The sequence below is a fragment of the Streptomyces sp. NPDC049887 genome (assembly GCF_040656535.1).
Classification (GTDB): Bacteria; Actinomycetota; Actinomycetes; order Streptomycetales; family Streptomycetaceae; genus Streptomyces.
Genome location: NZ_JBFAMM010000008.1, coordinates 217366 through 268555 on the forward strand (window position 1 = coordinate 217366; position 51190 = coordinate 268555).

Annotated in this window: 36 protein-coding genes and 1 pseudogene; 12 read left to right on the forward strand and 25 right to left on the reverse strand. The window is 74.6% G+C overall.

Going from position 1 to position 51190, the window contains the following annotated elements:
* Positions 1–247: 247 nt before the first annotated feature.
* Both AB0J10_RS13120 and AB0J10_RS13125 read right to left on the reverse strand, forming a co-directional pair.
* A complete protein-coding gene (locus tag AB0J10_RS13120) occupies positions 248–445 on the reverse strand; it encodes a hypothetical protein (protein ID WP_363060873.1) in 198 nt (65 codons plus the stop codon).
* 207 nt (positions 446–652) lie between these two features.
* On the reverse strand, positions 653–823 hold the full coding sequence (locus tag AB0J10_RS13125) for a hydrophobic protein (RefSeq protein ID WP_363060963.1): 171 nt from the start codon (positions 821–823) through the stop codon (positions 653–655).
* Between the two features lie 253 nt (positions 824–1076).
* Between AB0J10_RS13125 and AB0J10_RS13130 the strand changes: the two genes are divergently transcribed.
* The gene (locus AB0J10_RS13130) at positions 1077–1451 is read left to right on the forward strand and encodes an STAS domain-containing protein (RefSeq protein ID WP_363060875.1); all 375 of its coding nucleotides are present in this window, start codon (positions 1077–1079) and stop codon (positions 1449–1451) included.
* Between the two features lie 89 nt (positions 1452–1540).
* Here AB0J10_RS13130 and AB0J10_RS13135 read toward each other — a convergent pair whose 3' ends face one another.
* From AB0J10_RS13135 to AB0J10_RS13160, 6 genes are all read right to left on the reverse strand, one after another.
* Entirely contained in the window at positions 1541–1978 is a 438-nt protein-coding gene (locus AB0J10_RS13135; protein WP_363060877.1) for an ATP-binding protein, read from the reverse strand.
* Positions 1979–2108: 130 nt separating this feature from the next.
* Positions 2109–2645, reverse strand: coding sequence for a DUF6328 family protein (locus AB0J10_RS13140; protein ID WP_363060879.1), 537 nt, complete (start codon positions 2643–2645; stop codon positions 2109–2111).
* A 209-nt stretch (positions 2646–2854) separates the two neighbouring features.
* Positions 2855–3292 carry a response regulator gene (locus AB0J10_RS13145; protein WP_363060881.1) on the reverse strand — a complete coding sequence of 146 codons (438 nt, stop codon included), beginning with the start codon at positions 3290–3292 and terminating at the stop codon, positions 2855–2857.
* A complete protein-coding gene (locus tag AB0J10_RS13150) occupies positions 3289–5001 on the reverse strand; it encodes an ATP-binding protein (RefSeq protein ID WP_363060883.1) in 1713 nt (570 codons plus the stop codon). Before AB0J10_RS13150 ends, AB0J10_RS13145 begins: the two co-directional genes overlap by 4 nt.
* Positions 4998–6200, reverse strand: a complete 1203-nt coding sequence (locus AB0J10_RS13155) for a SpoIIE family protein phosphatase (RefSeq protein WP_363060885.1) — start codon at positions 6198–6200, stop codon at positions 4998–5000. The genes AB0J10_RS13150 and AB0J10_RS13155 overlap by 4 nt, the downstream gene beginning before the upstream one ends.
* Before the next feature lie 486 nt (positions 6201–6686).
* Entirely contained in the window at positions 6687–7127 is a 441-nt protein-coding gene (locus AB0J10_RS13160; RefSeq protein WP_363060887.1) for a hypothetical protein, read from the reverse strand.
* A 571-nt stretch (positions 7128–7698) separates the two neighbouring features.
* Between AB0J10_RS13160 and AB0J10_RS13165 the strand changes: the two genes are divergently transcribed.
* The 4 genes from AB0J10_RS13165 (at position 7699) to AB0J10_RS13180 (ending at position 12222) form a co-directional block, all read left to right on the forward strand.
* Positions 7699–8415, forward strand: a complete 717-nt coding sequence (locus AB0J10_RS13165) for a sigma-70 family RNA polymerase sigma factor (RefSeq protein WP_363060889.1) — start codon at positions 7699–7701, stop codon at positions 8413–8415.
* A gap of 139 nt (positions 8416–8554) precedes the next feature.
* Positions 8555–9802, forward strand: coding sequence for a lycopene cyclase family protein (locus tag AB0J10_RS13170; RefSeq protein ID WP_363060891.1), 1248 nt, complete (start codon positions 8555–8557; stop codon positions 9800–9802).
* 63 nt (positions 9803–9865) lie between these two features.
* On the forward strand, positions 9866–10594 hold the full coding sequence (locus AB0J10_RS13175) for a class I SAM-dependent methyltransferase (RefSeq protein ID WP_363060893.1): 729 nt from the start codon (positions 9866–9868) through the stop codon (positions 10592–10594).
* A gap of 128 nt (positions 10595–10722) precedes the next feature.
* A complete protein-coding gene (locus AB0J10_RS13180) occupies positions 10723–12222 on the forward strand; it encodes an FAD-dependent oxidoreductase (protein ID WP_363060965.1) in 1500 nt (499 codons plus the stop codon).
* Between the two features lie 243 nt (positions 12223–12465).
* Here AB0J10_RS13180 and AB0J10_RS13185 read toward each other — a convergent pair whose 3' ends face one another.
* The 9 genes and pseudogenes from AB0J10_RS13185 to AB0J10_RS13225 all read right to left on the reverse strand — a co-directional run bounded on the left by AB0J10_RS13185 (position 12466) and on the right by AB0J10_RS13225 (position 23339).
* Complete coding sequence (locus AB0J10_RS13185; RefSeq protein ID WP_363060895.1) at positions 12466–13524, reverse strand: DUF5914 domain-containing protein; 1059 nt, start codon at positions 13522–13524, stop codon at positions 12466–12468.
* Entirely contained in the window at positions 13521–14537 is a 1017-nt protein-coding gene (locus tag AB0J10_RS13190) for a phytoene/squalene synthase family protein (RefSeq protein WP_363060897.1), read from the reverse strand. The genes AB0J10_RS13185 and AB0J10_RS13190 overlap by 4 nt, the downstream gene beginning before the upstream one ends.
* On the reverse strand, positions 14534–16141 hold the full coding sequence (crtI, locus tag AB0J10_RS13195; RefSeq protein ID WP_363060899.1) for a phytoene desaturase family protein: 1608 nt from the start codon (positions 16139–16141) through the stop codon (positions 14534–14536). The genes AB0J10_RS13190 and crtI overlap by 4 nt, the downstream gene beginning before the upstream one ends.
* Positions 16138–17724 (reverse strand): polyprenyl synthetase family protein, encoded by a 1587-nt coding sequence (locus AB0J10_RS13200; protein ID WP_363060901.1) that lies wholly within the window; start codon positions 17722–17724, stop codon positions 16138–16140. Before AB0J10_RS13200 ends, crtI begins: the two co-directional genes overlap by 4 nt.
* 545 nt (positions 17725–18269) lie before the next feature.
* Entirely contained in the window at positions 18270–18446 is a 177-nt protein-coding gene (locus tag AB0J10_RS13205; protein WP_363060903.1) for a hypothetical protein, read from the reverse strand.
* An 11-nt stretch (positions 18447–18457) separates the two neighbouring features.
* Complete coding sequence (locus tag AB0J10_RS13210; protein WP_363060905.1) at positions 18458–19453, reverse strand: MerR family transcriptional regulator; 996 nt, start codon at positions 19451–19453, stop codon at positions 18458–18460.
* Positions 19454–19527: 74 nt separating this feature from the next.
* A pseudogene (locus tag AB0J10_RS13215) lies at positions 19528–19740 on the reverse strand (amine oxidase); the annotation flags it as partial.
* A gap of 224 nt (positions 19741–19964) precedes the next feature.
* Positions 19965–21347: a deoxyribodipyrimidine photo-lyase gene (locus AB0J10_RS13220; RefSeq protein WP_363060907.1), complete on the reverse strand. Its 1383-nt coding sequence runs from the start codon at positions 21345–21347 to the stop codon at positions 19965–19967.
* 414 nt (positions 21348–21761) lie between these two features.
* Entirely contained in the window at positions 21762–23339 is a 1578-nt protein-coding gene (locus AB0J10_RS13225; RefSeq protein ID WP_363060909.1) for an SDR family oxidoreductase, read from the reverse strand.
* A gap of 366 nt (positions 23340–23705) precedes the next feature.
* Here AB0J10_RS13225 and AB0J10_RS13230 point away from each other — a divergent pair, with 366 nt between their 5' ends.
* From AB0J10_RS13230 to AB0J10_RS13250, 5 genes are all read left to right on the forward strand, one after another.
* Entirely contained in the window at positions 23706–24131 is a 426-nt protein-coding gene (locus AB0J10_RS13230) for an ATP-binding protein (RefSeq protein ID WP_363060911.1), read from the forward strand.
* A 358-nt stretch (positions 24132–24489) separates the two neighbouring features.
* A complete protein-coding gene (locus AB0J10_RS13235) occupies positions 24490–25026 on the forward strand; it encodes a hypothetical protein (protein WP_363060913.1) in 537 nt (178 codons plus the stop codon).
* Between the two features lie 406 nt (positions 25027–25432).
* On the forward strand, positions 25433–25873 hold the full coding sequence (locus AB0J10_RS13240; RefSeq protein WP_363060967.1) for an ATP-binding protein: 441 nt from the start codon (positions 25433–25435) through the stop codon (positions 25871–25873).
* Positions 25874–26216: 343 nt separating this feature from the next.
* The gene (locus tag AB0J10_RS13245; RefSeq protein ID WP_363060915.1) at positions 26217–27242 is read left to right on the forward strand and encodes an alcohol dehydrogenase; all 1026 of its coding nucleotides are present in this window, start codon (positions 26217–26219) and stop codon (positions 27240–27242) included.
* A 128-nt stretch (positions 27243–27370) separates the two neighbouring features.
* A complete protein-coding gene (locus AB0J10_RS13250) occupies positions 27371–28162 on the forward strand; it encodes a GPP34 family phosphoprotein (protein WP_363060917.1) in 792 nt (263 codons plus the stop codon).
* Positions 28163–28365: 203 nt separating this feature from the next.
* On the opposite strand, the gene aspA is transcribed toward AB0J10_RS13250, so the two are convergent.
* Complete coding sequence (aspA, locus tag AB0J10_RS13255; RefSeq protein WP_363060969.1) at positions 28366–29832, reverse strand: aspartate ammonia-lyase; 1467 nt, start codon at positions 29830–29832, stop codon at positions 28366–28368.
* Positions 29833–29916: 84 nt separating this feature from the next.
* Positions 29917–30936, reverse strand: coding sequence for an asparaginase (locus AB0J10_RS13260; RefSeq protein ID WP_363060919.1), 1020 nt, complete (start codon positions 30934–30936; stop codon positions 29917–29919).
* A 217-nt stretch (positions 30937–31153) separates the two neighbouring features.
* Between AB0J10_RS13260 and AB0J10_RS13265 the strand changes: the two genes are divergently transcribed.
* A complete protein-coding gene (locus tag AB0J10_RS13265; protein WP_363060921.1) occupies positions 31154–31609 on the forward strand; it encodes an Lrp/AsnC family transcriptional regulator in 456 nt (151 codons plus the stop codon).
* 258 nt (positions 31610–31867) lie between these two features.
* Here the strand turns inward: AB0J10_RS13265 and AB0J10_RS13270 are convergent, their stop codons facing one another.
* From AB0J10_RS13270 to AB0J10_RS13290, 5 genes are read right to left on the reverse strand one after another with little or no spacing between them, the layout of a single operon-like run.
* A complete protein-coding gene (locus AB0J10_RS13270) occupies positions 31868–34627 on the reverse strand; it encodes an amino acid adenylation domain-containing protein (protein WP_363060923.1) in 2760 nt (919 codons plus the stop codon).
* Positions 34611–41570 (reverse strand): SDR family NAD(P)-dependent oxidoreductase, encoded by a 6960-nt coding sequence (locus AB0J10_RS13275; protein WP_363060925.1) that lies wholly within the window; start codon positions 41568–41570, stop codon positions 34611–34613. The genes AB0J10_RS13270 and AB0J10_RS13275 overlap by 17 nt, the downstream gene beginning before the upstream one ends.
* Positions 41563–43686 (reverse strand): beta-ketoacyl synthase N-terminal-like domain-containing protein, encoded by a 2124-nt coding sequence (locus AB0J10_RS13280; RefSeq protein ID WP_363060927.1) that lies wholly within the window; start codon positions 43684–43686, stop codon positions 41563–41565. Before AB0J10_RS13280 ends, AB0J10_RS13275 begins: the two co-directional genes overlap by 8 nt.
* Positions 43683–44951: a cytochrome P450 gene (locus tag AB0J10_RS13285; protein ID WP_363060929.1), complete on the reverse strand. Its 1269-nt coding sequence runs from the start codon at positions 44949–44951 to the stop codon at positions 43683–43685. Before AB0J10_RS13285 ends, AB0J10_RS13280 begins: the two co-directional genes overlap by 4 nt.
* 30 nt (positions 44952–44981) lie before the next feature.
* Positions 44982–46202, reverse strand: a complete 1221-nt coding sequence (locus AB0J10_RS13290) for a beta-ketoacyl-[acyl-carrier-protein] synthase family protein (protein ID WP_363060931.1) — start codon at positions 46200–46202, stop codon at positions 44982–44984.
* 373 nt (positions 46203–46575) lie between these two features.
* Here AB0J10_RS13290 and AB0J10_RS13295 point away from each other — a divergent pair, with 373 nt between their 5' ends.
* Positions 46576–49140: an AAA family ATPase gene (locus AB0J10_RS13295; protein ID WP_363060933.1), complete on the forward strand. Its 2565-nt coding sequence runs from the start codon at positions 46576–46578 to the stop codon at positions 49138–49140.
* Positions 49141–49279: 139 nt separating this feature from the next.
* Here AB0J10_RS13295 and AB0J10_RS13300 read toward each other — a convergent pair whose 3' ends face one another.
* A complete protein-coding gene (locus tag AB0J10_RS13300; RefSeq protein WP_363060935.1) occupies positions 49280–51037 on the reverse strand; it encodes a 3-hydroxyacyl-CoA dehydrogenase family protein in 1758 nt (585 codons plus the stop codon).
* Positions 51038–51190 lie beyond the last annotated feature (153 nt).

Consider the following 51190-nt stretch of genomic DNA (forward strand, 5'->3'; position numbering starts at 1 on the left):
CCCCGACGGGGGGTGGCGCCCCGGCCAGTCAAGGCCGGGGAACCACCGCCGTTCGGCGCGGTGGGTGCCGGAGGGCCTTCGGCGCGGACGGGACGGCCGGGGAGGCGCGGGAGCTCCTTCCGGGCCGGCTTCCGGCGACGGGCGCTGCGCCGAGGGGAGCCCGCGCGGCGTCCGGCGCCAGATCGCCGGACGCCGCGGCGCCGGATCCCCGGCGGCCACGGGTGCGGCCGCCGCCCTCCCTCCCGCCTCACACCGTTCGCGGGCTTCGGGGCCCGCGGCGCTCCGCGGGTTCCGGGGGCTCGACGACGAGGAATGCGTCACCTTCCAAGTCCATGACCACCGTGGCGCACCGGCCTTGTTCACGCCGCTTCGCGGCGCACTCCTCCGCGGGCCACGAGCCGCGCGGGCCACCGGCAGGGAACGACTCGACGACCTTTCCGTCCATGACCGTCCACCCCTCTTTCCGTTCGTCTCTTTCGGTTCATCGGCTTTCCGATCGCCGGAAAGTCCGTCACCTCACGGATTCACCCGCCCACGATCCTTGACTGCATGGACGGGAAACGCGGTCAGGGAACTGCGCGGACGCAGAAAGCAATCGGGGCCCCACCTCGCGACGGGGCCCCGATGTTCACGCACGCGCCGTGCGCGGCCGCTACCAGCGATACCAGCGGCCGCGGCGACCGCCGCCCGCCGCCGGACGGATCACGAAGCCGAGCAGCCACACCACCAGCACGACGACCGCGATCCACCAGAGCGCCTTGAGGGCGAAGCCCGCGCCGAAGAGAACCAGGGCGAGCAGCAGAACAAGCAGCAAAGGAACCACTTCCATCAACCTCCCGGAATCCGCTTACCCGCGTTTCCCCCGCGCACGCGAGAGTCGTTTCCCTTTTCCCGGGGGCTGCTTGCCCCGGGTACGCACGGAAAACCCGGGCGGCACGGCGAGTTGGGTCCGGACGGCACGGAGCGGCCGGAGGGGGCCGGCGTCACCGCCCCGCGTGCGCCTCTCGCGGCCGGATCCGCCCGGACGGCGGACCCGTGACTACCGGAGCGGTGCGGGGGCGGGCATACTCGCCACCATGGACGCGAGCAGCGAAGACCAACCCCGCACCGACGGCGGGTTCCGGCGGGACGGAGAGGGTCCGGTGGGCGTCCAGTACGCGGCCGGAGGGGCCTGGGTGATCGCCGCCCGCGGAGATCTGGACCTGACCAGCCTCCCGCCGCTGGACGCCGCGCTGACCGCCGCGTCCGCGGAGCACTCCCAGCTGATCCTGGACGTCTCCGGCGTCACCTTCGGCGACTCGGCCTTCCTGAACCTGCTGCTGCGCGTCCACCAGAACGCCCGCCTGCGCATCGCGGGGCCGCAGCCCCAGCTGCGCCGGCTGCTGGAGATCACGGGAGCCGACCAGGTCCTGGACGTCAGGGACGACCAGGACGCCGTGCCCCGTCCCTGAAGGGCCGCGGCCGCTCCGTCAGCGGCCGGAACCCGGCGGGCCGGCGGCGCACCGCAGCGGCCGCGGCGGCCGGTCCGGCGCACACCCGGTCAGGGGCAGGACACGCGCACCGTGATGCGCTTGCCGACCGGCTCGCGCTCGACGGTGAATCCCTCGCACAGTGCCAGGACGATCTCCAGTCCGTGCTGGCCGACGCGTCCGGGGTCCGCGGCCCGCGCGAGGGGAAGGGTCGTGCTGCTGTCCCACACGGTGACCTCGATGCCCGAGGGGATCCTCTCCAGGTCCAGGGCGCACGGCCCTTGGGCGTACTTGCACGCGTTGGTCACCAGCTCCGACACGATCAGCTGGACGGCGCCCACCGCCTCCGAGGCGGCTTCAAATCCGTGCCTGTCCACCAGGAACCGCGTGGCGAAGCCGCGGGCCTCTGCGATGCTCCCCCGGCCGCCGTCGTACACGGCGCCCGCCCACGCGTCTGAGGCCCATGCCGCGGCAGTCCCGCGGCCCGTCCCGATCACACTCGAACTCATCTGCTGGTCGTCCCGTTCGTCCCTGCCGTCCCCTGGGTCGGCGCTCTCCTACCCCGAATCCGCGCGCCGGCACCTCTCGGCGGACGGAAATCGAAACGGGCGGCGAACACAAGGGGGCACGTCCGGCCCGTCAGTTCCCGGCCGTGTGACGCCGGCGTGCCCAGAACGGCAGTACGAACCAGCACAGCAGATACCAGGCCAGGACTCCGGAGACCACCCAGGGGACGAACGCGTCGTGCGTGGCGGCCCTCAGGATGAGGAACAGGGCGGACGTGAGCGTGGCGAGGAGCAGGACGATCCCGGTGAACGTCAGCCGGGACGCCCAGACGACGGCCTGCGGCTTGATACGGCGGCCGGAGACGATCCGGTGCAGCGCGACCGGCCCGATGAGCGCGCCGGTGGCGAGGGCGCCCAGGACGACGGTGATGAGGTAGATCGTCTTGTCGGTCTGCCCCAGGCCCTGGAAGTGCGGCGTGAAGACCACCGTGAGGAGGAAGCCGAAGAGGATCTGGACCCCGGTCTGGGTGACACGTATTTCCTGGACGAGTTCCTGCCAGCGCCGGTCGGCGCGTTCGTCCTCCGTCTCCCGTCTGCCCTCGGTGCGGTCCTCCGTCTCAGGTCCGCCTGCGCCGAGGTGTTCGTGGTCGGTTGCCGGGCCGGGGTTCATGGGCGCTCCTTCGCGGCACGATGCGCACGGCTGCGCGTCGTTCGGGTGACTTTCGCCGGTCACCCGTTTGCCCCCGGTTCGCCCGGGGAACCCTCGGCGCCCGCACCTTTCACGCCGCGCCGCCCTCCGGGTCGGGCCGGAGGGCCGGCCCTGGATCCGCGCCCCGGCACCCCACCCGGGACCACCTGGTCGTGCGGAGGGCGCGCACCTCAGGGGCGGGGCAGCCGCACCACGGTGACGAAGAAGTCGTCGATCTTCCTGATCGCGGCGATGAACTGCTCCAGGTCGACCGGCTTGGTGACGTAGGCGCTGGCGTGGAGCCGGTAACTGCGCAGGATGTCCTCCTCCGCCGCGGACGTCGTCAGCACGACCACGGGGATGTGGGTGAGCTCCGAGTCGGCCTTGATCCGTTCGAGCACCTGCCGTCCGTCGTACTTGGGCAGATTGAGGTCGAGGAGGATCAGGTCGGGGCGCGGGGCGTCCTGGTGGGCTCCCCTCCGGTAGAGGAAGTCCAGCGCCTCCTCGCCGTCGCGCACCACATGGAGCGTGTTGCCGATCTTGTTGTCCTCGAACGCCTCGCGGGTCATCAGTTCGTCGCCCGGGTCGTCCTCGACGAGGAGGACCTCGATGGGCTTGGTGGCGTTCATGCGTGATCTCCTGTGGTGAGGGGCGCGCGGCCGTCCGGGGACGGACCCGCTGCGGGGTGCTGCGGTGCCGCGTCCGCGGACTCCGTCCCGGCGGGGGGTTCCTCCGCGGGGACTGCCGGCAGGGTGAAGTGGATCCGCGTCCCCTCGGTCTGTTCGGTGTCGATCCAGATCCGGCCGCCGTGGTGCTCCACGATCTTCTTGCAGAGGGCCAGGCCTATGCCCGTACCCGTGTAGGCGTCCCGGCCGTGGAGCCGCTGGAAGATCACGAAGACCTTCTCGGCGAACTCCTCCGGGATGCCGATGCCGTTGTCGTCGACACGGTAGTGCCAGGCCGGGACCTCACCGCCGATCTCCGGCTCGACCGTGACGCGGACGAGCGGCGGCCGGCCGGGGGCCCGGAACTTCACGGCGTTGCCGATCAGGTTCTGCCACAGCATCGCCAGCAGCATCGGATCGCCGGTGATGGAGTGGAGCCCGTCGGGGCGCTCGACGACGGCGCCCGCCTCCTCCACGGCCGCGCCGAGGTTCGCCAGCGCCCCGTCCAGCGCGGAGTCCATGCCGACGGTGTCACTGGCGTCGTTGAGCCGGCCCACCCGGGAGTAGGTCAGCAGATCGTTGATCAGGACCTGCATGCGCTTGGCGCCGTCGACGGCGAAGTCGATGTACTGCTTCGCCCGGTCGTCGAGCTGGTCCCCGTACCGCTTCTCGAGGAGCTGGCAGAAGGATGCCACCTTCCGCAACGGCTCCTGCAGGTCGTGCGAGGCGACATAGGCGAACTGCTCCAACTCGGCGTTGGAGCGGCGCAGTTCCACCGCCTGTTCGTCAAGGACGGCCGTGCGCTGGGCGAGGAGTTCCTCGCGCTGCTGCGAGGCTCTCAGGGCCTCGAGGACTCGGACGCGCATCGCCTCGACGGCTGCCGCGAGGTGCCGGGTCTCCACGGGTCCGCCGGGCTCGATGCGGTGCTCGAAGTCGCCGTCGGCGACCCGCTGGGCCGCCGAGCGCAGCCCGTCCAGCGGCCGTCCGACGGCCCGGTGGAGCACGACCACCAGCACCGCGACGAACACGACGAAGGCGGCCAGCATCCCGGCGAGGACCCAGTTGTGGCCGGTGCGGGTACGGTGCATCTCCGCCCTGGCGCTGGTCCGTTCCTCGGCGAGGGTCTCGTTCAGTCCGTCGAACCGCTCACGGAGCCGGTCGAAAGCGGCGTTGCTCCGCTGGAGTTCCGTCGTCGCGGACGCGGGCAGAGCGCCCTGGCGGGCCCGTTCCACGAGCGGCCCGGCGTGGCCGGTCCGCCATGCCTCGGCGGCCTCCTCCGTCGCCGACACGACGGCGAGCAGGGCGGGGTCGCCGGCGAGCGCCTCGCGCAGTGACCGCTCGGCGGACTCCTCCTCCTTCTGACCCTGGATGTAGGGCTCCAGCCAGCGGGGGTCCCGGCTGAGGACGAAGCCGCGCACCCCGATCTCCTGGTCGAGGAGCGCCTTCTGCATCCGGTACGCGTCCACCCGGGCCGGCTGGATGCGGTCGACGAGGTCGTCGGACTCGGCGGCCGTCCGGGACAGCAGCTGAGCCCCCACCACGGCGAAGCCCGTCACCATGACGAGGATCGCGGCCAGGACGATCCCCAGCCACATCGGGACGGTCAGCACGGTGCGCCGGTCCCGCGCGGGTGGCGCGCCGGTGGGTGTCAGCGGTTCTTCGCGGCTGGTCACTTCTGCTTGTCCCATTCGAGGTGGAGGAGGGCGACGTCGTCGCTGTGGCCGCCGTGGTCGGCCGAGAGGGCCCGCGTCTCCGCGATCACGGCCGTGACGAACTCATCGGCGGGTCGGCCGGTGTAGCGGCCGGCGAGCGCGAGCAGGCCGTCCTCGCCGAGCCGCCCGCCGTCGGCGCTGACGCGCCCTTCGAAGAGTCCGTCGGTGAACAGTGCCAGGCCCCCGGCGGCGGGCAGGTCCAGATGGTCCTCGCGCCAGTGGCAGCGGCCGTCGGGGAGCAGGCCGAGCGCCGGGCCGACGGCGGTCTCCACGAGCCGAACTCCCCCGGGTTCCCGCAGCAGCAGCGGCGGGTGACCGGCGCGGACGACCTTGGCCTTCGTCAGGCCCGGGGGCAGTTCCACGGTCGTGACCGTGGCGAAGATCTCGGCGCCGGTCCGCTCGGCCACCAGGACCTTCTGCATGAGTTCGCACACGCCGGTGCCGGTGACACCGGCGAGGGTGAAGGAGCGCCAGGCGACACGGAGGCACACGCCGAGCGCGGCCTCGTCGGGGCCATGGCCGGAGACATCGCCGATGACGGCGTGGACCGTGCCGTCCGGGGTCTCCACGACGTCGTAGAAGTCACCGCTGAGCAGGCCGAGGGACCTGCTCGGCTCGTACCGGGACACGACCTGCACCCCGGCGCCGTGCAGGAGCGGCGAGGGCAGCAGCCCCCGTTCGAGCCGGGCGTTCTCCTGGGCGCGCATACGGCCGGCCTCAAGGGCCATCGCCGCCTGCTCGATCTGGCGGCGCTGCACCGCGTACCGGACCGATCGTGCCAGCACGGTGGGCTCGAAGACGCCCTTGATCAGGTAGTCCTGGGCGCCCGCCGCGACGGCGGAGAGGCCCACGCCCTCCTCGGCCAGCCCGGTCAGCACGACCACCGCGGCGCCCGGGGCTTCGGCGAGCACCTGGCCGACGACGTCCAGTCCCTGGGCGTCCGGCAGATGCAGATCGAGCAGGACGCACTGGGCGGCCGGGCCGAACTCGCCGCTCAGCGCCCGCCGCGCCTCGGCCATGGAGCGGGCGCGGGTGAGCCTGACGGCGAGACCGCTGTCGCGGAGCGTCTCCTCCACGAGGAGCGCGTCGCCGTCGTCGTCCTCGACGAGCAGGATCGTGAGGAAGGCGTCGCCGTCGGCCGCGAGGGCGGCCGGTGACACGCGGGCCAGAGGCACCTGCGGGACCGACACCCTCGGCCCAGGCACCTCCTGGCCTTGCCCTCCGACAGGGCTCCTCACAGCCGACCTCCCCTTGCCCTCGGCCGCACGCGGACCGTGGGGCGCAAGCAGAATACTTGCCGCTCGCGAATAATTGCACTCGCGCGGCTCCCGCTCGACCGTACCGTCCCGATCAGGTCAAACGACTTGTGGATCTTGCTCGTTCACTCTCGTGCGAAGGGCTCGTTCACCCTCGCACGGCGGTGGTGGCGGGTGGTACCCCGGGCCGTGGGGCCGGCGGGACCCCGCGGCCGCGAAGCGGCTCCCGCACCGGCTGTGGCCTGCGGTCCGACGGTGGGCCGCCCCGTTTCGCCCCCCGGACGACGGAAGTGGGGATTCCAGGGAACGTGGCGGAGGTCACGCCTCGCGGATGACCCGCGCCGCGCCGCCGCGCGGTTCATGCCGGGGAACGGAGTGGGCCTTGTCTCATCACCGGCCGGAGGCTCGCGCCGCTCGCCGGCGGTGACGGCACCACGCGGCGGCGCCTCCGGCCGCGGCCACCGCGAGCACGGCGGCGGCGGTGCGAAGTGCGGCACCAGCGGTGCGTGCCCGGCGAGCGAGTCCGCCGGTCCCCGGCACGGGCGACGGCCCCTCGTCCGGCGCGACGGGCCGTCCGCCCCCCGGCACGGGGCGCCGCCCTTCGCCCGTCTCGCGCGCGAGACGGGCCCACACCCGTGGCGGCGGCGGTCCGACCAGGTCCGACGGTGTCGCCGAGCGGACGGCCCGCACGAGGCGGCGCAGGGAGTCGAGTTCACCGCGGCAGGCACCGCACGTCCGCAGGTGCTCCCGCACCCGCGGAGCCGCCTCGTCGAGGACGCCGCCCGCCAGGGCGAGCTCGGCCAGGTCCGCCGGATCCAGATGCCCCGTCACCGGTCACGGTCACCGGTCGCCGTGCGCGCGGACCGCGGGACCCCGGACGCACGGCGGCCCCGCGCGCTCCCCGCATTCCCCGCGCGCTCCCCGCATTCCCCGCATTCCCCGCATTCCCCGCGCTCTCCGGACTCTCCGCACTCCCGGCACTCTCCGCACCGTGCGGGCTCGTGCCGGATGTTTCGCAGTGTTTCGTCATGGAACGTCCTGCCGTCGACGCATCCTGTCATCTCGGATTTCCTGCCATCTCGGATTCCCTGCCATCTCGGATTCCCTGTCATGCCGGATGTCCTGTCATGCCGTCCAGGGGCGGAGCGCGAAGGCCCCCACACCCCGTTCCCGAGCAGGGCGGCGTCCGGATGCGGCCGGGCTCGCCGCCCGTCGTCCGGAGGCGCCGCCCTCCATGATTCCGACGCAGAAACGGTGCAAGTTGTGGGGCTCCGGCGTGGCTATGAGTCTGGGCGTGCTGCGGCGCACGAAAGCGCCCAGGCACGGCAGGCCCGGTCCCAGCGAACGGGCCCGTGTCCGGAACCAGCGCCGGGCCGACGGCCCGGCACGAGGAGCCGAGGTCATGGTCCTTGTCGGATCCGCAAGGCCCCAGCGCCCGTCCGCGGTTCCCGGGCCGGGTGCCTCCCGCCCGGCAGGCGGAGCCGACGCGCCTCGCCCGGCGCCCGGAACCGCCGTCCCCGGCCCGGCGCCCGTGGCGCGCGACCCCCGTCCGGCCCCCGGAACCGCCACTGTCGCCCCCCGCGACGACGACTCCGCGCTGGCGGCCGGGTTCGTCTCGGGCGAGGAGGGGTCGCTGGAGGTCGTCTACCGCCGCTGGGGCTCCCTCGTGTACACCCTCGCCCGGCGGACCCTGGGGGACGAGCGCGAGGCGGAGGACGTGACGCAGCAGGTCTTCCTCGCGGCCTGGCGTGGACACCGCGGCTACCGGCCGGGACGGGGCGGGCTCGCGGGCTGGCTGGTCGGCATCACCCGCCACAAGGTCGCGGACGCCCTCGCGGCCCGCAGCCGCCGCGCCGAACTCGTGGCAGCCGCCGGTGCGTTTCTCGCCCCGGCGCCCGCCGCCGGAACCGGTCCCGAGCAGGTCGTGGACCGGGTGCTCGTGCTGCGTGCCCTGCAGGATCTGCCCTCGGCCCAGCAGCACGTCGTACGGCTCGCGTTCTACGCCGACCTCACCCAGACCCAGATCGCCGAGCGGACCGGGCTCCCCCTCGGCACGGTCAAGAGCCATATGCGCCGCGCGCTGCTGTCCCTTCGCCGCTCGCTCGGGACGAAGGCGTGAGACCGGCTCCCGCCGCACGGTCCGCGACACGCGCCCGGTGACTGCATCCGCCGGCGGACCTTTCGCGGAAACATCGACGGCACGGCCTCCCGCCCGGGAGGACCGCCGGCGTGCCGTCACCACCGCGGGAGGGACCACCGTGCACGACGTGGACGTCGTCATCGTCGGTGCGGGTGCCGCGGGTCTGTCCCTGGCCCGCCGGCTCACGGCACCGGAGGCGGGAGCCGGCCCGCGCCCGTCCGTCGCGCTGGTCGACGCCCCGGCCGGGCCGCTGCGCCCGCCCCCGCGCACCTGGTGCTTCTGGGAGGAGGCCGGCGGTGAGTACGACGACGTCCTCGCGGCGAGCTGGGACCGCCTGCGGGTCACCGCTCCGGACGGAGCGGCGGTGACCGTGCGGCCCGCGCCGCTGCGTTACAAGATGATCCGCTCCACGCACTTCGAGGAGCGCACCGGCACCCTGCTCTCCCGGTCCGGCTGCCTGCGGTACGAGGCCGTCGTGGACCGGGTACGGGACCTGCCCGGCGGCGGTGCCGAGGTGTGCGGACGGGACGGCACCGGTGCGGAGTTCCGGCTCCGGGCCCGCTGGGCGTTCGACTCGCGGCCGCCGCGGCGGCCGCGTGCCGCCCGCACGACGCTGCTCCAGCACTTCCGCGGCTGGTTCGTGCGCACCGCCCGCCCGCGGTTCGACGACGGCGTCGCCGACCTCATGGACTTCCGCACACCGCAGCCCGGCCGGGGCCTGGCGTTCGGCTACGTCCTGCCGCTGGGCGCGCGGGAGGCACTGGTGGAGTACACGGAGTTCTCCCCGTCCGTCCTCGACACCGCAGCGTACGAACGGGCCCTGCGCCACTACACCCAGGACGTGCTGGGCCTCGGCCCGTTCCGCGTCACCGCCACCGAGCAGGGCGTGATCCCCATGACCGACGCGCGCGTACCCCGCCGGGCGGGCAGGTCGGTGTTCCCCATCGGTGCGGCGGGGGGCGCGACCCGGCCCTCGACCGGCTACACCTTCGCCGCGGCGCAGCGCCACACCCGGGCCGTCGCGGACGCGCTGGCCCGGGGCCGCACCCCCCTGGTCCCCGCGCCGCACTCCCGGCGCTCCCGACTCATGGACGCGGTGCTGCTGCGCGCCCTGGACACCGGGCGGGTGGACGGAGCCGAACTGCTCGCCGGACTGTTCCGCGAAGTGCCGGCTCACCGTCTGCTGCGCTTCCTCGACGGCGGCACCCGCTGGTGGGAGGACGTCCTGATCGGGCTGCGCACCCCCGTACGGCCGATGCTCAGGACCGTGCTCGAACTGCCCGCGCTCCCCCGCCGCGCCCACGAGCCCGGCGGGTCCGCGAGGCCCACGGGCTCCCCGGGGGCCACCGGGCCCAGACATCCCTAGTCCCCGCCGCCGTTGCCCGTCCCCCGCCGGCCGTCCGCCGTCCGCCGTCCGAGGAGCTTGCCGATGTCCCTGCTGCACGACGCCGATCTGTCCGCGGCGTTCGACCACGCCGCCCGCTCCTACGACCGCATGGTCGCGGCCAATCCGGGCTACCACCGCCAGCTCCGGCGCTCCGCCCGGCGGCTCGGGCTGCCGGGCGGGGGCGTGGGGAGGCGGGTGCTGGACCTGGGCTGCGGGACGGGGGCGTCCACCGCCGCACTGCTCTCGGTCGCCCCCCACGCGGAGATCACCGCGGTGGACGCGTCGGAGGGAATGCTGGCCCGGGCCCGGCGCAAGTCGTGGCCCGGGAACGTCTCGTTCGTGCACGCCTCCGCCGAGGATCTGGCCGGGGCCGGGGTGACGGGGCCCTTCGACGCCGTACTCGCGGCCTATCTGTTCCGCAACGTCTCCCACCCGGACGAGGTGCTCGCCCGGGTGCGGTGCCTGCTGGCACCGGGCGGGCGCCTCGCCGTCCACGAGTACACGCTCAGCGGACGACCCGCGCACCGCGCCCTGTGGACGGCCGTGTGCCGGGGGCTGGTGCTGCCCGTCGCCCGGTGCTCGGGGGACGGCTCGCTGTACGAGCATCTGTGGCGCAGCGTCGTCCGGTTCGACACGGCGGACGCGTTCGCCGCGCGGATGGAGCGGGCGGGGTTCGCGGCGGTACGGGTCCTCCCGCTGCCCGGGTGGCACACGGGCATCACGCACACCTTCGTGGCGCGGGTGCCTGCCGCGGAGGGCGAGGGCGTGTGAACGGCGACGGCAGGCACCCCCGCGGAGGCCCGGGGCGTGTGAACGGCGGTGCGCACCGCCCGGCCCACTCGGGCGCCGACGGGGCGGACGGGGGCGGTGTCGCCCCCGGCCGGGACCGGCTCTCGCACGTGCTGCCCGCCCGGCCCGGCCGGGCACGGGTGGACGGGTCCGCCCCGCACGCCGGGATCGTGGGCGGCGGCATCGCCGGTCTCGCGGCTGCCACGGCCCTGGCGGAGCGCGGTGTCGCCGTCACCCTCTACGAACGCGAGTACGGGCTCGGCGGCAGGCTCGCCGGCTGGCCCGTCGAACTGGCCGACGGTTCCGTCGCCACGATGAGCCGGGGCTTCCACGCCTTCTTCCGCCAGTACTACAACCTGCGCTCGCTGCTGCGCCGGACCGACCCGGGACTGCACTCGCTCACCCCGCTGCCCGACTATCCGCTGCGGCACAGCGGCGGCATGCTCGACAGCTTCGCCCGCGTGCCGCGCACTCCCCCGCTCAGCGCGCTCGGATTCGTCGCGCAGAGCCCGTCGTTCGGCTGGCGCGACCTCCTGCGGATGGACCCCGGCGCCGCGCTGCCGCTGCTGGACGTGCGCGTGCCGGGCGTCTACGAGTCGCTCGACACCGTGAGCGCGGCGGACTTCCTCGCCAGGATCCGCTTCCCCGAAGCGGCGCAGCACCTCGCGTTCGAGGTGTTCTCCCGCAGCTTCTTCGCCGATCCGCGGGAGCTGTCGGCGGCGGAACTGGCGCTGATGTTCCACATCTACTTCCTCGGCTCCAGTGAAGGGCTGCTGTTCGACGTCCCCCGGGAGCCCTTCCCACAGGCGCTGTGGGAACCGCTGGCGGAGCATCTGCACCGCCACGGGGCCACGATCCGTACGGCGACGCCGGTCGACTCGGTGGAAGCCGCGCGCGACGGACGGCTCACGGTCACCGCGGCGGGCGGCACGGCCACGCACGACGCGGTGGTGCTCGCGCTGGACACGGCGGGCCTGCGGCAGGTGGTCGCGGCGTCGCCCGGGCTGGGCAGCGCGCGGTGGCGGGAGCGCGTCGCGGCACTGCGCACCGCGCCGCCGTTCCTGGTGTCCAGGCTCTGGCTCGACCGGCCCGTGACCGCGGACCGGCCCGGATTCCTCGGTACGAGCGGCTACGGCGACCTGGACAACATCAGCGTCCTCGACCGCTGGGAGGGGGAGGCGCACCGGTGGGCACTGCGGACGGGCGGCTCCGTGGTGGAGCTGCACGCCTACGCGGCTCGCACCGACAGGGGCCGGGCGGTCGTGCGGGACCGGCTGCTGGAGCAACTGCACCTCGTGTACCCGGAGACCCGCGGCGCCAGGGTGGTCGACGAACGGCACGAATGGCGCGACGACTGCCCGCTGTTCGCCGTCGGCGGCCATGCGGCCCGGCCGACCGTCCGCACCCCCGACCCGGCCCTGATGGTGGCCGGGGACCTGGTCCGGACGAACCTGCCGGTCGCCCTCATGGAACGCGCGGCCACGAGCGGCTTCCTGGCGGCCAACGCCCTGCTCGCCCGCTGGGGCGTGCGCGGCCACCCGCTGCGCACGGTCCCCGCCAGGGGCCGCTCGGCGCTGCTGCGGGCCCTGGTGAGGCTGGCAGCTCGGTGAGGGTGCCGCCACACGCACGGCGACAACCGGCGACAACTGGGGACGACCGAGGACGACCGGGGACGACCGAGGACGACCGGGGACGACCGGGGACGACCGGGCAGTGTCGAGGGACCGCTTCCGTACCGGCATCGGCGGGCTGTCCCCGGCGTAGGGGCGCCGGCACGGCCGACCGTCGCCACCACCGACGGAGCACGGCCGGCGCACCGAAGGCCCGTCCGGGCAGCCTCGCCCCACCCGCCGTCAGCCCGGGAAACGGCCCGTGCTGCGCAGGTTCCAGCGGCGTTCCGCGTAGGCGAGATCGTCGCGCCAGAGGCGGGCCGCCGCGGCGCGCATCAGTGGACGCAGCACGGGGGCGGCCGCGCGGGCCGCGGCGAAGCCGGGACGGCCGGAGACGGCGACCACCGCCTCGACGACCGCGGTACGCGGCCTGCCGAGGTGGTCGGGTCCGAGCGGAGTGGCGTGGGTCTCGACGACGGACCCCTCCCCCTCGCCGCCGGTGATGTGCATGACCACCGTACGGGGTTCGGGGGCCGTGAAGACCGCGGTGACCGGGACGACGGCCCGTCCCGCCACCTTGAACGACACCTCGACCGTGAACGCGTCGCCGTCGCCCGCCGGGCCGGTGGGCGTGCCGGAACCCTCGCCGGTGCCGGCGCCCGGGGCGTCGACCACCGTGAGGTCGACGAACGAGTACGGATGGAACCAGGAGCCGTGCCAGGGGTCGAGGCGGTTCGCCACCACGTCCTCCGGCTCGCAGACTCCCGCGCCGGTGTACACGGCGGCCACCGACGCCGCCGGCCGCGGCCGGGCCGGCAGCACCGGCCGCTCCAGCGGCTCCTCGCCGCCGACGTCGTCCAGCCGAACCCACGCGAGCACGCCGTCGTCGTACGCCGGGAACGGTTCCCAGCCCGCGAACGACCCGCCGTCCAGGGCGAGTCCGTGCCAGTGGCAGACGAGTGTTCCGCACCGGACACGGCTGTCGCGCAGCGGCGCGCCGAGGTGGGGACACGCGCCCGGTCCGGCCACGAGGCGTCCGTCCTGGTCCCTCCAGGCGACCACTTCGACCCCGGCGACGGTCCGGCCGAAGGGGGCGCCCGGCCGGACGGCGCGGGTGTCGCCGAGGACGTACCAGTTCCCCGACGGGCGGGCGAGCGCGCGCTTGAGCGCGCTGTCGATCAGTGCCGGACGGGCGTCCCGCCAGGTCGGTCGCTGACGCTCCCACACGGTGGCGGGACGGCGCAGCCTCAGCGGCAGGCGGCCGCGACGCGGACCGGTGCCGGGCGTGGTCGGGCGTGTCATGCGGCCGTCTCCTCCACGGTCGGTGCGAACGCCTCGGGCCGGTGCGCCCGTTCGGGCCGGACCGGCCCCGCCGGACGGCGCGGTGCGGCGAGTCGGGCGGCGGCCACCCTGACGAGACCGTCCAGGGCGACCGCCGCCCGGCGGGCCGGAGCGACGGCGGCGCGGCGGTGCACGCACGCGTACCCGTCGTCGGCGATCGCCTTCAGGATGCCCCCGTACAGGACGAACGCGGTGCGGATGCACGGCCTGGACACCGGGTCCAGCATGGGCAGTCCCGGTGCCGCCTCCCGGTACACGCTCCGGGTGAGCGCGGCGGCGGCCCCGAGGGCACCGGTGATGCGGGCGTCGCGCCGGCCCGTGGCACGGCTCCAGAGCAGCAGGTCCCGGTCCACGCCGTGCGCGGCGAGCAGATCGGCGGGGAGGTAGACGCGTCCTCGGTCCAGGTCCTCGCCGACGTCGCGCAGGAAGTTGGTCAGCTGGAAGGCGACTCCGAGGGCGGCGGCGTGCGGAGCCGCCTCCTCGCGCGGGACGACGGTGCCGAGGACGGGCAGCATCTGCAGCCCGATCACGGCGGCGGAACCGTGCATGTAGCGGCGGAGTTCGCCGTAGTCGGCGTAGTCCGTCACCTCCAGGTCGCTGCGCATCGACGCCAGGAAGTCCGTGAAGTGGCGGTGATCGATGCCGTAGCGGCGGGCGGTGTGCGCGAGCGCGTGGACCACGGGCTCCGGGCTGCGGCCGACGCGCAGCCCGGAGTCGAGCCGTTCCGACAGCCGTCGCAGCGCGGCGGCCCGCTCGACGGTGGTGGCGTCGCTGTCGAGGTCGTCCACGATGTCGTCGGCCCAGCGGGCGAAACCGTACAGGGCGTGGACGGCGGGGCGGCGTTCGACGGGCAGCAGCCGGGTGGCGAGGAAGTACGTCCGGCCGTGGCGGGCGTTGAGCCGGCGGCAGTCGGTGTAGGCGGCGCGCAGATCGGGGTCGGTGATCCCGGCGGCGTCGAGTTCCCGGCGCGTCATGCGGTTCCGCCTTTCGGGGTGCGGGGGCCGGAGGGCGGGGCCGTGCCGGTGCCCCGGCGGACGTCCGGGGCGGTGGGCGGAGAGTGGGCCGCACCGGCGGTGCGGTGCGCTCCGTTCGCGGCCCGGTGAGCCCCGGTGATGCGGGCGGCGGCGAGCTTCCCCGAGATCAGGACGGTGGGCACACCCACTCCGGGCGTGGTTCCGCAGCCCGCGACGACGGCGTTCTCGATGCCGTTCACGAGGTTGCGCGGCCGGAACGGTCCGGTCTGGGCGAAGGTGTGCGCGACGGAGAACGGGGTGCCCGCGGCGTGCCCCTGACTGGTCCAGTCAGCGGGCGTGACCAGGCACTCCTCCTCGATGGCCGCGTCGATCCCGGTGAGGCCGCGGCGATCGAGCTCGGCGAGGAGGGCGGCCCGGTAGCGTGGGCCGAGGTCCTGCCACTGCGCCGCGCCTGGGCCGACGTCGGTGTTGGGACAGGGCGCCAGGATGTAGTGGACGTGCCGGCCGGGCGGCGCCAGGTCCGGGTCGGTGGCGGTGGGCCGGGTGACGAGCAGGGACGGGTCCGTCATCAGGCCCCCGGTGCGCGTCAGTTCACGGAACGTGCTCTTCCATGCGGCCCCGAACGAGATGGTGTGGTGCGCCAGTCCGGGCCAGGTGCGGTCGGTGCCCGCGTGCAGGACGACCGCGGACGGCGAGTGGCGCAGCGCGAGGGGCCGCCGGGGCTCCCGGCCGAGGAGCCGGTAGGTGGCGGGCAGGTCGGGGGTGAGTACGACGGCGTCGCAGGGCAGCCGCTCCCGGTCGGTCACGACGGCGGTGACGCGTTCGCCGGTGCGCTCCAGCCGTGTGACCGTCCGCCCGTACAGGAAGACCGCGCCCGCGTCGGCCGCGGCACCGGCCATGGCGCCGGGCACGGCGTGCACCCCTCCCCTTGGGAAGTGGACCCCGGCGACCGTGTCCATGTAGGCGATGACCGCGTAGGCGGCGAGGGCCCGGGACGGGGCGACTCCGGCGTAGAGGGACTGGAACGAGAAGACCCGGCGCAGCCGTTCGTCACGGAGGAAGCGCCCTACCCGGGCGTCGAGACGGCCGAAACCGCCGAGCGCGGCGAGACGGGCGAGGTCGGGGGTGAGCAGTTGCAGCGGGGAGTCGAAGTTGGCGTCGATGAACCGCCCCATCTGCACCCGGTACAGCTTCTCCAGCCAGCCGCGCAGACGCCGGTAGCCGACCGCCTCGCGAGCGCCGGCGAAGCGCTCGATCTCCGCCTCCATGGCCTCGGGCCGGGTATGCACGTCCAGGACGCTGCCGTCGGCGAACGCCGCCCGGTACGCCGGGTGCAGAGGGACGAGTTCCAGCCTGTCCTCCATTGTGTCGCCGACCGCCGCGAAGGCGTCGGCGAGGAGGCCGGGCATGGTCACGACGGTCGGTCCCGTGTCGAAGCGGTAGCCGCCCCGCTCGATCCTGCCCGCGCGGCCCCCCGGCTGGGGGTCGCGCTCGACGACGGTGACGCTGCGGCCGGCACCGAGGAGGTGCAGCGCGGCGGACAGGCCCGCGAGCCCGGCCCCCACCACCACGACGTGGTCGGTGCGGCCCTTGACGGTCCTCATCCGCTGCTCCTGTCGGCTGTCGTACCCGACGGGCGCCGTGCGGCCGGTCCGTCGCCCGGTCGGACACGCCGGGCGGGCGAGTGCGGGTGGGTCACGGGGTTCCCGGTCGCGGCGGCGGGCGGCACGGGTACGGGCCCCGGCGCGGCGGGCGGCGTCCCAGGGGCGTCCGCGGCCGAGGCGGCGGGCGGCGTCCCAGGAGCGTCCGCGGCCGAGGCGGCGGGCGGCGTCGCAGGGGCGTCCGCGGCCGAATGCACGGTCGCTGCGGACGCGGACGTCACGGGAACTTCCGCGGGCCGCCTCGCGGTCGCGGCCGGCGGCGCCGGACGGGCGGGCACGGGCGCCCCGCGCGGCCCGGGTCCGGCGGACGCGGCCGACGCCACCGCGTCAGGCGTCACGCCGTCGTCCGCGGCCGGGACCTCCTGTGCGGCGGACGACGCGGAGGTGGTCCCGGCCTCGGGGGCAGGCCGCCCGGCGGGCGGCTCTGGCGCTGCCGGACGCCACGGCACGGCGGGCGCCGGACGGGCCGCAGGACTGGTGGGAGCGGCCACCGCGGCGAGCAGTGCCCGCAGCCGACGGGCCGGGGCCGGCTCCAGGGCGGCCGCGGCCAGCCGGCGTTCACCGGCCGCGAGCAGCCGTCCGATCCGCTTCTCCACGGCCTCCAGGGCACCGGTGTCCGTGAGCACCTCCCGCACCCGCAGCAGCCGGTCCTCCGTCAGATCCGCGTTCCCGAAGGCACCCTCGAGGACGGACAGTGCCGCCCGGTCACCGCGGGACCCGGCCCGGGACCGTGCGACCGCCACGAGATACGTGAGCTTCCCGGAGCGTATGTCGTCGCCCGACGGTTTGCCGGTGAGGAGGGGGTCGCCGAAGACGCCCTCGATGTCGTCGCGGAGCTGGAAGGCGGTACCGGCGTACCGGCCCGCCGCGCACAGGTCGAGGACGGTCCGCGGGTCGGCGCCCGCGACGGCCGCGCCGAGGGAGAGGGGCCTGGCGACCGAGTACAGCGCGGTCTTGAGGCAGGCGGTGCGGATCGCCCGGGCGGCGGAACGGGCACCGGTCGCCTGCCCGTGGAGGTCCAGGTACTGGCCCGCCACCATCTCGGTGCGCATGGCCCGCCAGTTCTCCAGCACGCCGTTGCGGACGGAATCGCCGCCGAAGTCCGTCCCGGCGACGATGTCGTCGGCCCACGCGAGGGCGAGGTCGCCGGCCAGGACCGCCGCCGAGGACGCGAAGGGGGCCGCCGCGGTGCCCGTGGACACGGCGCCGGGGTACCGGGTGGCCAGCCGGGCGTGGAACGAGGGACCGCCCCGGCGGCGCGGCGAGCCGTCCATCACGTCGTCGTGGACGAGCGCGCAGGTCTGGATCAGCTCCAGCGCCGCGGCCGTGCGGAGCGCCGCCGGCGTCTCAGGCGCAGCCCCACCGCAGGCCCGCATCGCCCACCACAGGAAGCGGGAGCGCATCCGCCTGCCCCCGTCCAGGGTGAACCTCGCGACGGGCGCGGCCAGGTCCGCAGCGAAGTCGCCGTCGAGTACGGCGGCGCCCGCCACGCGCTCCCTCAGCAGGAGGTCCAGCTCCCGTCCCACCGCGGCGGATACGTCGGCGTCAACCGCGGCCGGTGGGACGGCGCCCCCCGTCTCGAGGGAGGGCCGGTCCGCCGGACAGTTCGGCGCCGTCGAACTGTCCGGCGCCGACCCGGGGTGCGGGGCCGCCCCGGGGTTCGGCCCGGTCGGGGTCGGTGCCTGTGCCACCGGTCGGTGCATGCGGTCCTCCGAGTCGGTCGGCTGCTGTCACTCGTCCTTCCGCGGAGGGGCGGCGTTCGGATGCGCCCGGCACTGCGCGGCGCGCGGCGGGGAGGCCGGTGCCGACCAGTCGACCACGCCCCGGCGCGATCCGCGGCGGCACACGGGCGAACGGGCGCCCGCTTCCGCCCGATTGCCCCATTCACCGGCACCGGACCGCCTCATGTCCCGCCCTCGCCCTTCATCGCGGTGGCCGCTCACGGCGGCCCGGTGCCGGGCGGCACCGGCGCCTGCCGTCTCCGGCCCCCGCGACGCCCCGCGGCCCGCCCACCCTCCACTCGGCCCATCGCCCCGCGCCGGGCGGCGCCCCGGTCCCGGCCGGCGGCTGCTCAGGGCGCCGACCGTCCGCGCCGGCGCTTTTGCTCGAGGAGTTCGGGGAGGTCGGGGAGCCGGTCGAGGCCGGCGACGGGCCGGGCCATGCGGTGGTTGCGCGACAGCCGCTCCCGGTGCCGCTGGTCCCCGAAGAGCAGGTGCGTACGGGACGGGCGTTGTGCACGACGGGACATGGGCGCTCCTGTCAGCGCGGGAACAGTGCCTCGACGACGTCCACCGCGGAACCCAGGCCGTGCAGCCGCAGGGTCCCCGGGTACGCGCTGCCAGCCCAGCCGGGTCCGGCGAGGAGCACGGAGGTGCGCTTCCTCGCGCCCTTCACGCCCCAGTGGATGCCGGAGACGATCCGGACCAGTGAGCGGTCGGCGGTCGACCGGGACTGGGCCCAGAGCACCACGGCGGCGGGGCCGAGCCGGCGGACGGCCTCGTGGAGCGCGTCCGCGGGCAGTGCGGGGCCGAACATCCGGGCGGGCAGACCCCGTTCCCCCAGCGCGGCGGCCAGCGCCTCGACGGGAAGACTGTGCTGCTCGCCGGGTACGCAGGCGAGCAGCACGGGCGGCACGTCGGACCGTTCCACGGCGGGCCGTACCCGGCGCAGCGCCGACGACACGTGCCAGGACAGCAGGTGCTCGACCTCGACGTAACGCTCGCCGGACGTCGCCCATTTGCGCCCCACGGCGTGCAGGGTCGGGGCGATGACCTCCTCCCAGGCGAGGACGAGGCCGTGCTCGGCGAGCACCGCGTCCAGCAGGGCGTCGACGGCGGGGGCGTCGAGGCGGACGGCGGCGCGGGCCAGCCCCCGGCATTCCTGGCGTACGTCCCCGAGGGGCAGGGCGTTGGGTCCGCCCGGCGTGTGCGAGGCGGGGTCGCTGTGCTGCCCGGTCGGCGGGGCCGGCCCGCGACCCGGGGTCGTCGTCGGGGTGCTCATCGCCGCGCGAGCGGCCTCGGCGGGCGGGACGCCCTGGGCGGTGAGCCGGCACATCTCCTCGAGCCGGGCGATGTCCTCGGGCGTCCAGCGGCGGTGCCTGCCGTCCTCGCGCGTGGCGGGGCCGATCGCGTAGCGCCGTTCCCAGGACCGGAGGGTCGTGGGCGCTACACCGAGCCTGCGGGCGACCGCGCCGGTGCTGAGCGCGGCGGTGACGCCGTCCTCTGCCGGGCCCTTCGGGCCGCCGTCGGCCTTCACCAGGCCCATGGTACGGCGCCGGGTGCGGCCCGCCGCCGCTGCGGACGGGCGGCCGTCGCGGTCCGGGCGGCCGCTCACCGTGCCCGCCCGGCGAGCACCTCGCGGGCCGTACGGGTCCCGGAGGCCGTGGCGCCCAGGACTGAGCCCGCGGCCCGGTGGTCGCCGCGGACGTGCGGCCCGTGGGCGATCCTCGTGGTGCGGCTCAGCGGCCACGGAGGCTCCCTGTCGGGGTGGGCGCCCCGCACGGGCCGGGCCGCGAGCAGCTCCCGGCCGCCGGTCTCCGTCCCGGCGCCCACGACCATCATGTCGGTGTGGGTCCGGTGGGGCCTCTTCATCGCTGTCACCGTCCTCGGTGCGTGGTGGGTGCGCGGGTCGGTTCCGGTGTGCCGTCCGGGGGTTCGCGGTTTCGGGGGTTCGGGGTTTCGGGGGTTCGGTACCTCCACGGCGGCTGCGGTGCCCCTCCCCGCGTCGTCGGGTCGTACCCGGCCGCACGTGGCGCTGGCGGGTGCGGTCAGCCGGTGCCGCGGCCCTCCTTGAAGCGCGTCAGTCCGTCGCCGAGCGCCACGATCGGACGGGGATAGTCCAGCCCGGCACGGTCGGTGTCGGGCAGTTTCCAGGGTTCGTGCACGGCGGATCCGCCGATGGCCTCCAGTTCCGGCACCCAGCGGCGCACATAGGTCCCGTCGGGGTCGTAACGGTGGGCCTGGCGGACGGGGTTGAGCACCCGGTTCGGCCGGGTGTCCGTGCCGGTGCCCGCCACCCACTGCCAGTTGAGCTGGTTGTTCGCGAGGTCGCCGTCGACCAGCAGGTCCAGGAAGTACCGGGCGCCGACGCGCCAGTCGACGTACAGCGTCTTGGTGAGGAAGCTCGCGGTCAGCAGCCTGCCCCGGTTGTGCATCCAGCCCTCGTGGCGGAGCTGGCGCATCGCGGCATCGACGATCGGGTAGCCGGTGCGGCCGTTCTTCCACGCCTCGATGTCGGCCCCGGCCTCCTTCCCCGAGCGCCAGCGGTCGTGCCGGGGCCGGTAGTCGGCGAAGGCCGCGTCCTGCCGGGCGGCGAGCACCTGGTGGTGGAAGTCGCGCCAGCACACCTGTCGTACGAAGGCCTCGGCGCCCGGCCCGCCGGTCGCCCGGGCCCGGTGGACGGCCTCGGCCGGGGAGAGGGTGCCGAAGTGCAGATGGGGCGAGAGTCGGGAGGTCGCGTCGCCCGCCAGGTCGTCGTGGCGCTCGTCGTAGCGGGCGAGACCGCCGCGCGCCCATGCGTTCAGCCGCTTGCGCGCCTCGCTCTCACCACCGTGGGCGAGCCCTTCCGACACCCCTCCGGCCTTCTCGACGTCCCCGCGGGAGGGCACCGGCTCGGATCGGATCCCGTCGGGCAGCCGGACCGTGCGCGGCGCCGCGAGAACGCCCCGGATCTCCTGCTGCGACCAGCGGCGGTGGTACGGGGTGAACACGGCGTAGTGGTCCCCGCCGGACGGGACGACGGCCCCGGTGGCGAGGGCGGTGACGACCGCGTCGTGGACGCGCAGCGTGCGGCCGTCCTCCTCCAGCGCGGTGCGCAGCCGTTCCTCGCGTGCGTGGGCGTAGGCGCTGACGCCGGCCGCCATGTGCACTTCACCGGCGTCCGCCTCCCGCGCGGCCGCACGGACCTCCTCGACGACGTCGCCGGAACGGACGACGAGCCTCCCGCCCCGCTCGCGCAGTCCTTCGTCGAGGTCGGTGAGGCAGTCGGCGAGGAACGCACGCCGGTTGGGTGGCGCGAATCCCGCGGCCTCGACGCGGTCGTCCCGTACGAACAGCGGTACCACCCGGTCCGCCGCCGCGAGTGCGGCGCGCAGCGGCGGATGGTCGTGCAGACGCAGGTCGGAGGTGAACAGGACGACCGCGGCGTTCATGGGACTCCTGGGTTGGCCGGGACGACTGGGAAGGTTGGGACGACTGGGGAGGTTGGGACGGCCGGGGTGACCGGGACGGTCCGGTGCTGGTGGAAGGACCGTGCCGGCCGGCCGGCCGGGAGTGGGGGCGGCGGCCGGCCCGGCAGGCGCGTACCTCGGGACGCCCGTGCGGACGGGCCGTCCGGGACACAGGTCCCCGGGACCGGCTCACGGGCCGCGGATGCTCCGTACGGTTCTTCCGCCGGCGTGCGCCTGCCGGATGCACGGCGTCCGGCGCGGCGCGCGAGGACGGTGGAAAGTCGCGGAAGCACTGGACCCCGCGCGAAGACAGATCGACCCGCGCCAGGACGGATCGGAGGGACCCGGAGATCGTGGTGAGGCCCCACCCCACGGGCCGCGCGGGCCCTGCGGCGGTCAGCGGACACGGGCCGACGGGGCGCTGTCCGGAGCGGGTCCGGTGCCGTCGGCGCCGTCCTTCGCGGCCGCCCGGGCGATGTTGCGTGCCATGCCTCCGAAGACGACGGCGTGGAACGGTGAGACGGCCCACCAGTACACGTGCCCGAGCAGTCCGTGTGGATGGAACAGGGCCCGCTGCCGGTAGCGGCTGCGGCCCCCCTCGCCGCGTTCGGCGTGCATCTCCAGCCACGCGAGACCCGGCAGCCTCATCTCGGCCCGCAACCGGAGCATCCGGCCCGGTTCGATCTCCTCCACCCGCCAGAAGTCCAGCGAGTCGCCGACCCTCAGCCGTGCGGCGTCCCGCCGGCCGCGGCGGAGCCCCACGCCGCCGACGAGCCGGTCGAGCCAGCCCCGCACCGCCCAGGCGAGCGGGAAGGAGTACCAGCCGTTGTCACCGCCGATCCCCTCGATGACCCGCCACAGGGCCTGCGGCGAGGCGTCGACGTCGAGGGCGCGCCGGTCGGTGTAGAGACTGCCCCCGGCCCAGTCCGGGTCAGTCGGCAGCGGGTCGCTCGGAGCCCCGGGCAGCGCGGCGGAGGACCACCGGGTGGTGACCTGCGCGTCGCGCACCCGCTGCAGCGCCAGCTCCAGGGCCCGGTCGAAACCGAGGGGTGCGCCGGGCGGATCGGGGACGTGGCGGGCGATGTCGTGCTCGCGGCAGACCACCTCGTGGCGCAGCGATTCGGCGAGGGGCCGGGCGAGGGCGGGCGGCACGGGGGTGACCAGGCCGATCCACAGACTGGACAGTCTCGGCGTCAGCATCGGCACGCCCAGGATCAGGCGCCTCGGCAGCCCGGCCACCTCGGCGTAGCGCCGCATCATCCGCTCGTACGTCATCACGTCCGGCCCACCGATGTCGAAGGACCGGTTCACGTCCGCCGGCATCCGGGCGCTGCCCACGAGGTAGCGCAGCACGTCCCGGACGGCGATCGGCTGGACGCGGGTGCTCACCCAGCTGGGTGTGACCATGACGGGCAGCCGCTCGGTCAGGTAACGGAGCATTTCGAAGCTGGCGGAGCCGGAGCCGATGACGACCGCGGCACGCAGCACCGTCGCGGGCACGGGTGAGCGGAGGAAGATCTCGCCCACCTCGGCGCGGGAGCGCAGGTGCGGCGAGAGCTCATGGCCGGGCACCTCCGCGGGCGTCAGCCCGCCCAGGTAGACGATGCGCCCCACGCCCGCCTCACCCGCCCGGTCGGCGAACGCGCGGGCCGCCTTGCGGTCGGCCTCCTCGAAGGACGGCCCGGAGCGCAGGCCGTGTACGAGGTAGTAGGCGACGTCGACGCCGCGCAGCGCGTCGACGAGCGAGTCCGGGTCGGTGACGTCGCCCCGTACCGTCTCCACCCGCCCCGCCCAGGGGTGGTCGCGCAGTTTCTCCGGCGAGCGGGCCATGCAGCGGACCCGGAAGCCGGCGTCCAGCAGCTCGGGCACCAGCCGGCCGCCGACGTAGCCGGTCGCACCGGTCACGAGGCAGCGCGGGCCCTCGGTGTTCCCGCCGTCGAGCTTTCCGTTCCCGCCGTTGCCCTGTCCGCTCATGCAAACCTCCGATTCCCGCGGAGCGGCGTTCCCCTGCCGATCCCCTGCCGGCCCGCCACTGTCACCTTGCCCTCTGCGGATGGCTTCCGCTCGGGGAGGGACGGCGGATGCGCGCCGGTGCCGCTCGGCGACCGCGTGGGACCACGGTGCCCGAACCGGCCGCTCCACCGTTGCCCCGCCTGCTCCCGGCCGGTCGGCGGGGTGCCTTTCGCCGTTCCGGCGCGAGCGGCGACGGAAGGGGCCCGGGAACGCGCCGGGAGGTGGTCGGGACGTCCTCGGGCAGGGCTCGGCCGAGGTTTGCGCCACGCACCCGCGGTCAGACGAAGAACACGTACGTATCGTCGCGTACGCAAGGAGCGGTGGAGGATGTCTGCTGATGAACTGACCGGGACGAAGCGCCCGGAAGCCGTGGTGCCGCGCACCCCCTCACAGGCACGCACCAGGGTGGAGGCGTTGCTGCGCGAGTGGCTGCTGCCCGCCGGCGGGGTTCCCGACGACACGCACGTGGTCGGCGACGCCGTCCTCGTGACGTCCGAGCTCGTGACCAACGCCCTTCGCCACGGCGGCGGCCTGACGAGCTTCGACGTCGAGATGACCGACCAGGGCTGCCGGGTGAGCGTCGGCGACCGCAGCGACCGTCTCCCGGAGCTCGCCTCCTCCCGGGACGGCAGCGGCGGGCTCCGCGTCGGAGGTCACGGCTGGCGCGTGATCCGGAGGCTGGCCCGGAGCATCACGATCACCCCGGAGGCACACGGGGGCAAGCGCGTGAGCGTGCTGATCTCCCTGGCCTGAGGCAAGGCGTACGGCCCGGATGAGAGCGTTCCGCCGGCGCGCCCTCGATACCCGGACGCCACACGCCCCCCTCCCGGGCGCCACACGGCTTGCGGGCGCTCCATGCTCGGGGGGCGCTCCATGCTCTCCGGGCGCTTCGGGCTCGGGGGGCGCCCCTCCCGCCTCCGGACGCCCCGCAGTCGAAGCCTCCGGGCGTGCCGCCTCGAAAGCGAACCCTGCGCCTCGCTGAACACCCGCCGTGGAGCCGAGGTTTACCCACAGCGACAGTGGTAACGCTCAGTAGCACACGGTCACCGAGGGAGATGAATCCCCTACCGGCAGATCCCCGTAGGAGCGGATCCCCGCAGAGGAGGAAGTCATGTCGATCAGTGCGCCGGCCATCCTCGGGGTGGCGGCCCTCATGATCCTCGCACTCGTCATGGCACGGCCCGTGCGGCGCGCACACCCCGGACGCTTCCGTCGCCGGGTCTCCACGCCGCGGCTCGAGCCGATGAGCCGCAGCGAGGCCGAGCAGTACCTGGCCCAATGGGCCGTGATCTCGGGCCGGTTCGTGGAGTCGCCCGGCGAGGCGACCATCAGGGCCCATGAACTGCTGGACACGGTGGCCACCGTGCGCGGACTGCCCACCGCTTCGCACGAACTCCGGACACGCGCCCTGCGCACCCTCTTCCCCGGTCATGCCGAGGCCGCCGGACGACTGCGCGCAGCCTCGGGGCGGGCGGCCGCGGGGAACGCGGACGTGGAGAGCCTGCGGCAGGCCATGCTGGCGGGCCGTGCGCTGCTCACGGAGCTGCTGGCGGCGGCGCCGCGCGTTCCCGACGTCGCGCCCGTCCCGCAGCGCAGGGTCCCGGCCCGGCGGGTTCCGCCGCAGCGCTCGGCGACGCTTCATCCGTGAGGTCCGTGCGTCAACGAGGTCCGCACGTCCGCGAGATCCGCACGTCGGTGAAGTCCGCACATCGGTGAGGTCCGCACGTCCGCGGGATCCGTGAGCGTGTCGCGGGATCCGCACCTCGACGGGACCCACGCCACGGCGGGACCGGCGTGCCCAGGTGCTCCGCCGGTCCGCCGCGTTCCGCGGAGGACGGCCCCATCAGCCCGTCCGAGACGCCGGAGCGGCGCGTCCCCGCCCGGGGTCCGCGCCGCTCCGCTCCCACCGGAGGGCGACAGACGGGGCCGACAACACGGCCTCGGGAACCGCCCGAAGCGGACGACACCGTGCGAACAGCCCTCGGCCGGTGGGTGAAGAAGGCATCCTTCTGGGTAAGCGGCGTTGACGAACGAAGAATTGCGCGGGGGTGAACATGCTGTCAGGCGACGTGGCCGGAGAGCGGCACCAGCCTTCGCGGCCGTCGGTGCCGACGAGCGCGGCCGCCGCCCGCGATCGGGTCGATCGGCTGCTTGAGGACCACTTCCGGGAGGCGCCGCAACACCGGCCGCCGACCCTGGTGCTGACGGATGCCCTGCTGGTCGCCTCGGAGCTGGTGACCAACGCGATCCGGCACGGAGGTGGGATCACCGGCTTCGCGGCACGGGTGACCGACGAAGGGCTGGAGCTGACGGTGCGGGACCGCAACCCCGCGGTGCCCGTCGTGCGACTCCGCCCGGACGGGCAGACGTTCCCCGTGGGCGGCTACGGCTGGCCCCTCGTCCAACGGCTCGCCACGGGCATCCGCATCGCCCCGCTGCGCGAGGGGAAGAGCATCACGGTCCTGCTCCCCCTCGGCCCGCGCTCTCCGGCCTGAACCCGGCACGTCGTACGCAGGCTGCTGGAGCCGCGGCTGCCGCGTGCCGGCACGAACCGCCCCGGTTCCCGGGCACCCCGGGCGGCCCCGACGGATCACGGTCCCGGAACCGCCGGTCCCGGGCCGTCGCAGGACGCCGTCCGGGCCCCGTCGCCCGTGACCCCGCGGCCCCGCACCCTGTCACCGCCCGCCGCGGTCCGTACCACTCGCACCGGCCCTCCGCCCGGTCCTTCGGCCGGTCCTTCGGCCGGTCCCGGCCGGGCCCTCCCTCGGCGCGCGGGATCGGGCCGGAACTGGTCTGCTGGATTGCGGGGCCGTCCGACCTGTCCTGGGAGAGATCCGGATGAGTACGTACCGAGTCGCGCAGGTCGCCGCCGCCGGCGGCCCGTTCGAAATCGTCGAGCGTGAGGTACCGCAGCCCGGCCCCCGTCACGTCCGGATCGCCGTCGAGGCCTGCGGCATCTGCCACAGCGACGACTTCTTCGTGACGGCCGGGCTGCCGGGCGTCACGTTCCCGGTGGTCCCCGGTCATGAGCTCGCGGGACGCATCGACGCCCTGGGCGAGGGCGTCGAGGACTGGGGCTGGCAGACCGGCGACCGGGTCGCCGTGGGCTGGTTCGGCGGCAGCTGCGGCCACTGCACCCCCTGCCGGCAGGGCGACTTCATCGTGTGCGAGAACCTCAAGGTGCCCGGCTGGGCGTACGACGGAGGCTTCGCGGAGTCCGTCATCGCCCCGGTCGACGCCCTGTCCCGGATCCCCGACCCGCTGACGGCGGCCGACGCGGGGCCGATGGCGTGTGCGGGGGTGACCACCTACAACGGGCTGCGACGAAGTTCGGCACGGCCGGGAGACCTGGTCGCCGTACTCGGCATCGGCGGACTGGGGCACCTCGCGGTGAAGTACGCGGTCGCGATGGGCTTCGAGACCGTGGCCATCGCCCGGGGCGCCGACAAGGCCGACTTCGCCCAACAGCTCGGCGCCCACCACTACGTCGACAGCACGGCCGGCACGTCCGTCGCGGACGCCCTGCGGTCCCTCGGCAGTGCCAGGGCCGTCCTCGCCACGGCCGCCAACTCCGCCGCCATCACGGCCACCGTGGACGGGCTGTCGCCGCGCGGTGAACTGGTGGTGGTCGGCGCCGATCCCGATGCCCTGGGGATCAATCCGGTGCAGCTGCTGATGAGCGGCCGGGTCGTCCGCGGCCACCCGTCCGGCACCGCGCAGGACGTGCAGGACACCATGGAGTTCAGCGCACTGCACGGGATCCGCCCGACGATCGAGACCCTGCCGCTGAGCCAGGCCGACGAGGCCTACCGGAAGATGATGTCGGGCAGCGCGCGCTTCCGTATGGTGCTCACCACCGGCTGACGGGCCGGCCCTCGGCGATGCGCCGACCCAGCCACCCCCCGGGGACCCACGGGCCCGCTCCGCGCGGGCCGGTGGCGGCGGCACCGGCCGCGGCGCTTCCCCGGCACCCTCTCGAGGCGGATGTGACCATGACCACTGCACGGGACCTGATGATCAGCGCCATGGACGTGGCGCCCGGCCGCCCCGTCGCGCAGGGCGATCTGTCGCTGGCGCTCGCGGGAGCGGAGGTGGTCGACCTGCTCGCCGCCGAGGCCGTCACCCTGGACGGCGATCGCATCGTGCCCGGCCTCAGCCCCGCCACGGGCGATCCGCTGCTGGACCAGGCCGCGACGGCGCTGGTCCGCGAGGCACCGTACGAGCTCGTCGGCGACTGGCTCTGGCGACGGGGCAGGGGCCTGTCCGCCGCGTATCGGGCCTCGCTCGAGGCGGAGGGGCTGTTCGGCCGGCCACGCCGCCGCGGGCTGCGTTTCCGCGCGGGCCGCGACGCGCCGGCCGATTCGGCGGAACGGCGGGCGGCATCGGAGCGCCTGGCCTCCGACGAGCCGGTCCTGGCCGCTCTGGCCTCGGCCGTCGGGATCCGCGACGGCGACGTGGGCGGCGGCGAGGACGGGCCGCACCGCGAGCGACCCGGCCAACCCGAGGTCCCCGAGGTCCCCGAGCACCCGGAAAGCCCCGAAACGGGTTACGAGGGCCGGAACGAGACCGGATCCGGGGACGGGGGCGGGACCGGCGGCGGCAGGGCGGGCGACGGAGGCCGGACGGGCGGGCTCCGGGAGGGCTCCGGTGGCTTCCCGGGCGTGTCCGACGACGTGGACACCGTGCTCGCGGCCGTCCTCGACGCGCTGACGCAGTTGGCGGCCGTCCGGCAGCGTCGCTCCGTCGAGCAGGCCGCGTTCGACAACATCTGGCGCGGCGACTGACGCGGAGCCGGGGCCGGTCCCCCCGTCACGGGTCCGTCCGCGGCCCCGACCGCTCCCCGGCTCTTCCGAGACCGCCCTCCGGTCTCGCGTCCCGCACCCCGGCGCCACGCGGGAACGGCGGGAGCCGTACCGGCCGCATCCACGACGGCCGGTCGGCGTCCCCGCGTACGACCGCGCCCGCGCCTTCACGATCGGAGGGGCTTTCAGGAGACGGCGTCCCGGACGGGCTGACGGCCGTGCGGGCGGGCCAGGTTGTCCGGAAGCAGGACGAGCCGGAGCTGCTCCTCCGTCAGCAGGCCCTTGGCGAGGACGAGTTCGCGCACGCTGCGGCCGGAACTCAGCGCCTCCTGGGCGACGGCGGTGGCCTGTTCGTAGCCGATGTGGGGGTTGAGCGCGGTCGCCAGGCCGATGGAACGGGTGACGAGGGCGGCGAGGTGGTCCCGGTTGGCGGTGATGCCCGTGACACAGCGCTCGGCGAGCGTCAGGCAGCCGGCCCGCAGATGGGTCAGGCTCTTGAGCAGACTGTGGGCGATCAGCGGTTCGAAGGCGTTGAGCTGGAGCTGCCCCGCCTCGGCCGCCATGGTCACCGCCATGTCGTTCCCGATGACCTCGAAGGCGATCTGGTTGACGACCTCGGGGACCACGGGGTTCACCTTGCCGGGCATGATGCTCGAACCCGCCTGCACCGGCGGCAGGTTGATCTCGGCGAAGCCGGCCCGCGGGCCGCAGGACAGCAGCCGCAGGTCGTTGCAGGTCTTGGAGAGCTTGACGGCGATCCGCTTCAGGACGCCGGACAGCTGGACGAACGCGCCGGCGTCCTGGGTGGCCTCGACGAGGTCCTCGGCGACGGTCAGCGGCAGGCCGGTGACGGTCCGCAGGTTCCGGGCCGCCAGCGCCGCGTACCGGGGGTGGGCGTTGAGCCCGGTACCGATCGCCGTGCCGCCGAGGTTGATCTCCCGGATGAGCTCACGGGCCTCGGTGAGCCGCTTGTGGTCCTCGCCGAGCATGACGGCGTACGTCGCGAACTCCTGGCCCAGGGTCATCGGGACCGCGTCCTGGAGCTGCGTACGGCCCATCTTGAGGACGTCCGCGAACTCCGCCGCCTTCGCGTCGAAGGCCCCGCGCAGCACCTCCATGGCGTCCAGCAGCCGCTGGGCGGCGAGGTCGAGGGCGATCTTCACGGCGGTGGGGTAGACGTCGTTGGTGCTCTGGCCGGCGTTGACGTCCTCCAGCGGGTGCAGCCGGGCGTACTCGCCCTTGCGATGGCCGAGGAGTTCCAGGGCCCGGTTGGCGACGACCTCGTTGGCGTTCATGTTCGTCGAGGTGCCCGCACCTCCCTGGATCACGTCGACGACGAACTCGCGGTGGAGTTTCCCGGCCCGTATCTCCTCGCACGCCGCCACGACCGCGTCCGCCTTGTCGGCGTCCAGGAGCCCGAGTTCACGGTTGGCGAGCGCCGCGGCCTGCTTGACGGAGGCGAGGGCGGTGACGAGGTCCGGGTAGGCCGAGACGGCGGTGCCGGTGATGGGGAAGTTCTCGACGGCCCGCAGGGTGTGGATGCCGTAGTAGGCGTCGGCGGGGACGTCGCGGTCGCCGAGCAGATCGTGCTCGCGGCGGAACGCGCCGGGGGCCTCGCCGCGCCGGTCGTCGGGGTGGGCCTGGTCGTGCATGGGCATGGCGCTCGGGGACCTTCGTCTCGGATGGCTGCGCGGGGGTGGTGAGGGTGACGGGTCGGGATGCGGGCGGGAGCGGGGCTACACCCGCGCCAGGTCCGCGGGCCGGGCGTCCGCGGCCGCCGGTTCGCCGAGCGCGTGGCGCAGCACCCGGTCCCGCTCCTGGGCGTCCGCGGTGGCGAGCAGGGCGCTCAGCACGGCGATCCGGGCCTGCCCGGCGCGGAGCGTGCCCGTCGGCACGGCACCAGCGGCCACCAGGTCGACGGCGCCGCCGTGCGTGTAGATCTCGGAGACCGGGCCGGCCTGGACCCGGGTGGTCAGGGCGACGAGCACACCGCGGGATGTGGCGGCGGCGACGGCGTCGGCGATCTCCGGGGTCGCGTTGCCGGCCCCGGTGGCCACCAGGACGACGCCCTGGGCCCCCGCGTCCAGCGCGGCGTTGAACAGCAGGGCGTCGGCGTCGCAGTGGTGCATGACCATGTCGACGCGGGGTGCCGTCCCCGGGACGGCGGGCAGCGCGAGCGCGGCGGGGCGCTGCGGCCTGCGCAGTACGGACACCCGGCCGAAGCCGATGCTCCCGAGGCGGCTGCCGGAGGGGTCGGCGAAGGCGTCGGGGGCGAGGGTCTGCGTCTTGACCGTGCCGCGGGCCGGGTGCAACTTGCCGTCGAAGGCGATCACGACGCCCAGACCGCGGGTCGTCGCGGCGGTCAGCAGGGCGTCGTGGAGATTGCCGGGACCGTCGCCGTCCGTCGCCCCGAGCGGGAGCTGCGCGCCGGTGAAGACCACCGGTCGGGGGTCGTCGTGGTGGAGGTCCACGAGGAAGGCCGACTCCTCGAGGGTGTCGGTGCCGTGGGTGACGACTATTCCGTCGACGCCGGGGTCCGCGAGCACCTCGTGGACCGTGCGGAGGAGGGTCAGTTGGTGGTCGGTGGTGAGCCGGGGGCTGTTCACGCTGAAGAGGTCCACGACCTCGGCGCCGACCCCCTCCGGCAGCGGGGCGGTGGCCATGACCTCTCCGCCGTTCGCGTCGGCGGCGAACCCGGAACCCTGCCAGCGGCTGGCTATCGTCCCTCCGGTACTGATGACGACGATGCGTCCCACGGTGCCCGTCCTCCTTCGTGCAGTGCCGTGCCGCAGTGGGGCGGCTGTTCCGACGGGGCACGCGGCCCGACCTCGCTCATGGCCCCGGCCGGGCAGCGCCCCATGGCTGACTCCGGGGGGTGGCCGGAGCAGTCGACGCAATCATAGGAGTTTCAGGGCGCAATTTGATCGCCACTTCAACCCGGTGTATCGCAGAACCATGGTGGATAATTGCGCCATGGACGAGATCGACAGGGCAATCTTGCGTGAGCTCCAGAACGACGGCCGGCTGAGCAACCAGGAGCTCGCGCAGCGCGTCGGCCTCACTCCGTCGCCCTGCATGCGCCGCGTGCGGCAACTGGAGCAGGACGGCGTGATCCAGGGCTACCGGGCGGTGATCGACCCCGATGCGGTCGACCGGGGCTTCGAGGTGCTGGTCTCCATCGAGGTGGCGCGCGACCGCGAGGTGGTCGAGTCCTTCGAGGCGGCTCTGCAGGACATCCCGGACGTCATCGAGGCGCACCGCCTCTTCGGCAGCCCGGGGTGCCTGCTGCGGATCGCGGTGAGCGATCTCCGCGCCTACGAACGGCTGTGGATCGAGAAGCTGACGGCGCTGTCCGGTGTCACCGAGGTCAACTCCCAGATCATCATGAAGCGCATCAAGGAAGCCCGGGGACTTCCGGTGGACGGCTGACGGAGCGCTTCGTCGGGGCAGAGCTGTCTGACGACGGCTGCCGGACGTCTGCGGTGGGGGCGCTGCCTCGACACGCGACGAACTCGGCAGTCGTAGCGCTCCGGTGCGGACTCGCGCGAGCCGTCGGCCCACGAGGTCGACCACCGGCCACCTTTGACCATTCCTTGTGAGGGGCGGTTCCGGACGACGCCGGGGTGACGGGAGTCCCATGGGACCCCAACGGGCTGGGTGGCGGTCGGGGCACGGAATCAAGGCCGGTCAGGTGGCTGCGGCGGTCAGGAGGGTGCTCAGGTGGGCGGCCACGGTCTCGGCGCCGGCGCCCCTGAGGACCGTGTAGTGGTCACCCGGGACCTCCGTGTGCGTGAACCCGCCCGCGCACAACGGGCGCCAGCCCTCGGCGGCCGCAGGGCCGCCGCCCGCCTCGGCCTGGAGGAAGTGCACGGCGGTGCCGGCGGCCAGGGGCCCACCGGGCCGGTAGCCGCACAGCGCCCGTGCGTTCGCCTCGAAGCGCTCGTAGACGGCCGCGAACTCGGTGAACGCGATGTCCGTCGGCAGGATCCCCGCCACGCGCACCGCCTCGTACAGCTCCTCCAGGCTCTCGAACGGCTCCGACGGCTCGGTCCAGGAGCCGCCGGTCAGGCCGGCGAGGTCGCGGGCCAGCCGGCCGAGCAGCCGGTCGCGGCTGATCTCGGCACGGGCCAGTTCCTGCGGGGTCTCCAGGACGTCGACGGCGGCCACCAGGTCCACCGTGCAGCCGCGGGCGGTCAGCTCCCTGGCCAGTTCGAGGGCCAGGACCCCGCCCATCGACCAGCCGCCGAGCCGGTACCGGCGCCCCGGCACCTCGTCGAGGACGGCCTGCGCGTACCTGCCGACGAGGTCGGCGAAGCTCGGCGTCGTGCCGTCGTGGCAGGGCGACTGGAGGGCGTAGAAGGGCTGGTCCTCGCCGAGCGCCCCGGCGAGCTCCGAGTAGCACAGGACGTCGCCGCCCACCGGGTGGGCGAAGACGAGCGGGACCGCGTCGCCCGTGGTGCGGACGGGGACCACGACCCTCCGGCCGAGGTCGTCCCGGGCCGACTTCCGGGCCTCGCGCAGTCGCCGCGCCAGGGCGCGCACAGTGGGCGCCCCGAAGAGGGCCGACACGGGCAGCTCCACTCCCGTCTCGCGGCGCAGGACGGACATCAGGCGCACGGCCCGCAGCGAGTCGCCGCCCAGCTCGAAGAAGTTGTCCGTGACGGAGAGGTCGGCTGGGCCGGGCTCCGGCTGCCCCTCGGCCGCCACGGCGCCGGCTCCCGGCCCGGTGCCGGGGCACCGCTCGGCGAAGAAGCCGCGCCACAGGGCCAGAAGGAACTCCTCCTCGGCGTCCGCGGGGTGCTCCACCGGATGGGCGGCGGCCAGGTCGTCGGCGAGGGCGGCGAGTGCCTTCCGGTCGACCTTTCCGTTCGGGGTCAGCGGGAACTCGTCCCGGACCGCGACGGCCGTCGGGACCATGTACGCCGGCAGGCGTTCGGCCAGCAACGTCTTCACGTCCTCGGCCGAGTGACCGGCCCCGGGCTCCAGAAGTACCTGGGCGGTGAGCCGGGTGCGGTGCCGGCCGCCCTGTACGCCGGCGACCGCCCCCCGTATACCGGGGCAGGCCAGCAGCGCGGCCTCGACGTCGCCGAGCTCGATGCGGTGGCCGCCGACCTTGACCTGCATGTCCTCGCGGCCCAGGAACTCGACCTCGCCGCTGGGCAGCAGCCGCCCCCAGTCGCCGGTCCGGTAGCGGCGGGCACCGGTGGCCGGGTCCGTGACGAAGCTGTGCGCCGTGCGCTCGGCGTCGCCGAGGTAGCCGCGGGCCAGGCCCACGCCGGCGATGTAGATCTCACCGGGCACCCAGCACGGCCGGGGCCGCATGAGCCCGTCACCCACGTACACGTGCTGGCCGCTCATCGACCGGCCGTACGGGATGGAGGGCGACTCGGCGTCCGCGGGGGAGATGCGGTGCCAGATGGACCAGATGGAGGCCTCCGTGGCACCGCCGAGGGACCACTGGCGGGCGTCCGGGAACAGCTTTCGCACCTCTCCCGGCAGCCCCACCGGGATCCAGTCGCCGCTCATCAGCACCGCGCGCAGCGGCGGCAGCGGCACCGTCGGGGCGGCCGCGGCGTACTCGGTGAGCATGGCCATCAGGGCCGGGACGCTGTTCCAGACGGTGACGCCGGCTTCCGTCATGAGCCGCAGCCAGGCGTCGGGTTCTCGGGTGTCGTCGGGTGCCGGGAGCACCACGGCGCCGCCGGCCGACAGAGGGCCGAAGATGTCGTAGACGGAGAGGTCGAAGTTGAGCGCCGAGAGGGCCAGCACCCTGTCCGAGGCGGTGCAGCCCAGCTCCCGGTTCACGTCCCGGACCGTGTTGACGGCGGGCCCGTGCTCGATCATCACGCCCTTGGGCACGCCCGTGGAGCCGGAGGTGTAGATGACGTACGCGAGGTCGCCGGGCGCGGTGTCGACGGCCGGGGCACCTGGGGCGGGGCGGGCCGGGGCCTCCGCCGCGGGCGGGGCGACCACGGTGACCGCGACGCCCTCGGGCCAGTCCACGGCGTCGGCGAGACCGGGCTGGGTGAGCGCCTCGGTGATCCCTGCGGAGCCGAGCACGTCGGCCAGGCGGCGAGCCGGCCAGTGCGGGTCCACGGGCACGTACGCGGCGCCCGCGCGCAGTGTCCCGAGGCAGGCCACGACCTGCTCCCAGCCCTTCTCCATGACGACGGCGACGAGGGACTCCCGGGCAGTGCCACGGGCCGCGAGCAGCGCCGCGAGCAGCGCCGACTCCTCGGCCAGTTCGGCGTACGTGAGAGTCCGGTCGGCGGCGATGACGGCGACGGCCTCCGGGGTCGCCGCGGCCCGTTCGAGGAACGCGAGGTGCAGCAGGGCGTCCGCGGGGAGGGCGGCGACGGGGTCCGGATCGCCGGCCGCGGCCGGGAGTCCGGCAGCGGTCCCGGTCCAGGCGGGCAGGGTCCAGGCGGACTCAGGCACAGAGTTCACGGATCAGTCCTTCGTAAGCGGCGAGCATGGCGTCCACGACACCCTCGGGAAACACCTCTTCGACCACGTCCCAGTTGAGGACGAGCGCGCCGTCCTCCTCGAACGCCTGGTGGTCCAGGACGACCTGGGGCGTGCGGACCCCGCTCCACACCGGGATGCCCGTGTCGCCGAGCAGGCACAGTGCGCCCACCGGGCCGGCCGGGCGCTGGACGCCGGGTACGGGGGCGCCGATGGTGCTGTTGAACACGACGGGCAGCCGTGCCCGGCCCGCCTCCCCGTCGAGCCGGCTCAGGTCGCGCAGGACGTCGAGGCCGGTGTAGGCGACGTGCTCCATGTCCTGGAGCAGCTGCCGCTGGATGCCCGCGGCGACCTCGCGGAACGGGGCGGCCTCGTCCACGTGCACCTCCAGCAGCGTGGTGGAGGAGAAGTTTCCGACCACCGTGGACATGTCCTCCTCGGTGAAGGCGGAGCGCTGGGAGACCAGGACCGTGAGCGTGAAGTCCGGGCCCTTCGACCAGCGAGCGAGCACCTGGCAGTACGCGGCGAGCACAGCGCCGGAGGCGGTCAGCCCCGCGGCCGCCGCGTTCCTCCTGAAGCGCTGCCACTGCGGGGCCTCGACCCGGATGAACCGGTTGCCGAAGGCGGGCCGGCGGACGTCGCACAGCGGTACGGCGTAGGGCAGGCGGGGCGCAGGCGGCAGGGTCCCGGCACGCTCCTGCCAGTAGGCGCGGCTCGGCTCGATCTCGGCGGAGGCCTGGTACCGGGCCGCCCGCTCCACGTGGTGGGCGAAGGAGCCACCGGTCGCGGGGAGCGGGGCCCGTGGATCGCGGTAGAGGCGGGCCCACTCGTTGAACAGGAGCGTGCTGCTCGCGCCGTCCGAGACCAGTACGTCCACGACCACGTGGAGCCGGGTGACGGCCTCGTCCACGCGGGTGGCCCGGACCAGGACCAGCGGCCAGCGGGAGGTGTCGAACGTGTGGGTGGACACCTCCTCGTGGATATCGGCCAGCCGGGCGGTCCGCTCGGCGGGGCCGAGCGGGCGGATGTCCTCGACGGGGATCCGGAAGTCCGGCACCTCGCCGAGCACCCTCTGGGTGCCGGCCGGGTCGAAGACAGCGCGAAGCATCTCGTGGCGGTCCACGAGCTGCCGGAACGCGCGCTCGGCGGCCCGTACGTCGAACCCGGTGAGGTCGACCTCGATGCACAGCACCGTCGGCACGTTGCCGAGCTCGAAGTCACCGGCGCGACCGGCGACGTAGGCCTCCTGAAGCTTGGTGAGCGGGAACGGCGCGGAGTCGGGCCGCGCCGGACGCCGCGGGGCGACGGCCGGGGCCGGGGTCAGGGAGGCACCTCCGGCTGCTGCTGCGGCCGTCCCGCGCCCGGCGGCCGAGCAGGCGGTGCCGCCCCCCGCCTCGCCGGTTCCGGTCCCGGGGTGCGCGTCCGCGGCGGGGCCCGTCGCGGACGCACCGTCATTTCCCGGGCTGCCCGGGGCCCGCTCCGGTGCCGTGCCGCCACCGCCAGGTCCGGGCGGGCCGAACAGGTCGACCACGTGCTGGGCGAGCGCCTCCGGGGCCGGGTGGTCGAAGACCGCGGTGGCCCCGAGGCGGATGCCCAGGGACTTGCCGAGCCGGACCCGCAGCTCCATGGAGGTCAGCGAGTCCACGCCCATCTCGTAGAACGAGCGCTGCGCGTCCACCCGTTCGGCCTTGAGGCCCAGCAGGCCCGCCACGCACTCCTTGACCAACCCGACCGCGGCGACGAGGCGCTGGTCGGCCGAGGCGTCCGAGGAGGTCAGTACCGCGAGCGCGGCGGCTCCGGGCTCCGCGCCTGCGGCAGCCGTGGCCGTGCCGGCGGGCACGGAGGCGGGGGCGGGGGCGGGCGCGCCGGGCGCCGGTGCCGCCGGACGGTCGGCCGGGCGGGCGGCCGGGCGGTCGGCCGGGCGGGGCACCTGGCCGCCGCCCGTGCCCGCGGTCGCCCCCGCCAGCCGGGTCAGCAGGAACGGTGTGTCGCCCGCCCCCGGTCCGGTCGTGTCCGGCAGCGCCAGCCGGGCGCCGACGAGGGCCGGGGCGGTCCCCGCGGCCGTGGCGTCGAACAGCGCCAGGCCGTCGGCCGTCTCGAACGGCACGACGCCGTTGCGCCGCAGGCGCAGCAGGTCGCCCTCGTCGAGGTGGCCGGTCATACCGGTGGCCTCGGCCCACAGGCCCCAGGCGACGGACCGGGTGGCCCGGCCCTCGGCGGACCGCCAGGCGGCGAACTGGTCAAGGAAGGTGTTGGCACCGGCGTAGTTGGCCTGGCCGGGGCCGCCGAGCACGCCGTAGAGGGACGAGAACAGCACGAAGAAGCGCAGGTCGTCCTCCCGCGTGGCGGCGTCCAGGTGCCAGGCCGAGTCGACCTTGCTGCGCAGTACGCGGTGCAGCTGGTCGGGGGTCATGTTCGCGACGATCGAATCGTCGAGCAGGCCGGCTGCGTGCACGACGCCGGCGACGGGTCCGCGGGACCGGATCTGCGCGAGGACGCGACGCACGTCGTGTGCGTCGGCCACGTCGGCGGCCAGCACCTGCACGGCGGCGCCGAGTTCGGCCAGTTCGGCGCGGAAGTCCGCGATGCCCGGGGCGCGTTCGCCACTGCGGCTCAGCAGGGCCAGGGACCGGACCCCCCAGGCGGTGACCAGGTGACGTGCCACCTCCCGGCCGAGGGTGCCGGTGCCGCCGGTGAGCACCACGGTGCCGTCGCCCACGTCGGGCAGGGGCGCGACGGCCGCGACGTGCGGGACGAGCTGGGGCATCAGCACGCGCCCGCCACGGACGGCGAGTTGCGGCTCGGTGCGCCGCAGCGCCCGCAGGAGGGCCTCGGTGGCGCCCAGCGCCGCTGTGTCGGCGTCGACCACCCGGAACTGTCCCGGGTGCTCGGTCTGGGCGGATCGGACCACGCCCCAGACGGCGCTGTCCCCGAGGGAGAACGACTCATCACCCGGGACGGCCACGGAGTCCTGCGTCACGAAGGTCAGCACTGCCGTGTCCGGCAGGGTCTCGGTGCGCAGCCACGTCTGCAGTGCGGCCAGGGTCCGCTCGGCGGACTCGTGCGCCTGCTCGACCGCGGTGGCCCGGGGGGCGGGGCAGCCCATGACGACCTGCCAGGTACCCGGGATCGACGAGACGATCACGATCGCCTCGTCGAGGGTGGCCACCGAGATTCCCTCCCGGTTGGCGTCGCGCAGTGCGGCCGGCAGCGGACCCTCGTCCCCGCCCACCACGCACAGCCGCACGTCCTGGGACGCCTCACCCGCCGGCTTCTGCCAGATCGTCTCGAAGAGGCCGGCGTGGTCGAGGTCGACCGGGGCCGGTGCGGCCCCGTCGAGGGCCAGGCCCCGTACGACCATCCGCTCGACTTCGAGCAGGACGGTGCCGTCGGCCGCGGCCAGCGTCAGCGCGATCGCGTCCGGGCCGACCCGGTGGGCCAGCGCCTCGCAGGCGACAGCCCCGGCCGCGGCCGCCGTCCGTACTCCGTTGAACACGAACGGCACCGCGACCCGCCCCGGCACCGGCTCCCCGAGCAGCCCGCAGGCCACGGCGGCGTGCAGGGCGGCGTCGGTCAGAGCCGGGTGGGCGGCGAAACCGCTGTGATTGACCAGGGCCGCCTCGGGCAGCTCGATCCAGGACCGGACCCAGTCGGCGCCCAGGTGCTCGCCGGAGCGCACCCCCTGGAACGCCTCGCCGTAGCCGTAACCCAGGGCGCGCAACCGCGGGTAGAGGGTCTCGGCGGCGGGCAGCACGGCCGTGCCCGGCGCCGCGGCCAGGTCCACCACGTCCGTACCGGGGCGCGCGGCGGCCAGCAGGCCCTCCGCGTTGCGCACCCAGCCGGCGTGGGCTGCGGTACGGGAGTGCACGGTGGCGGCGCGCGTGCCCTCGGCGTCCGCGGGCGCGACGGCGACCTGGACGTCCACGGCCGTGCCGGCCACCGGCAGCGGCAGCGGGTCGCTGACCACCATCTCCTCGAGGCGCTCGCAGCCCACCTCTCGGCCCGCTGTCAGCAGCAGTTCCATGAAGGCCGTGCCCGGCAGCAGCGCGGTGTCCTCGACGCGGTGGTCCATCAGCCAGGGGTGGCTGCGGACGGACAGCCGACCGGTGAGCAGCACCGTGCCGTCGGCCGCCTCGACGACGGACCGGAGGAACGGGTGGCCGCCGTCGGCGACGGGGCTCGGGAGGACGGCCGGCACGGTGTCGGCGGCGCGGGCCCGCAGGGCCGGGGTCGCACGGCCCACGCCCTCGGTCTCCAGCCAGAACCGCTCGCGCTCGAACGGATAGGTGGGCAGCTCCACTGAGGCCACGGCGCGGGCGGGCGCGGCGGGCAGCAATTGGGTCCAGTCCAGTGCGTGGCCCTGGACGTGGGCCTCGGCGGCCGCGGCGAGGAAGCGCTCGTGGGTGCCCTGGTCGCGCCTGAGGGTCACGGACACCGGTGCGGTGCTACCGGCCTCCTCGAGGACGGCCTCCAACGAGCCGGTCAGGACGGGGTGCGGGCTGATCTCCACGAAGGCGTCGAAGCCGTGCGAGAGCATTTCGGCGATCGTCCCGGCGAACCGGACCTGGCTTCGCAGATTGCGGAACCAGTAGCCGGCGTCGAGCTCGTCGCCGCGCAGCCGGGCCATGTCCACGGTGGAGAACATCGGGACGGCGGACGGAACCGGTGTGACCTCGGCGAGCCCGGCGAGGACCTCCTCGCGGAGCTCCTCCATGACCGGGGAGTGGGAGGCGCAGTTGGCGGGCACCCGGCGGGCGTAGCGGCCGCGCTCCTCGCACAGGTCGAGCAGGCGCGCGAGGCCGGGCTCGTCGTCGCCGGAGACCACCACGAAGGAGGGGCCGTTGACGGCGGCGACCACCAGGTCGGCGTCGGCCTCGGTGATCAGCGCCGCGGTCTCCTCGGGGGAGGCGGCGACGGCGGCCATGCCACCGCGGGAGTGCTCCAGCACCCGGCTGCGGCAAGCCACGACCATGGCCGCGTCCTCCAGGGACAGTCCCCCGGACAGGCAGGCCGCGGCGACCTCGCCCTGGGAGTGGCCGACGACGGCGGCCGGCTCGACCCCCGCGGACTGCCACAGGGCTGCCAGGCCCAGCATCGTGCAGAACAGCAGCGGCTGGATGACGTCGGTGCGCTCCGGGTCGGTCCCGGTGTCCTCGCCCCAGAGCACGGCCATCAGGTCGTAGTCGAGGTACGGCTTGAACGCCGCGGCGCACTCCTCCACCCGCAGCCGGAAGACGTCGGACTCGGCGAGCAGCGAGGCCGCCATGCCGGGCCACTGCGAGCCCTGACCGGGGAAGACGAAGACGGGTCGGCGGATGCGGCGGGCCTCACCGCGGACCACCGGGGCGTCCTCCTGTCCGGCGGCGAACGCACGCAGTGCGGCGGCGAGTTCGACGTTGCCGTTGCCGACGGCAGCCGCGCGGTACTCGTAGCACTCGCGGCGGGTGCGCAGTGCCTGGCCGACGGCCGGCAGGGGATCGGTTCCGGCGTCCAGCGCGGTCGCCAGCGCCTCGGCGTAGGCGGCCAGTGCGGTGGGGGTCTTGGCCGAGAGGGTCAGTACCTGGGGGCCGGCGGCGGGCGCGGTCCCGGAGTCGTCCGCGGTGGCGGGGTCGTGCAGGACGTCCGGGCCGTCCGCGGTCTCGCCCCAGCCCTCCAGGATGACGTGCGAGTTGGTGCCGCTGACGCCGAACGAGGAGACGGCGCAGCGCCGGACCCCGTCGCGGAGCGGCCAGGGCCGGTTCTCCCGCAGCACTTCCACCGAACCCGACCAGTCGACCAGCGAGTTGAGCGGGCCGTCCACATGCATCGTGCGGGGCATCTCGCCGGCGCGCATGGCCGTCAGGCACTTGATGACGCCGCCTACGCCGGCGGCAGCCATGGAGTGGCCGATGTTCGACTTGAGGGAGCCGAGCCGGACCGGCTCGTCGCGCTCGCCCGCACCGTACGTGGCATGGATGGCGTTGACCTCGATCGGGTCGCCCAACCGGGTCGCGGTGCCGTGCGCCTCGACCAGTTGAACGTCCTGGGGCGCCAGGTTCGCGTCGGCCAGCGCCTGCTCGATCACCTTGGCCTGCGCCTTGCCGCTGGGGGCGGTCAGGCCGTTGCTGGCGCCGTCCTGGTTGACGGCGGTGCCCTTGATGACGCCGAGGATCCGACGGCCCAGGCGGCGGGCCTTCGACAGCGGCTCCAGCACCAGGACTCCGGCGCCCTCTGCCCAGACGGTGCCGTTGGCGGCGTCGGAGAAGGTGCGGCAGCGGGCGTCGGGCGACAGCGCCTGCTTCTTGGCGTAGTCGACGAACATGCCGGGGCCGGCGAGCACGGTGCAGCCGCCCGCCAGCGCCAGTTCCGTCTCCCCGCTGCGCAGGGAGCGCACGGCGGTGTGGATGGCCACGCCGGAGGACGAGCAGGCGGTGTCGATGGTGACAGCCGGTCCTTCCAGGCCCAGCAGGTAGGAGATGCGGCCGGAGGCGACGCTGGGCGAGGTTCCGGTGCCCATGAAGCCGGCCGTCTCGTCCTGCCAGCGCCACAACGGCATGCCGTACTCATTGGGCATGACGCCGACGAACACGCCCGTGCGGGAGCCCTTGAGCGTCGAGGGGACTATGCCGGCTCGCTCGATGGCCTCCCAGGCGACCTCCAGCAGGGTGCGCTGCTGCGGGTCCATGGCCTTGGCCTCGGCGGGCCGGATGCCGAAGAAGGCCGCGTCGAAGCGGTCGGCGCCGTGCAGGAAACCGCCCTCGCGCACGTAGGCCGGGTCGTACAGGTCCTCGGTGTCCCAGCCGCGGTTTCCGGGGAAGCCGCCGACGGCGTCCCGGCCGCCGGCGACCAGGTCCCAGAGGGCTTCCGGGGTGTCCGCACCGCCGGGATAGCGGCAGGCCATCCCGATCACGGCGATGTCGTCGCGCGCTATGTCGTTCTCAGCCATGCCTCGACTCCATCTCCTCGTTCACACATGCCGCCATTTCGCTGATCGTGGGGTGGTCGAAGACCACGGTCTCCGGGAGGTCGAGGCCGGTCGCCTTGATGAGCCGGTCCAGGAACTCCAGAAGCGTCATGGAGTCCACGCCCAGGTCAGTGAGGGGGACCTCGGGGTCCAGGTCGGGGACCGATCCGTCGAGCACGGCGGCGAGTTCGCGCTCGAGGAGGACCTGGGTGGCCCAAAGCCGGTCGCCCGCGTCGCCTGCGGCCTCCCAGGACGGTGCGTACGTGCCGGCGCCGGGTCCGGCGGCGAGCCTGGTGGTGGGCCCTGCGGCGGGAGCCGGGGAAGCGGCCGGGGCGGCTTCCCCGGCGGCAGCCGGGCCCGGCATCGGGAAGCGCTCCCGCTGGAAGGGGTAGGTGGGCAGGCCGGGCACGGGACGGTACCCGGCCCGGACCCCGGCCGCGGTCGGCGGCTGCGGGGCACGGCCCGCGTGGACGTACTCGCCGGCGGCCCGTACGGCGCCGGCCCCGCCCGGTCCTGCCACCGTCGCCCAGTCCGCGGGCACGGCGAAGCCGTGGCCGGCGGCCACCTTCGCCAGTCCGTCACGGAAGTGCGCCCGGTCGGCGCCGACCACCGCCGCCCGGTGCTCCCAGTGGGTGCGGCGGGCCAGGGTGGCGGCGATCGCCCGGACCCCGGCCGCGGGGCCGCCGGCCGAATGCTGGTCCAGCTCCCGCAGAAGGGCGTCCGCCAGGTCGCGGACCGCCTCCTTGGAGCGACCGGACAGGCACCACACGGTGCCGGTGGCGGCCTCCTGGTCGGGGTCCGGGTCCGAGGCCGCCGCCGGGGCGGGGCCGAGCACGACGTGGACGTTCGTGCCCCCCATGCCGAACGAGCTGACGCCGACGAGCTCCGTGGCGCCGAACGGCCTTTCCTCGTAGGCCTCGACGACGCGCAGGCCGAGGCCGGCCAGGTCGACGGCCGGGTTCGGGGTCTCGAAGTTCAGGCTCGCGGGCAGGGCCCCGTGAACCAGCACCAGGCAGGCCTTGATGAACCCGGCGATGCCGGCTGCCGACTCCAGGTGGCCGATGTTGGTCTTGACCGAGCCCACGGGCAGCGGATTCCCGGCGGGCCGGGCGCGACCGGCGGCCGCGCCGAGCGCGCGGGCCTCGACCGGGTCGCCCACCGGGGTGCCCGTGCCGTGGAGTTCGACGTACGCGAGGTCCTCCGGCCGGGCCTCGGCCACGCGCAGCGCGCGGGTGACGGCCTCGTACTGAGCGTCCTCGGACGGTACGGCGAGGCCGCCGCGGCCGCCGTCGTTGCCGACGGCGCTGCCGCGGACGACGGCGTAGACGTGGTCGCCGTCGCGCAGGGCGGTCGGCAGCGGCTTGAGGAGCACGCATCCGCCGCCCTCACCGCGTACGTAGCCGTTGGCTCGGGCGTCGAAGGTGTGACACCGGCCGTCCGGGGACAGTCCGCCCCACAGCCCGATCTGGTCGGTGACCTCCTGGAGGAGGTTGAGCTGGACACCGCCGACGAGCGCAGCCTCGCACTCGCCGAGCCGCAGGCTCGACATCGCGCGGTGCAGGGCGGCCAGGGAGGAGGACTGACCGGTGTCGACCACCTCGCTGGGGCCGCGCAGCCCGAAGTGGTGGGAGATCCGGTTGGCCAGCATGCACCGGGCGGTGCCCGCGTGGCCGAACCTGTCCAGGTCGCCGCCGGTGAGGTAGTGCGCGCGGAAGTCGTCGGCGGCGGCGCCGACGAACACGCCCCAGCCCGAGTCGCGGAGGTCGGAGGCGGGGCGGGCGGCGTCCTCGAAACACTCCCAGGCCAGTTCCAGCAGCAGCCGCTGCTGGGGGTCGGTGCAGCGCGCCTCGCGCTGCGAGACACCGAAGAAGGCGGCGTCGAAGGCGTCGACGCCCTCGACAAAGCCGCCGCGCGCGGCGTCGGTTCCGGAGGCCGCGCCGGCCGGCAGGCGGTCCGCGGGGACGGGGCCCACGCTCTCCGTGCCGGTGGCCAGGTTGTTCCAGAAGGCGGCCGGACCGGCCGCTCCCGGGAACCGGCAGGACATTCCGATGACGGCGACGGGGATCACGGCCCCGTCGCCGGAGGTGTGCCGTGTCATTGCTCCCGTCCCCACCCTGCGGGGGCGGGACCGGGCCCGACGCGCAGCGTGCGCAGCCCGCGGAACGTCGGGCTGGCCTTCCAGTCGAACTCCTCGTCCGGGGTGAGGACGGCCAGCCCGGGGCAGCGCTCGATGAGCGTCTCGAAGGCGACTTCCGCCTCCATCCGGGCGAGGTGCTTGCCGATGCAGTTGTGGATGCCGCCGCCGAACGCGAGGTGATCGCGGCGGGGCCGGGCGATGTCGAACACGTCGGGCTCCGTGAAGCGGGATTCGTCGCGGTTGGCCGCGGCGAAGGCCAGGAACACGATCGCTCCCCGGGGGATGCGGACCCCGTTCAACTCCACCGGCTCGCTCGCGTAGCGGTAGAGGGAGAGGTTGAAGGGCGACTGGTGGCGGAGCATCTCCTCCACCGCGTCCGGGACCAGGCCCGGGTCGGACCACAGGCGCGCCCGCTGCTCGGGGTGGGCCGCGAGGGTCAGGAACCCGGTCACGATGAGGTTGGCCGTGGTCTCGTAGCCGGCCGCGAGCAGGGCGTACGCCTGGGCCACCGCCTCGTCCTCGTCCAGCGAGGTGGCCGGCTGGGTGAGCACGTCAGCCGCGCCGCCGCCGGCGCCGCCGCTCCGTTCCCGGATCAGCCCGCGCAGGTACTCGACCATCAGTCCCGCGTCGCGCTGCAGGACCTCCGGCGGCGCGTCACCGGTGATCGTCTGGACCCAGCCGTGAAAGGTACCGCGGTCGGCGTCGGGGACGCCGAGCGTGCGCGAGATCACGGAGATGGAGAAAGGAAAGGCAAAATCCTGGACAAGATCGAAGCTCTCCGCCCCGGCGACCTTCGCCAGGGTCTCCAGCGCGGCGCGCCGGACGCCGTCCCGCCGCCCGGCCACCGAACGCGACGTGAACATCGCGTTGAGCGGCTTGCGCAGGCGTGTGTGCACCGGCGGATCGTTGTTCGCCATGTTGTTGTAGAGCAGTGAGCCGCGGGCCGCGCCCGCCCCGCCGCTCCGCGCCGCGAAGAGCGGCATGGCCTCGTCGATGCTCTTGCGGAACCTCGGGTCCCGTAGGACGAATTCGACGTCCTCGTAAGCCGTGACGAGCCAGGCCTCCAAACCGGGCGGCAAGTACGCCATTCCGGTCTTCAGCACGATGGGAGTCGGCTTGTTGCCGTTCTCTTTGATGACCCGGTAGGCCGGATGCGGATCTGCGTAGAAATCGTGATCGAGGGCTATCGGACACCGACGGGTCCGGTCGCCGTTGCGACCTGTCATCTGAACCTTCAAAGGGGTGCTTGCGGGAAACTACGGCCGGCCGAGGACGATGGAGACGTTGTGCCCGCCGAAGCCGAAGGAATTGGCCAGCGCATACGCCCAGTTGCCGGTGCGCGGGGCGCCGCGTACGACGTCCAACTCGACCTCGGGGTCCTGCTCGTCCAGGTTGCGCACGGCCGGGACCGAGCCGTCACGCAGCGCGAGCAGCGCGGCGATGGCTCCCAGCGCCCCGGAGGCGCCGAGCAGATGGCCGGTCATGGACTTCGTCGCGGTCACCACGGGGTGGGTGCCGACGGCCTCGGCGATGGCCCGGGACTCCGCCACGTCGCCCTGCGGGGTCGAGGTGGCGTGCGCGTGCACATGGCCGATCCGCTCGGGCGCGACCCCGGCGTCGCGCAGCGACATCCGCATGGCGCGGACCTGCCCCACGACGTCGGAGGCCGTGATGTGGGTGGCGCTGGAGCTGATCCCAGCGCCGAGGACGGCACCGTGCGCGGTGGTGACGCCGCGGGCCCGCGCATGGTCTGCGCGCTCCAGGACGACCAGCGCCGAGCCCTCGCCGAGGACGAAGCCACCCCGCTTGGTGTCGAAGGGGCGGCAGGCGCGCGCCGGGTCGTCGTTCTGCGTCGACAGAGCCATCATCTGCGCGAACGCGGTCAGCGGCAGCGGGTGCACGCTGGCCTCCACACCGCCGGCGACGACGACGTCCGCCCGGCCCGAGCGGATGAGGTCCAGGCCGAGGGCGATGGCCTCGGCACCGGAGGCGCAGGCGCTCACGGGGGCATGCGCGCCGGCCTGGGCGTCCAGGTCCATGCTGACCCAGGCGGCCGGCCCGTTGGCCATCAGCATGGGGACGGTGTGCGGCGAGACCCTGCGCGGGCCGGAGGTCTGCAGGACGTGGTTCTGGCCCAGCAGCGAGGTCAGGCCGCCGATGCCGGTGCCGATGACGACGGCGAGGCGCTCGGGGTCCGGCTGCGGACTGCCCGCGTCCGCCCACGCTTCGCGGGCGGTGACCAGAGCCATCTGCTCCGATCGGTCCAGCTTGCGCGCTTCGGTGCGGGGCAAGGCCGCGGCCGGGTCGGCGGTGAGCCGGGCCGCGATGCGCACGGGAAGGTTTTCCGCCCAGCTTTCGTCGAGCACTCCGATTCCGTTCTCGCCGGATTGCATCGCCGCCCATGTGGTGGGCAGGTCGGCGCCCAGTGGCGTCATTGCTCCCAGGCCCGTGGCCCACACCTCAATCGCGTTCTGCATGTATCTGGACGCTAGTCAGCGCACGACTCGGCTGGCAAGTTTTCAATTCGCTCCGGACCCCCTGCCTTTCCGGACCATAGGGGGTCCCCTATTCACCCCTATCGGATGTCCCGCGAATAGACCCTCCCCATAGGGGGGTGGGCATTGGCCCTCCAGGGCCGGGCGTTGGCGGCCCCGGGGCGGGCGTCGCACGGGCCGCGCAGCACCCTCTCCCGGGACGTGCCCGGAGGGTTCCGTACGACGCGGTCCCGGCCGGTGCCGGGCGGCGCCGGTGCCGGGCATCGTCCCGAAGCGCCCATGGCGTCTCGTGTTTTGATCTACCTGAGCCAGGCAGCACAGGCCGACGAGGCCGGCCATCTTGAGGGGAGCGTCCGTGGGGACGGCAGACGGGCGTCGGGCGCGGGAGGTACTCGAGGACCTCTTCGCACGGGCACGTGAGGGACAGGGACGGGCGGCGCTCGTCACGGGAGCGGCGGGCATGGGGAAGACCACGCTCGTCCACGACCTCCAGGACCACGCGCTGGGCTCGGGGGCGAGAGTGCTCACCGCCCTCGCCTCACGTGCCGAACGCGATCTGCCGATGGGCGTCGTCGGCCAGTTGGCGGCCGCAGCGGGGGCGCCCGTCGACCCTGCGCTCCTGCCTCCCGGCGCCCCCGCGGGCACGGACTCCGGTACGGGGGCGACGCTCCGGGCCATCGACGCGTTCCACCGCCTCATGCACGGACTGGCCGAGCACGAAGCCCTCGTCATCACCGTGGACGACGCACACGAGATGGACGCCGCCTCCCGGCAGTGCCTGCTCTACCTGGTCCGCCGGGTGGGCGCCGCCCGGATCCTCGTGGTGCTCGGGGAGCGGGCCGACATCTCCCAGCCGGGCTCCGCGATCACCTCGGAGTTCGTCCGCAACCCCCGTTGCGCGCTCGTCCAGTTGGGCCGGCTGTCCGTCGCGGCCACCGCGTCCGTGCTCGCCTCGCTCCCCCGCCCCCGGCCCGCCCCGGAGACCGCGTCGCTGTGGCAGCGCGCCTCGGGCGGCAGTCCGCTGCTGCTGCGGGCCCTGCTGGACGACCGGACCGACCCCGCCGCCGCGGAGCCGAAGGCAGGCGAGGCGTTCCGGCTGGCGGTGCGGCACCTGCTCGACCAGCTGGACCCTGTCGCCGCCCGCACCGCGCACGGCCTGGCCGTCCTGGGGGACGACGCGACCGCCGCGGACCTCGACTGGCTGTTGGGCCTGCCCGGAGGCACGGCCGCACGGGCCGTGGCGACCCTGGACGCCCTCGGCCTGACCGAGGAAGGCCGCTACCGGGTCGCGGCCGTCCAAGCCACGGCACTGGCGGAGCCGGCACCCGAGGACCGCGCCGCGCTGCACCGGGCCGCGGCCCGGCTGCTCTACCGGCACCGGGCTGCGACCGACGAGGTGGCCCGCCACCTGGTCGCCGGTGGCCCGGTGGACGAGAGCTGGGCTCTGGCCGTACTGCGCGACACGGCCGCGCAGGCGCTGCGGACGAACGACCCCGAGCGGGCGCTGACCTGTCTGCGGGTGGCGCACGACGCCTGCTCCGACCTGCGCGAGCGGGCACAGGTGCGCGCCGAACTGGTGCAGGCCGAGTGGGAGGTGGATCCCGCGGCCGTCCGGGTCCACCTGCCCGGACTCGTCGAGGACCACCGCGCCGGGCTGCTCGGCCCCCGGCAGAGCATCCGCCTGATCGCCCACCTGCTGTGGCACGGCCGGCCCGAGGAGGCGGACGCCCTGTTCGCCGACCTGGACCCGGTGGAGGGCCGGCTGCCGGAGGACTGTCAGGCCCAACTGGAGACGATGCGGGTCTGGTTCGCGCACTCGTACCCGGTGCTCGGGGCCCGCTACCGGGAGCACACGTTGCTGGACGAGGCCGCGCTGAGCCGCAGCGTGGGCGCCCTGGACCCGCAGGCCGACGGGGCGCTGGTGCTGCACGCGCTGATGTCTGAGGGGCCGACGGGCTCCGTGCTGGAGACCGCCGAACGGCTGCTCCAGGGGGTGGTGTTGCACGATCCGCCCGTGGCCCCGACCATCGCCGCGCTGGCCACCTATGTGCACGCCGCGCGGCTGGACCGGGCCGCGGACTGGTGCGATCTGCTGCTGCGGGAGGCCGAGCGGCGCACGCCGGTGGTCCGCGCCATCCTGGCGGCCGCCAGTGCCGCGGTCGAGAGCAGGCTGGGCAACTTCGAGGTGGCCCGCAGGCGGGCCGACCTGGCACTGACACTGGTGGGGCCGACATCGTGGGGCATCGCCATCGGTGTGCCACTGGCCGCCAAGGTACTGGCGTGCACGTCCCAGGGGGACCGGGAAGGTGCCGCCGAGTGCTTCCGGGTGCCGGTGCCCGATGTCATGTTCCAGACGCTGCCGGGGCTGCACTACCTTCAGGCGCGGGGCCGCTACCACCTGTCGGTCGGCCGGTACCACGCGGCGCTCGGCGACTTCCATGCCTGCCGGGACCTGATGGCCGCGTGGGGCCTCGACGTCTCGGCCTCGCTGTCGTGGCGGGTGTACGCGGCCGAGGCCCTGATCGAGCTCGACAGCCCGGCGCAGGCCCGGGAGTTGCTGGCGGAGGAGCTGGCCCGACAGGACGACGGCAACGGCGGCAACCCGTGGCTCAGGAAGCGTTCGCTGCAGCTGCTCGACCGGCTGGGGAACCCGCGGCCGTCCGACTCACCCGCGGCCGCCCCGGGACGGGGCACGCCGGAGGAGAGGGGTCAGGAGGGGCTGAGCAAGGCCGAACAGCGGGTGGCGCTGCTGGCCTCGCAGGGCTGCACGAACCGGGAGATCGCAGCCCGGCTCTTCGTCACGGCGAGCACGGTCGAGCAGCATCTGACCCGCGCGTACCAGAAGTTGGGGGTACGGGGCCGGACCGGTCTGCCCGCGGTGCTGGGCCGGGTGGCGGCCGGGCGGCCCGCCGACTCGTAGCCGGGCGGGCGTCCGGCAGGCAGGCCACCGGGCGGACGTCCGCGGTGCACCGGTGCGCCGGCCAGGCGGAGCCGGGCGTAGACCGACGGGGCCGGGCCGAGACCGACGGGGCCGGTCCCGCCGCTCCGGCGTGGCGCCGTCAGGCGAGCCTGGCCGGGGCGGGGGTGCGGTGGAACCCCTGCCCGCTCTTGCGGCCGAGGCAGCCGCGGGCCACCAGTTGCTCCAGCAGCAGGGGCGGGGCGTAGCTGCCGTCGGGAAACTCCTCGTCGAGGCGCCGCAGGATCGCCAGGGACACATCCAGGCCGATGGTGTCCAGCAGCGCGAAGGGACCCATGGGGTGGCCGAGCCCCCGTGCGACAGCGGCGTCGATCCGCTCGATGTCGGCGTCGTGTGCGTCACGTCCGTCGAGCAGCCGGACGGCATCGGTGAGGTACGGGAAGAGCAGGTGGTTCACGATGAACCCGGCCCGGTCGGCGCACGGGACCACGGTCTTGCCGAGCCGCTCGCAGAAGACGCGGGCGGTGGCCGCGGCCGGCGCTCCGGTCCGCGCGGTGGTCACCAGCTCCACCAGCCTCATGACCGGTGCCGGATTGAAGAAGTGCAGGCCGAGGACGTCCTCGGGGCGACCGGCGGCCTCCGCACAGGCGGCGACCGACAGGCTGGAGGTGGTGGTGGCCAGCAGGGCACCCGGCCTGCACAGCCCCCCGAGGGTGGCGAACAGCCGCCTCTTGAGCGCGAGGTCCTCTGCCGTTGCCTCGATCACCAGATCGCACTCCGCCAGCTCCGCCTGCCGGTCACCCGTGTCGAGCAGGCCGAGGGCGGTGCGCTTCTGCCGCGGGTCGATCCGGCCCCTGCGTACGGACGCGGTCAGCGATGCCTCCACCGCCTCGCGAGCGGCGTCGGCCTGCGCGGTTCCGCGCGCCACCAGGACGGTGCGGAAGCCGGCGACGGCGACGGTCTCCGCAATGCCCCGGGCCATGGTGCCCGAGCCCAGAACGCCCACCCGCCGGATGCCGTCGGATGCCGCCGGGGCGTCCGTGGGAGGCGCCGGGGAGCCGAGCGGGCGGCCCAGTTCGTCGTACACGTAGAACCCACGGCCCGTCTTGCGGCCCAGCAGGCCGCTGCGAGCCATCGACTCCAGCAGCGCGGCCGGGCGGTACGCCTCCTCCCCCGTCCGGGCCAGCAGCCCGGCCAGCCCGGCGCGCACGGTGTCCAGCCCGATCTCGTCGAGGAGTTGCAGCGGCCCCTCGGCCAGCCCGCAGCCCAGCCGCATCGCCGTGTCGACGGCCTCCTGCCCGGCGTACCCCTGCTCGAGCACCCGGACCGCGCGGTTGAGGTACGCGTACAGCATCGCGGTGGCGGCCGCGCCGGGCCGGGCCCCGATGGGCGCGGCCGCAAGCCCGAGCCCGTCGAGCAGGTCGTCCAGCGCGGCGACGGCGTCGTCGCTGCTCATGGCGGTGGACAGGGGCTCGACCGCGGCGCCGGGGGCGGGCGGGCGCAGCATCCGCAGCCCGAGCGTGCGGGCGGGCCGGCCGGACGCGATCGCCAGGTGCGGCAGCGACAGCGAGGCCGACGTCCCGACCAGAACGGTGCGGTCCAGGCAGACGGCGTGCAGCCGACGCAGCACCTCGGTCTTGACGGCCAGGTCGTCCGGTACTGCCTCCACGACCACGTCGGCCCGCACCAGGGCGACGGTGTCGTTGGTGAGGGTGTAGCCGCCGGACCGGCCGGCGCCGCTTGCCGTGCGGGCCCTCATCCGCCGTTCCACCCGCGCCAGTACGTCGGGGTGCTGGTCGACACCGATGACCTCGTACCCTGCGGTGTGCAGCAGGGTGAGCAGGGGCCGGCCGACGGAGCCGAGCCCGACGACGCCCACGACGGATGAGTGGCGCGGCATGACCTCGCTGTGTTCCTTCTCTGCGGCGGATTGCGGGGACGGGCTCAGCGTCCGGAGGTCCGGAAGCGGTTGATGGCGTCGAGGTGCTCGGCGCGCATCTCGTCGTCGCGCACGCCCAGGCCCTCCTCGGGTGCCAGGCAGAGCACGCCGACC

Bases quoted from the DNA above. Each gene is read 5' to 3' on its own strand.
- AB0J10_RS13165 (WP_363060889.1), top strand. From the start codon at position 7,699: ATGGTCCTTGTCGGATCCGCAAGGCCCCAGCGCCCGTCCGCGGTTCCC.
- AB0J10_RS13235 (WP_363060913.1), top strand. From the start codon at position 24,490: ATGTCGATCAGTGCGCCGGCCATCCTCGGGGTGGCGGCCCTCATGATC.
- AB0J10_RS13175 (WP_363060893.1), top strand. From the start codon at position 9,866: ATGTCCCTGCTGCACGACGCCGATCTGTCCGCGGCGTTCGACCACGCC.
- AB0J10_RS13205 (WP_363060903.1), bottom strand. From the start codon at position 18,446: ATGTCCCGTCGTGCACAACGCCCGTCCCGTACGCACCTGCTCTTCGGG.
- AB0J10_RS13185 (WP_363060895.1), bottom strand. From the start codon at position 13,524: ATGACACGCCCGACCACGCCCGGCACCGGTCCGCGTCGCGGCCGCCTG.
- AB0J10_RS13290 (WP_363060931.1), bottom strand. From the start codon at position 46,202: ATGCAGAACGCGATTGAGGTGTGGGCCACGGGCCTGGGAGCAATGACG.
- AB0J10_RS13285 (WP_363060929.1), bottom strand. From the start codon at position 44,951: ATGACAGGTCGCAACGGCGACCGGACCCGTCGGTGTCCGATAGCCCTC.
- AB0J10_RS13220 (WP_363060907.1), bottom strand. From the start codon at position 21,347: ATGAACGCCGCGGTCGTCCTGTTCACCTCCGACCTGCGTCTGCACGAC.
- AB0J10_RS13240 (WP_363060967.1), top strand. From the start codon at position 25,433: ATGCTGTCAGGCGACGTGGCCGGAGAGCGGCACCAGCCTTCGCGGCCG.
- AB0J10_RS13130 (WP_363060875.1), top strand. From the start codon at position 1,077: ATGGACGCGAGCAGCGAAGACCAACCCCGCACCGACGGCGGGTTCCGG.
- crtI (WP_363060899.1), bottom strand. From the start codon at position 16,141: ATGAGGACCGTCAAGGGCCGCACCGACCACGTCGTGGTGGTGGGGGCC.
- AB0J10_RS13280 (WP_363060927.1), bottom strand. From the start codon at position 43,686: ATGACACGGCACACCTCCGGCGACGGGGCCGTGATCCCCGTCGCCGTC.
- AB0J10_RS13275 (WP_363060925.1), bottom strand. From the start codon at position 41,570: ATGGCTGAGAACGACATAGCGCGCGACGACATCGCCGTGATCGGGATG.
- AB0J10_RS13300 (WP_363060935.1), bottom strand. From the start codon at position 51,037: ATGCCGCGCCACTCATCCGTCGTGGGCGTCGTCGGGCTCGGCTCCGTC.
- AB0J10_RS13120 (WP_363060873.1), bottom strand. From the start codon at position 445: ATGGACGGAAAGGTCGTCGAGTCGTTCCCTGCCGGTGGCCCGCGCGGC.
- AB0J10_RS13265 (WP_363060921.1), top strand. From the start codon at position 31,154: ATGGACGAGATCGACAGGGCAATCTTGCGTGAGCTCCAGAACGACGGC.
- AB0J10_RS13135 (WP_363060877.1), bottom strand. From the start codon at position 1,978: ATGAGTTCGAGTGTGATCGGGACGGGCCGCGGGACTGCCGCGGCATGG.
- AB0J10_RS13145 (WP_363060881.1), bottom strand. From the start codon at position 3,292: ATGAACGCCACCAAGCCCATCGAGGTCCTCCTCGTCGAGGACGACCCG.
- AB0J10_RS13190 (WP_363060897.1), bottom strand. From the start codon at position 14,537: ATGACGCGCCGGGAACTCGACGCCGCCGGGATCACCGACCCCGATCTG.
- aspA (WP_363060969.1), bottom strand. From the start codon at position 29,832: ATGCACGACCAGGCCCACCCCGACGACCGGCGCGGCGAGGCCCCCGGC.
- AB0J10_RS13245 (WP_363060915.1), top strand. From the start codon at position 26,217: ATGAGTACGTACCGAGTCGCGCAGGTCGCCGCCGCCGGCGGCCCGTTC.
- AB0J10_RS13230 (WP_363060911.1), top strand. From the start codon at position 23,706: ATGTCTGCTGATGAACTGACCGGGACGAAGCGCCCGGAAGCCGTGGTG.
- AB0J10_RS13225 (WP_363060909.1), bottom strand. From the start codon at position 23,339: ATGAGCGGACAGGGCAACGGCGGGAACGGAAAGCTCGACGGCGGGAAC.
- AB0J10_RS13140 (WP_363060879.1), bottom strand. From the start codon at position 2,645: ATGAACCCCGGCCCGGCAACCGACCACGAACACCTCGGCGCAGGCGGA.
- AB0J10_RS13250 (WP_363060917.1), top strand. From the start codon at position 27,371: ATGACCACTGCACGGGACCTGATGATCAGCGCCATGGACGTGGCGCCC.